General features: G+C 69.9%; 45 protein-coding genes (1 of these 45 running past the window's edge). 25 read left to right on the top strand and 20 right to left on the bottom strand.

Annotation, left to right across the window (positions count from 1 at the left end):
• The 3 genes from E1212_RS15290 to E1212_RS15280 all read right to left on the bottom strand — a co-directional run.
• Positions 1 to 145, bottom strand: the beginning of a protein-coding gene (locus E1212_RS15290; protein ID WP_338033792.1) for a DUF6766 family protein. It extends 239 nt beyond the left edge of the window; only the first 145 of its 384 coding nucleotides appear in the window; it begins with the start codon at positions 143 to 145; its stop codon lies beyond the left edge, outside the window.
• A gap of 886 nt (positions 146 to 1031) precedes the next feature.
• On the bottom strand, positions 1032 to 2291 hold the full coding sequence (locus E1212_RS15285; RefSeq protein WP_131983917.1) for a cytochrome P450: 1260 nt from the start codon (positions 2289 to 2291) through the stop codon (positions 1032 to 1034).
• A 132-nt stretch (positions 2292 to 2423) separates the two neighbouring features.
• The gene (locus E1212_RS15280; RefSeq protein ID WP_131983915.1) at positions 2424 to 3446 is read right to left on the bottom strand and encodes a Ppx/GppA family phosphatase; all 1023 of its coding nucleotides are present in this window, start codon (positions 3444 to 3446) and stop codon (positions 2424 to 2426) included.
• Positions 3447 to 3685: 239 nt separating this feature from the next.
• Here E1212_RS15280 and E1212_RS15275 point away from each other — a divergent pair, with 239 nt between their 5' ends.
• A complete protein-coding gene (locus E1212_RS15275; RefSeq protein ID WP_131983913.1) occupies positions 3686 to 4486 on the top strand; it encodes an MBL fold metallo-hydrolase in 801 nt (266 codons plus the stop codon).
• A gap of 79 nt (positions 4487 to 4565) precedes the next feature.
• Positions 4566 to 4778, top strand: coding sequence for a hypothetical protein (locus E1212_RS15270; RefSeq protein ID WP_131983911.1), 213 nt, complete (start codon positions 4566 to 4568; stop codon positions 4776 to 4778).
• A 42-nt stretch (positions 4779 to 4820) separates the two neighbouring features.
• Here E1212_RS15270 and E1212_RS15265 read toward each other — a convergent pair whose 3' ends face one another.
• A complete protein-coding gene (locus E1212_RS15265) occupies positions 4821 to 5810 on the bottom strand; it encodes an NAD-dependent epimerase/dehydratase family protein (RefSeq protein WP_131983909.1) in 990 nt (329 codons plus the stop codon).
• A 108-nt stretch (positions 5811 to 5918) separates the two neighbouring features.
• Between E1212_RS15265 and E1212_RS15260 the strand changes: the two genes are divergently transcribed.
• Positions 5919 to 6365 carry a MarR family winged helix-turn-helix transcriptional regulator gene (locus tag E1212_RS15260; protein WP_131983907.1) on the top strand — a complete coding sequence of 149 codons (447 nt, stop codon included), beginning with the start codon at positions 5919 to 5921 and terminating at the stop codon, positions 6363 to 6365.
• A 249-nt stretch (positions 6366 to 6614) separates the two neighbouring features.
• Positions 6615 to 7586: a LacI family DNA-binding transcriptional regulator gene (locus E1212_RS15255; protein WP_238992354.1), complete on the top strand. Its 972-nt coding sequence runs from the start codon at positions 6615 to 6617 to the stop codon at positions 7584 to 7586.
• 113 nt (positions 7587 to 7699) lie between these two features.
• Here E1212_RS15255 and E1212_RS15250 read toward each other — a convergent pair whose 3' ends face one another.
• The 6 genes from E1212_RS15250 to E1212_RS15225 all read right to left on the bottom strand — a co-directional run bounded on the left by E1212_RS15250 (position 7700) and on the right by E1212_RS15225 (position 15739).
• Positions 7700 to 9565, bottom strand: coding sequence for an alpha/beta hydrolase family protein (locus E1212_RS15250; RefSeq protein WP_131983903.1), 1866 nt, complete (start codon positions 9563 to 9565; stop codon positions 7700 to 7702).
• 176 nt (positions 9566 to 9741) lie between these two features.
• Complete coding sequence (locus E1212_RS15245) at positions 9742 to 10662, bottom strand: dihydrodipicolinate synthase family protein (protein WP_131983901.1); 921 nt, start codon at positions 10660 to 10662, stop codon at positions 9742 to 9744.
• Complete coding sequence (locus tag E1212_RS15240; protein ID WP_131983899.1) at positions 10659 to 12467, bottom strand: IlvD/Edd family dehydratase; 1809 nt, start codon at positions 12465 to 12467, stop codon at positions 10659 to 10661. The genes E1212_RS15245 and E1212_RS15240 overlap by 4 nt, the downstream gene beginning before the upstream one ends.
• Before the next feature lie 60 nt (positions 12468 to 12527).
• On the bottom strand, positions 12528 to 13352 hold the full coding sequence (locus tag E1212_RS15235; protein WP_162605485.1) for a carbohydrate ABC transporter permease: 825 nt from the start codon (positions 13350 to 13352) through the stop codon (positions 12528 to 12530).
• Between the two features lie 40 nt (positions 13353 to 13392).
• A complete protein-coding gene (locus tag E1212_RS15230; RefSeq protein WP_162605484.1) occupies positions 13393 to 14352 on the bottom strand; it encodes a carbohydrate ABC transporter permease in 960 nt (319 codons plus the stop codon).
• 76 nt (positions 14353 to 14428) lie between these two features.
• Positions 14429 to 15739, bottom strand: coding sequence for an ABC transporter substrate-binding protein (locus E1212_RS15225; protein ID WP_131983894.1), 1311 nt, complete (start codon positions 15737 to 15739; stop codon positions 14429 to 14431).
• A 91-nt stretch (positions 15740 to 15830) separates the two neighbouring features.
• Between E1212_RS15225 and E1212_RS15220 the strand changes: the two genes are divergently transcribed.
• Complete coding sequence (locus tag E1212_RS15220; protein ID WP_131983892.1) at positions 15831 to 16034, top strand: hypothetical protein; 204 nt, start codon at positions 15831 to 15833, stop codon at positions 16032 to 16034.
• A 5-nt stretch (positions 16035 to 16039) separates the two neighbouring features.
• Here the strand turns inward: E1212_RS15220 and E1212_RS29465 are convergent, their stop codons facing one another.
• Positions 16040 to 16210: a hypothetical protein gene (locus E1212_RS29465; protein WP_162605483.1), complete on the bottom strand. Its 171-nt coding sequence runs from the start codon at positions 16208 to 16210 to the stop codon at positions 16040 to 16042.
• Positions 16211 to 16609: 399 nt separating this feature from the next.
• On the opposite strand from E1212_RS29465, the gene E1212_RS15215 reads away from it, so the two are divergent.
• The 11 genes from E1212_RS15215 (at position 16610) to E1212_RS15165 (ending at position 36295) form a co-directional block, all read left to right on the top strand.
• A complete protein-coding gene (locus E1212_RS15215) occupies positions 16610 to 19027 on the top strand; it encodes a glycosyl hydrolase 53 family protein (RefSeq protein WP_131983890.1) in 2418 nt (805 codons plus the stop codon).
• A 227-nt stretch (positions 19028 to 19254) separates the two neighbouring features.
• Positions 19255 to 21768 (top strand): glycoside hydrolase family 2 TIM barrel-domain containing protein, encoded by a 2514-nt coding sequence (locus tag E1212_RS15210; protein WP_131983888.1) that lies wholly within the window; start codon positions 19255 to 19257, stop codon positions 21766 to 21768.
• Positions 21769 to 22079: 311 nt separating this feature from the next.
• Positions 22080 to 22826, top strand: a complete 747-nt coding sequence (locus tag E1212_RS15205; RefSeq protein ID WP_131983886.1) for an IclR family transcriptional regulator — start codon at positions 22080 to 22082, stop codon at positions 22824 to 22826.
• 254 nt (positions 22827 to 23080) lie between these two features.
• Positions 23081 to 26779 (top strand): LamG-like jellyroll fold domain-containing protein, encoded by a 3699-nt coding sequence (locus E1212_RS15200; RefSeq protein WP_131983884.1) that lies wholly within the window; start codon positions 23081 to 23083, stop codon positions 26777 to 26779.
• A gap of 100 nt (positions 26780 to 26879) precedes the next feature.
• On the top strand, positions 26880 to 27899 hold the full coding sequence (locus tag E1212_RS15195; RefSeq protein WP_131983882.1) for a LacI family DNA-binding transcriptional regulator: 1020 nt from the start codon (positions 26880 to 26882) through the stop codon (positions 27897 to 27899).
• 95 nt (positions 27900 to 27994) lie between these two features.
• Positions 27995 to 29188 carry a sugar ABC transporter substrate-binding protein gene (locus E1212_RS15190; protein WP_131983947.1) on the top strand — a complete coding sequence of 398 codons (1194 nt, stop codon included), beginning with the start codon at positions 27995 to 27997 and terminating at the stop codon, positions 29186 to 29188.
• Positions 29189 to 29192: 4 nt separating this feature from the next.
• Positions 29193 to 30161 (top strand): carbohydrate ABC transporter permease, encoded by a 969-nt coding sequence (locus E1212_RS15185; RefSeq protein ID WP_131983880.1) that lies wholly within the window; start codon positions 29193 to 29195, stop codon positions 30159 to 30161.
• The gene (locus E1212_RS15180) at positions 30158 to 30979 is read left to right on the top strand and encodes a carbohydrate ABC transporter permease (RefSeq protein ID WP_131983878.1); all 822 of its coding nucleotides are present in this window, start codon (positions 30158 to 30160) and stop codon (positions 30977 to 30979) included. The genes E1212_RS15185 and E1212_RS15180 overlap by 4 nt, the downstream gene beginning before the upstream one ends.
• A gap of 25 nt (positions 30980 to 31004) precedes the next feature.
• Positions 31005 to 33020, top strand: a complete 2016-nt coding sequence (locus tag E1212_RS15175) for a glycoside hydrolase family 31 protein (RefSeq protein WP_131983876.1) — start codon at positions 31005 to 31007, stop codon at positions 33018 to 33020.
• Positions 33017 to 34876, top strand: a complete 1860-nt coding sequence (locus E1212_RS15170; RefSeq protein ID WP_131983874.1) for a glycoside hydrolase family 127 protein — start codon at positions 33017 to 33019, stop codon at positions 34874 to 34876. The genes E1212_RS15175 and E1212_RS15170 overlap by 4 nt, the downstream gene beginning before the upstream one ends.
• 207 nt (positions 34877 to 35083) lie before the next feature.
• Positions 35084 to 36295, top strand: coding sequence for an MFS transporter (locus E1212_RS15165; protein ID WP_131983872.1), 1212 nt, complete (start codon positions 35084 to 35086; stop codon positions 36293 to 36295).
• A gap of 25 nt (positions 36296 to 36320) precedes the next feature.
• Here E1212_RS15165 and E1212_RS31110 read toward each other — a convergent pair whose 3' ends face one another.
• Entirely contained in the window at positions 36321 to 36914 is a 594-nt protein-coding gene (locus E1212_RS31110; protein WP_131983945.1) for a DUF202 domain-containing protein, read from the bottom strand.
• Positions 36915 to 36975: 61 nt separating this feature from the next.
• Entirely contained in the window at positions 36976 to 37176 is a 201-nt protein-coding gene (locus E1212_RS31105; protein ID WP_420814382.1) for a YidH family protein, read from the bottom strand.
• A 404-nt stretch (positions 37177 to 37580) separates the two neighbouring features.
• Between E1212_RS31105 and E1212_RS15150 the strand changes: the two genes are divergently transcribed.
• From E1212_RS15150 to E1212_RS15140, 3 genes are read left to right on the top strand one after another with little or no spacing between them, the layout of a single operon-like run.
• Positions 37581 to 38474 (top strand): sugar phosphate isomerase/epimerase family protein, encoded by an 894-nt coding sequence (locus E1212_RS15150; RefSeq protein ID WP_131983870.1) that lies wholly within the window; start codon positions 37581 to 37583, stop codon positions 38472 to 38474.
• A gap of 6 nt (positions 38475 to 38480) precedes the next feature.
• A complete protein-coding gene (locus E1212_RS15145; RefSeq protein ID WP_131983868.1) occupies positions 38481 to 39512 on the top strand; it encodes a Gfo/Idh/MocA family protein in 1032 nt (343 codons plus the stop codon).
• Positions 39512 to 40288, top strand: coding sequence for a hypothetical protein (locus E1212_RS15140; protein WP_131983866.1), 777 nt, complete (start codon positions 39512 to 39514; stop codon positions 40286 to 40288). Before E1212_RS15145 ends, E1212_RS15140 begins: the two co-directional genes overlap by 1 nt.
• Positions 40289 to 40296: 8 nt before the next feature.
• Here E1212_RS15140 and E1212_RS15135 read toward each other — a convergent pair whose 3' ends face one another.
• The 7 genes from E1212_RS15135 to E1212_RS15105 form a co-directional block, all read right to left on the bottom strand.
• The gene (locus E1212_RS15135; protein WP_162605481.1) at positions 40297 to 41460 is read right to left on the bottom strand and encodes an ROK family transcriptional regulator; all 1164 of its coding nucleotides are present in this window, start codon (positions 41458 to 41460) and stop codon (positions 40297 to 40299) included.
• Positions 41461 to 41558: 98 nt separating this feature from the next.
• A complete protein-coding gene (locus tag E1212_RS15130; RefSeq protein WP_162605480.1) occupies positions 41559 to 42614 on the bottom strand; it encodes a Gfo/Idh/MocA family protein in 1056 nt (351 codons plus the stop codon).
• Positions 42611 to 43639 carry an aliphatic sulfonate ABC transporter substrate-binding protein gene (locus tag E1212_RS15125; protein WP_131983860.1) on the bottom strand — a complete coding sequence of 343 codons (1029 nt, stop codon included), beginning with the start codon at positions 43637 to 43639 and terminating at the stop codon, positions 42611 to 42613. Before E1212_RS15125 ends, E1212_RS15130 begins: the two co-directional genes overlap by 4 nt.
• 2 nt (positions 43640 to 43641) lie before the next feature.
• Complete coding sequence (locus tag E1212_RS15120) at positions 43642 to 44433, bottom strand: ABC transporter ATP-binding protein (RefSeq protein ID WP_131983858.1); 792 nt, start codon at positions 44431 to 44433, stop codon at positions 43642 to 43644.
• A gap of 1 nt (position 44434) precedes the next feature.
• Positions 44435 to 45286 carry an ABC transporter permease gene (locus E1212_RS15115; RefSeq protein WP_203416881.1) on the bottom strand — a complete coding sequence of 284 codons (852 nt, stop codon included), beginning with the start codon at positions 45284 to 45286 and terminating at the stop codon, positions 44435 to 44437.
• Between the two features lie 16 nt (positions 45287 to 45302).
• A complete protein-coding gene (locus E1212_RS15110) occupies positions 45303 to 46289 on the bottom strand; it encodes a glycoside hydrolase family protein (RefSeq protein WP_131983856.1) in 987 nt (328 codons plus the stop codon).
• A gap of 32 nt (positions 46290 to 46321) precedes the next feature.
• A complete protein-coding gene (locus E1212_RS15105) occupies positions 46322 to 47596 on the bottom strand; it encodes an ROK family transcriptional regulator (RefSeq protein ID WP_131983854.1) in 1275 nt (424 codons plus the stop codon).
• Positions 47597 to 47691: 95 nt separating this feature from the next.
• On the opposite strand from E1212_RS15105, the gene E1212_RS15100 reads away from it, so the two are divergent.
• From E1212_RS15100 to E1212_RS15075, 6 genes are all read left to right on the top strand, one after another.
• Positions 47692 to 50115, top strand: a complete 2424-nt coding sequence (locus E1212_RS15100) for a PQQ-dependent sugar dehydrogenase (protein WP_162605479.1) — start codon at positions 47692 to 47694, stop codon at positions 50113 to 50115.
• A 110-nt stretch (positions 50116 to 50225) separates the two neighbouring features.
• Entirely contained in the window at positions 50226 to 51719 is a 1494-nt protein-coding gene (locus E1212_RS15095; RefSeq protein ID WP_131983850.1) for a sulfatase family protein, read from the top strand.
• Positions 51720 to 51732: 13 nt separating this feature from the next.
• Positions 51733 to 53637, top strand: a complete 1905-nt coding sequence (locus E1212_RS15090; RefSeq protein ID WP_131983848.1) for a sulfatase family protein — start codon at positions 51733 to 51735, stop codon at positions 53635 to 53637.
• 30 nt (positions 53638 to 53667) lie between these two features.
• Positions 53668 to 54576 (top strand): sugar phosphate isomerase/epimerase family protein, encoded by a 909-nt coding sequence (locus E1212_RS15085; protein ID WP_131983846.1) that lies wholly within the window; start codon positions 53668 to 53670, stop codon positions 54574 to 54576.
• A gap of 116 nt (positions 54577 to 54692) precedes the next feature.
• Complete coding sequence (locus tag E1212_RS15080; protein ID WP_131983844.1) at positions 54693 to 55991, top strand: sulfatase-like hydrolase/transferase; 1299 nt, start codon at positions 54693 to 54695, stop codon at positions 55989 to 55991.
• Positions 55988 to 57289 carry a sulfatase family protein gene (locus E1212_RS15075; protein ID WP_131983842.1) on the top strand — a complete coding sequence of 434 codons (1302 nt, stop codon included), beginning with the start codon at positions 55988 to 55990 and terminating at the stop codon, positions 57287 to 57289. Before E1212_RS15080 ends, E1212_RS15075 begins: the two co-directional genes overlap by 4 nt.
• Positions 57290 to 57671: the final 382 nt, after the last annotated feature.

The following is a 57671-nucleotide window of genomic DNA, read 5'->3' as shown; positions in this document are numbered from 1 at the left end:
GATACTCCGACCAGCTGAACGGCTCGCCGTGCACCTGCTGCTCGCTGCGGAACTCCGACAACTGCGTGAAGAACTGCCCCAGCCACGAACCCAGGAACAACAGGATCAGCACATACACCGCACCCCACCGACGCAGATTCCGCATCAGATCCTCCTCCACTCGACCGCAGCGGTACGTACCCCGTCGCGTCAGAGCCCATGCCCGGCCGGCGGAGCGGCTCCCGCTGATGAACGGGTGCGCCCGCCAGGCCCTGGTGGTGCCGGACGCGGGTGCGGGTGGGCACGGTGCCGACGGAGTCGAGTCGAACCCTTCAGGCCGACGTCGTGCGACGTCACGTCGACCGCGATCCACGACCTCGACGCGTCCCATCGTGGTTCGAGAGCGGCCATCCCGACGAGGCGGGCAGCCGCAGGCGGCACGGAGGTGGGACATCCCTGGCACCAGCCCGGCGGCGCCGTGCTCTTCTCGTGAACGCCCCGACAACCCATGAGACGGCGTCGCTTCCGCGGCGTGCCCGAAGCCCTTTGCGGGTATGGGCGCCCGGACTGACCCGAGTTCGAAACCACGTGCCGGGTTCGTCGCTCCATCTTGGGTGAGCCGCACCGCCTGGGGGCGCGGCTCACCCGAGCCCGGGCCGTGCGGGCTCGTTCGCCGCCCGCCGGCGCCGAACGACAGCGGATCATCGACGAGATCACGGTGCGCAACCTCGGCCTCGCCGAGGCGCTGGCCTGCTGGTCGGTGCGGCGCACGGCGGCGAGCGCGAACCCGCCGTCGATGGCACCCGGTCCGCGACGATCGGAGTGCGGGTTGGCGACAGCCGCCGCCGCGCCACACGCTCACCGTGGCCTTGTGTCGTCAATGGGCGCGCCGCCGGCAGACGGACGAGCCGGCTTGCGACGTCGCACTGGGCCCCAGAATGGTTCAGCGCCGAGAAGCTGTGACTCAGCGGTCGAAGCCGAACGAGCCGTCTCCGCCTCGTCTGCTGCAGCGACCGCCCGGCGGCGCCGAGACCACGAAGAGCAGGTTGACGCTACGCGATCTCGTGCCCAGATCGTGAGGGCTCCGTCTCGCTCGGTCTCTGGTCGCTGCTGGGCGGCACCGTCATGACGACACGACTTCGCGGCAGGGTCGGCATCCGCGACAGGTCGACTCGGAAGTCCTGCGGTGGCAATGTGTACGGCGTCTCGGCGAGGGCACGAGTGGCGACCTCGATCATGGTGAGCGTGACGTCCTCACCGGGGCACCGGTGGCCGGTCCTGACGTCGCCGCCGCCCTGGGGGACGAGGGTGTCCGGATCGACGGGGCCGCTGAGAAACCGGTTCGGGTCGAAGCGTTCCGGCTCGGGCCAGTGGGTGGGATCGTGGTCGGTGCCGTGCACGTCCAGCACTACCAGTCCGCCGGCTGGCACCCGTACACCGAGAACGTCCTGTTCGTCCCGGGCGCGTGCGGCAAGGACCGGGACGAACGGGTACAGCCGGCGTACCTCTTGCGCGAACGCACGGCAGGCGGCCGAGTCGCCGGAGGCGACTCGGCGGCGCCATTCCGGCTGCTGGTGCAGAGCGATTCCCGCATACGTCACGAACCACGCGACCGCCACCGTCGGGCGCACCACGTTGAGTAGCGCCACGGCGGCACGTGTCTCGGATAACAGGCTGCCGTCCAGGTCGCGTGCGCGAGCGGCAACGTCCAGAGCGGTCCCGGGCCGAGGCTGGATCTGGTTGCGCCGCACCTTGCGCACGAGGCCGGCAGCCCAGCGATTCAGCCGCCACCGCGCCAGAGCGGCCCGCGCGTAGGGAGCGCCGGGGGTGGCGAAGCCGTCCAGCACGGCGGCGAGGCGCCGACCCGTCACGTCGGCCCGCGGGTCCGGTATCCCGGCCCAGGACAGGACCGACGCAGTGAGCACCCGCACTGCCTCGTCGAACAACACCACGGGCCGGTCTGCTGTCCAGCTCGACGCCGCCGCGGACCACTCGGCCTGCGCGCGCCTGCTGAGGTCGTCCACGGCAGCGGGGGTGAGAACATTCAGGTACATCGCCTTGTCGTGACGGTGCTCGGCATCGTCCAGGCCGTGGATCGATCCCCGGCCGAAAAGGACCAGCTTGACCGGCAACGGCAACGCTCCCCGCCTCCGCAGACTCGGGTCGTAGAAGCGACGCACGCCCTCCGGCCCGCCGACCAGCGCAGCCCGGCGCCCCAGCAGCCGTATCGGCACAGCCGGCCGGTCGCCGCGCAGCCGCCCTGCCCACGTATAGCCCTCGCGAAGCAGACCGGGCGCATCATCGATCCTCATGGCCTCGACGTACCCCGGGCCGCCCTCGCACACACCAGAGCACGCCGGACTCCGGTCGCCATGCCGTGCGCCTTTGGCGGGGAGATCCGGCAGGTCGACGATGCGCCGCAGCAGCGCGGCCGCGCGACGGCGTCAGCCGACCGGGTGCAGCGGCGTCACGCTGGAGTCCGATGCGGGCCGATGCCTGTCCAGGTGCCGGACGGGTTGGAGCGGCACCTCGGCCGTGCGGTCGGTGATCGCCTCGAGGTGGCTGAGCACGATCCCCTCGCGCAGCGCCCACGGGCAGATCTCCGCACGCCGCACGTTGAGCGCCGCCATGGTCGTGTCCGCGACGACGGCCCCGGCGAGCAGCTGCCCGGCGCGCGCCGCCGACACCCCGCGCAGGGCGGCCCGTTCCGCGGCCGGCATCTCCGCCAGCCGGGGCAACCAGCGGCGCACGTCGCGGCGGGCCAGGTCGCGGCGGACGAACGGGCCCTTGCGCTGCCGCGCGGCACCAGCCAGGCGGGCCAGCTGCTTGAACGTCTTCGACGTGGCGATGACCCGGCCCGGCTGGCCCTCCCAGCGCAGCCGGTCGGAGACCTCGCCGATGGTGTCGCGCACATGGCGCCGCAGCGCCCGCAGCTGGTCGCGGCTCGGCGGGTCGTCGGGCAGCAGCTCCCGCGTCAGCCGGCGAGCGCCCAGCGGCAGCGAGATGGCGAGGTCCGGTTCGGCGTCGCGGCCCAGTGCGATCTCCATCGTCCCGCCGCCGATGTCCAGGAGCAGCAGCCGGCCCGCTGACCAGCCGTACCAGCGGTGTACCGCCTGGTAGGTCAGCCGGGCCTCCTGCTCGCCGGTCAGGAACTGCGGCCGAACCCCGGCCCGTTCCTCGATCCGGTCGATCACCTCGTCGCGGTTCGCCGCGTCACGGACCACCGACGTCACGTACGGATAGAGATAGTCGACCCGCTGCTCGGCGGCCTCGCGGACAGCCGCGGCCACCGCATCGGCGACCCGTGCGACCCCTTCCGGGCCGATGGCGCCGTCGTCGTCGACGACCTCGCACAGCAGCGTAGGCAGCTTCACCGCGTGTGCGGGCAGCGGCGGCGCCCCGGAGGTCGCCTCGACCACCTGAAGTTGAGCCGAGTTGGATCCGATGTCGAGTACTCCCAGGCGCATGCCTGCCCATACCCAGCGATCCGGCACGCACGCATGAGCCGTTCCGGCCGGGGCACCGCACGAGCGATGCTGTCCTGGTCGGTCGCGATCACGACGGCGTCCGTGTCCCCGGCCCGCCGCTCGACACGACCCGTGTGTCGACCGGCCGCGACTCCACGCCCGAGACGGCTCATCCGACCTGCGTGTGGGCAGCCGGTAGGGGTATGGCGTGGGACACCGCCCAGGACGAGAGGCGTCCCATGCCACTCTCGATGACGTTCGTCGGCACGGCCACCATGGTGCTGCGACTCGGGGACTTCACCGTGCTCACGGATCCGAACTTCCTGCACCGCGGTCAACGGGTCCACCTCGGGTACGGCCTCTTCTCGAAACGCCGCACCGAGCCGGCCATGCAGCCCGACGACCTTCCCCCGCTCACGGCCGTGCTCCTCTCCCACCTGCATGGGGACCACTTCGATCGGGTCGCTCGGTCCCGGCTGCCGCACGAGCTGCCGATCGTCACGACGCCGCACGCCGCAGGACGGCTGCGGCGATGGGGTTTCGAGGACTCCGTCGCGCTGGAGACGTGGACCAGCCACGAGTTCACCGGCGACGACCAGACGTTGCGGATCACCTCGGTTCCCGGCACCCACGGCCCCGGCCTGGTCGGCCGGCTCCTGCCTCCGGTGATGGGCAGCATCGTGGAGGTCGAGCGGGCCGGCACCACCCTCAGCCGCTTCTACATCACCGGAGACACGCTCTACCGCCCGACCTTGCGCGAGATCACCGAGCGGTTCCCGGCGCTGGACGCCATGGTGATCCACCTGGGCGGGACCCGCGCCCTCGGCGTTCTCGTCACCATGGACCATCGGCAGGGCGCCGACCTCGTGGAGCTCATCGCGCCGCCGATCACCATCCCGATCCACTACAACGACTACACCGTCTTCCGCTCACCCCTGGCCGACTTCATCGCCGAGGTGCGCCGGCGCCGCCTGCCGGGCCAGCTCCGCACCGTCCAGCGCGGCCAGACGATCCGCCTGCCCAGCCGAGAACGGCGTTAGCCGGTTCGGACGGGTTTCGTCTCGCGGCGATCGGGCACCGGCCCGTGGACGATGTCGCAGCATCACCGGAGGAGCCGTGATGACCTGGTCCCCTGGCGCCCAACTCGACCACGTCGACCGGATCCTGAACCGGCTGACCGAGTACCGTCACCGCTGCGAAGATCCTGCCGAGATCGTCCGCACGACCGAGTCGATCGATCACTGGCTCGATCAACGACTCGTCATCGCGCGCCGCATCCAGCGCGACCGCGCGGTGTCGGCCGAGGCCGGTCGGGGCGACGGAGCGTCCTGACCGCAGCGGACGAGGCTGCGGATCGGGCGACGAGCTGGCTCGCTATCGGGCCATCTCGAGCATGCCGGCCGCGAGGCCGACTCGTGGTGTGTAGCCGAGGTCGGCGCGGGCGGCGCTGATGTCGTAGGAGCGGTCGCGACCCATGATGGTGATGAGCCAGTTGGTGAGCGGTGGTGCGGTGCGCCTGCGGAGCAGGCGGGCGGCGCCGTCCATGACGGCCGCGATCGGCGCGGCGAGAGCCAGCGGGACACTGCGGCTGCGGGAGACGTCGACACCCTGGGTGCCCAGCAGCGGGGTGAAGAAGTCGCGGATCGGCATCGGATGGCCGTCAGTCACGTAGTAGACCGCGCCATCGCGCCCGCGGGTGAGGGACAGCACGACGGCGGCGGCGAGGTTGTCGACGTGGACGTAGTCCATGACGTGGCGGCCACCGTCGATCCACATCCACTGCCCCTTGGTGGCGGCCTCGGCCGCGTCGGCGATGGTGGTGATCCCCGGGCCCCAGATGAACGGCGGGCGCAGGATCACCAGGCTCATCCCTGGCGTCACGGCGCTGCGCAACGCGTTCTCGGTGGCCAGCTTGACCCGGCTGTAGGCGATGTTCGGCGTGCCGGTGTCGGTGTTCTCGTCCACCACGGCGGCGCGTTGGCCACCCAACGAGACGCTGGCGGCGCTGATGAGCACGAACCGCGACACCTCTGCGTGCGCGGCGGCGGCATGCAGGGCGACGGTCGGCTCGTAGTTGTCAGCACGGAATCGTGCGTCGGGACCCCAGAACTCCATGCGGGCCGCGGCATGCACGACCACCTCGACCTCGTGGAGGTGATCCGACCATGCCGGGCGAACCGCTGGACCATTCCGGCCGGACAATTCGGCCAGGTCGCCGCGCACCGGCTGGGCACCGGCGTCGGTGACCTTCTGCGCACTGGCGGCGGAGCGGGCCAGGGCCAGGACGGTGTGGCCCTCCGCGCGCAACTGACGGATCAGGTGCTGGCCCACGAAGCCACTTCCGCCGGTCAGGAAGATTCGCATGGGAGACTCCTCTCCATTGATGACGATGCATCGACGTAGATGTATCGATATCAATAGATTGGCATCGATGCATACTAGTGTCAAGACGAGCACCGAAGGAGCGTCGCGATGGCAGATCGACCCGGCAGTGGCAACACGGGCCCCTCGGCCGTCGAGCTCGCCGACACGTTCGGCCGCGTGGCAAAGATCCTTGGCCGCGCGTTCGACGAACGACTCGGCGAGGTCGGCGTGTCCTTCCCGCGGGCGCGCGTGCTGGTAGAGGTCGCCCGGCTGGGCCCCATCCGCGTCACCGATGTCGCCGCTGCCGTCGGCATCGCGCAAGGGACGGCCTCGTCACTGCTCGAGGCACTGGTCCGCGACGAACTCGTGGCACGCACCGAAGACCCCGCCGATCGGCGCGTGACCAAGATGATCGCCACTCCTGCAGGCGTTCAGCAAGCGGAAACGTGGCTGCGTGCCTACGCGGCCGCCGCCGAGGAGCTGTTCTCCCCGCTACCGCGATCCCGCTGGCCCGAACTCATCGACATCATGTCGATCCTCGGCAGCCACGAATGAGAGCCGGCCGTGTGCTCCGTCACCACCGGGGGCATTCAGCTAGTCTCGCGCGCCACCGGCGTCCCTTCCGTCTGGACATCGCGTCACGCTCGGCGTAGACCGCCCGGCATGGCGCTTTCGCCGGGACACCCCGTGTGCCCCGATGTGGCGGCCCGGCGCAAGGCCAGGGACTCCGCTACGGACGTGCTCAGCGAATATCCTAGGGACGTGAATCCACCTGGCAGACCGCGCCGACCCACGATTCGTGATGTGGCTGCCGCCTCCGGAGTTTCCAGAGGTACGGTGTCGCGCGTTCTCAACGGCGGCCATTGGGTGAGTGCCGACGCCTTGGCTGCTGTCCAGGAGGCGATCCAGCGCACTGGATACCAGGTCAATCACCACGCCAGAAGTCTGGCGACGCGCCGGTCGAACTCGGTGGCTTTCCTATTGGCCGAGAAACAGCATTTGCTGTTCGACGACCCCAACATCGCCGTTCTCCTCCGCGGCGCCGCCGCCGCTCTCGGCGACAGGGACATGTCGTTGATCCTGATGACCGCCGGGACCGACGCGGACCGCAAGCGCGCGACCGATTTCATCATGGCCGGTCACGTCGACGGAGTCCTGCTGATCTCGAACCACTCCGGCAGCCCGTTGCTCGATCCGCTCCTCGATGCGCGGATCCCCACCGTGAGCTGTGGCCGCCCGATCGGGTTCGAGGACGACCTCGCCTACGTCTCCGCCGACGACCGGGGCGGCGCGAGGCAGATGACGTCCCACCTCGCCGAGTCCGGCCGCCGGCACATCGCAACCATCGCCGGACCGCTCGACACGTCGGGCGGCCGGGAACGCCTGGCCGGCTACCGCGAGGCGATGGGAGAGGAATACGACGAAAGCCTCGTGGCGCACGGCGACTACAGTCGCGCCAGCGGCTACGCAGGCATGCAGGAGCTGCTGCAGCGGTGTGAACGCATCGACGCGGTCTTCGCAGCGAACGACCGCATGGCGGCCGGAGCCATGGCCGCGCTACGAGAGGCCGGGTTGCGCGTGCCCACCGACATCGCGGTCGGCGGATTCGACGACACCGACCTGGCAGCCTCCCTCGAGCCGTCGCTCACCACCGTCCGGCTGCCGTTCGAGCAGATGAGCGTTGAGCTCGTACGTCTCCTGGTGGAGGTGATCGACGGCAAGGACGGCGCCGCAACCATCCTTCCGACGACCCTCGTCCAACGCGAGTCGACGTGATCGAACGGCGTTGGCGCGACGACCACGCGCCTTCGCCGCCACGAGCTGTCAAGGACGGGTGAGGTGCGCCGACGCCTCGGCGCACCTCACCCGTCACCGCTACGGACGTGCGGTCAGCTCAGCGACCGGCGTAGCTCCGTCACGGCAGCGGCCAGCGCGACGGCCCCCGCTCGATCGGCCGCGCGCGCGGCGTTCCGAAGCTGAACGAGAGCGGCGTGGTGCCGCGGACCGTCGAGGAACTCCTCGGCTCGATCGATCGCTTCCGCGAGTTCGATGGCCAGTTCGCCCGTGAGCAGGCCATCGCGAACGGCCCGGTCGTAGTGCCATCGCACCCTCTCGAAACTCGGGACGAAGAGCAGCTCCCCTGTCGCGGTGTCGCGCCGATAGTCGTCGAAGAAGTCCCAGATCTCGGGAGCGGACAGAGGGTAGTTCACGTGCGCGAGGTCGTTGACCGCTGCCAACTTGATGACCACCCCGCGGTCGTTGGAGAGGGTGCCGAGGTGCGCGTCCTTCGCACCGATCGTGTCCCACCCCTGATCGTCCAGTGCGATGCCATAGAAGGGGTTGGTCGAGAGATCGGGAGCTTGCGGCACGTCCACTCCGTTGAGTGCCCCGTAGGCCCGCACCGCCGAATAGACGCTTCGCGAGCTGGCTGAGACCGGCAGCTGCCCGATGGTGTCGTTCACGCCCTGGAGCATGTAGAACGGCACTTCGTGCCTGGGCGCCGCGATCGCGCGGGCCTGAGCGATCTGTGCGTCGCCGCCTCCGAACGGGGCTCCCAGGCCCGCCACGGCGGCGAAGAGATCGCGCTTCGCGAGCGGCCAGGATTGAGCCTGGCTGGCACCGAGCGAGAAACCGTAGGCGTAGACGCGCCCGGTGTCGATCTGCGGGTACTTCACCGCGAGATGCTGGACGAGCCGTTCGGTCGAGTCCGCATCGAAGTTCAGGAAGCCGAATCGGCTGCCCTGGTTCTCGGCGGAGACCATGATCGCGCCGACCTCGGCAACCTGTTCGATCCAGCCTCCCCGCTCGGCGATGTGCTGGGGCATGTCGGTCGTACCGTGCAGGAGCACGATCAACGGCAAGGTGCCCGCAGGTGCTTCGGCGGCCGAATCGGGAATGTACTCCTGCCACATGTACTCACCGCCACTCGACCCCAGCGAGTCGGTCACCGGTGTCTGCCGGACACCCAGATCGTCGAGTCGATAGGAGAACAGCGTGAATCCCTCGCGCGTGACGTAAGGGTCGACCCGCCCCGGATTGTTGGCATCAAGATAGATGCGATAGTTGTGGCTCAGGAGATGGTCCCATGCGGCCGAAAACGCCTCAGCCAAGCTCTGGCCGCCGTCTTGTGAGGCGACAACCCGCACAAGAGGGTCGTCCGGATTCTCATGAACGGTGATCCCGTCCTGAGTGCTCACCCGGACGGCTTCGTTCGCCGACACATACCGTTCCGCCGCGGTCGCGTCGCCGTGAATATAGGCGGGGATCGGCGCATGCGGCGTGACGGTCGAACTCATGGTCCCGCCGTAGGTGAAGATGCCGGCGATCGACCACGAGTTCTGCGAGATGACGTTGTTGACGAAGGTGGCGCCCTCGCCGATTCCGATCACCTTCATGTTGGTGTGCTGCCACGTGGCCTGCCGCGGCAGCTCGCTGAGCAGCGAGAAGTAGGACGCCAGGTCCGTCTCGGGGTCGTAGCTGACGCCGTTCGCCGGATTGATGACCCACGCTCGCGTCGCGTACTCGGTCAGATGCGTCGCGAGCCCGAGCTCATCGATGAGGTCGGCCGCTTCCGCCGCGTCGACGGCCTTGTCGGGATAGACCAGATAGCGCGGCGCGATGGTGGGCTCACGCTTGGTGAAGTCGTACGCTTCTCGTTCGTCGAAGAGCCAGACCTCCGTTCCGATACCGGGAACGGCGACTGGCTCGAGCTCCGACGCCGCCGCCGACGCCTGCGCGGCCACCGCAGTGGACACCAGGGCGAAGGCGGCGACCGCCGCAGCCCAGCGAGTGGTTCTGCGTCTCAGTGCCGGCCTCTCGTTCACAAGACTCTCCCGTCTCCTCGTCGAGCCGATCAACGTGACACTCCGCTGCGCATGACGCAGCCGGACTGCAGAAGCAGCCAAGACCAGAGCCGACCTACGGCATGAGCTCAGCCGGCGGGACTCCCAAGGGCGGCCAGTGACTCTGCGGCACGCAAATGACGGGCCAGCAACTCCACGGCCGGTGCATCCAGCGGCCGAGATCCTGGTTCACGAACGAATGTGCTGGTGAGAACCCCGCGCATGCGCAGGACTTCCTTGCAGAACGCCGCACCGCCGTACTGGTCCTCCATCTCGACAAGCGGAAGCAGCAGCCGGTAGACATCCCCGGCCCGGTTGTGATCGCCGCTTTCGAGCGCGTCCCACAGCGCGACGTGCAGGTCGGTGAACTCGCAGCCGGGCATGGTGCCGCAGACGCCACGCTGGTACTCGTCGAGGAGATAGCGTGCGCCTTTGCCGCCCATGATCCCGCGAACGCCCCCTGCCGATGCGCCGAGAACCGCCGTGATGGTCTGGCTGGACTGGCTGGATTCCTCCTTGATCCACGAGACCGCCTCGACGCGATCGGCCAGTTCGAGCAGTTGAGCCGGCGACAAGGGTGTCCCGGAGGGCCCGTCGGCGTTCTGCACGAACACCGGCAGCCCGCTGGCGGCGGCGATGGCCTCGAAGTATGCGATGAGCTCCGGCCACGAGCCGCGTTTGACATATGGCGGAACCGCGATGACGGCGTCCGCCCCCGCTTCGGCCGCATGCGCCGCAAAGATCGCAGCGCCGTGGGTGGAGGGCGCGGATACCCCGGCGATCACGGAGACACGCTTGGCCGTGGTCGCCGCGACGTACTCCACCACTTGACGTCTCTCGATGTCGGTGAGTGTGAAGAACTCGCTCACCACGACCGGTGTGACAACGCCATGCGCGCCGGCCTGGATGGTGAAGTCGACCACGCGTTCCAACGCCGGCAGGTCCAGGTGTCCGGTGTCGGTGAAGGGGGTGACGGGGATCGAGTAGACGCCGCGGAACGCGCTGGTCATGCGGTGGTCTCCGGTCGGCGGCCGACGAGGCCGGCATCGGTGCGCAGCAGTTCGTCCTCGTCCGGTGAGGCGTACGGATCGCCGCCGTGCGGTTCGGCACCACTGGCGCCGACCAGGAAGTCCAGGTCCGCGCCCTGATCCGCCTGAAGGACGTGGTCCTCGTACAGCTTGGCCCAGCCGCGCTCGAAGCGCCGGGGCCGCTCTGGCAACCCCTGCCGTCGCCGCTGCAGCTCGGCGTCGTCGACCTCCAGCACGAGGGTCCGGGCCGGTACGTCGAGTGCGATCACGTCTCCTGTCCGAACCAGTGCGAGGGGACCTCCGGCGGCGGCTTCGGGTGCCACGTGCAGGATGACGGTGCCGTAGGCGGTTCCGCTCATGCGCGCGTCCGAGATGCGGACCATGTCGTCCACACCCCGTTCGAGCAGCTTGCGCGGGATCGGAAGATTGGCCACCTCCGGCATGCCGGGGTATCCCTTCGGTCCGCAGTTGCGCACCACGAGCACGGTGTTCTCGTCAACGTCCAGGTCGGGATCGTGGATCTTCGCCTCGCACTCCTGGATGGTGTCGAAGACGAGGGCGCGGCCGCGGTGCCGCATGAGCCCGGGGCTCGCGGCGGCCTGCTTGATGACGGCACCGTCGGGTGCCAGGTTGCCGCGCAGCACCGCGGTGCCGGCGCCGATGCCCAGCGGCCGGTCGAGCGGCCGGATGACGTCGTCGTCGAAGCATTCTGCGGCTGCCACGTTCTCCGCGACGGTCGCGCCCGTGACGGTCAGCGCCTTGGTCTCCAGGTGATCGATCAGGCGCCGCATGAGAGCAGGCAGCCCGCCGGCGTGGTGGAAGTCCTCCATGTAGTGCTCGCCGGCCGGGCGGAGGTTGGCCAGCCACGGTACGTCGCGCATCCACAGGTCGAAGTCGTCCAGCTCCAGCGGCACACCCGCCCGGCCCGCGATGGCGAGCAGATGGAGGACCGCGTTCGTCGATCCGCTGAGCGCGGCGTTCACCTTGACGGCGTTCTCGAACGCGCCGCGGGTGAGGATCCGCGACATCCGCAGGTCTTCGTGCACCATCTCGACGATGCGTCGCCCGGCCCGGTGCGCGGCCTGCTTACGGGCCGCATCCGGGGCCGGGATGGACGACGTGCCGGGGAGTTGCATGCCGAGGGCCTCGGCGACGCTTGCCATGGTCGACGCGGTTCCCATCACCATGCAGTGGCCGGCGCTGCGCGCATAGCACCCCTCGGCGGCGAAGAACTCCTCCGGAGCCATGCGGCCGGCCCGCACCTCGTCTGCGAGCTTGCGGGCGTCGGTGCCCGTGCCGAGTGTCCGGCCGCGGAACCGGCTGGTCAGCATCGGCCCGCCCGTGAGCACCAGCGTCGGCAGGTCCACGCTCGCCGCACCCATGAGCTGGGCCGGCGTGGTCTTGTCGCAGCCGCCCAGGAGCACGACCCCGTCGACGGGATTCGCGCGCAGCGTCTCCTCGACATCCATGCTCATGAGGTTGCGGAACAGCATGGTGGTCGGAAGCATGTTGGCCTCGCCGAGGCTGATCGTGGGAAACACCACGGGCACGCCACCGGCTTCCCAGACTCCGCGCTTGACCGCCTCGGCGACCTCGCCGAGGTGGGCGTTGCACGGATTCAGGTCCGACTGGCTGTTGGCGATGCCGATCAGCGGCTTCCCGGACCGCAACAGGCCGTCGGGGAAGCCGAGGGCCTGCATGTGCCCGTTGCGGACCAGTGCCTGCTGGTTGTAGCCGCCGTAGTACCGGTTGCTGCGCAGGCGGCGGGACGTCCCTGCTGGTGTCACGTTGTCAGAACTCCTCGTCAGTGATGGGGCGCGGTACGACCGGGGCTGCGGCGGCGGCACTCACTTCACCGCACCACTCGTCAGGCCGCTGATGAGCAGGGGCTCGAGCAGGATGAACAAGACCACCATGGGTGCGATCGACAGCAGGCCGGCGGCCATGAGCGCTCCCCAGTCGGCGGTGTACTCGCCGACGAAACTCACCAGGCCCACCGTCACGGTGGTTCCCGCATCGCCCTGGATGAGGGTTCTGGCGAACGTGAAGTCGCCCCAGGCCAGGATCCCGGAGAAGATCGCCACCGCGCCGATCCCAGGTCTGGCCAGCGGCAGGACGATCGTCAGGAACGACCGCAGTCTCGAGCAGCCGTCGACCATGGCCGCCTCTTCCAACTCGACCGGGATGGAGTCGAAGAACGACTTCATCAGCCATGCCGCGAAGGGGACGATCACGACGGTGTTGGCGATCACGAGGCTGCGCAGTGTGTTGTTGAGCTCGACCTCGCTGAACATCATGAACAGCGGGATGACCAGAAGCGTGGTCGGTATGAGACGAACCGCGAACAAGCTGTAGCCGACCACCAGACCGATCTTCGAGGCCAGCCGCGACAGGCTGTAGCCGGCCATCGTCGCCAGCACCACCGAACACACCACCGTCCCGGCCGTCACGACGGCGGAGTTCGTCATCCAACGCCCGACCGGGCGGAGCTCGAAGACCCGCTGGAACGAGTCGAAGCTGATCGATGAGAGGTCCGGGATCAGCGGTGGTGACGGAGAGAGCAACTCTCTGGTCGGCAGCACCGCTGTGAGCGCCATCCAGTAGACGGGGAACAGCAGGACAACGATGATCGCGACGATCAGCCCGTAGCGGATGATCATGCCTCGGGTCATGCTACTCATCACCTCGGAAGCCGCACGCGGCGGCACATCGTCAGAAGAAGCGTCGGCGGACGACGGGGAACAAGGCCAGCAGCACGAGCCCTGCCAGCACCATCGTCACCACCCCGAGGGCGGACGCGTGGGGCAGGTCGAAGAACCGGAACGCCTGGTTGTAGATGGCCACCGCCAAGGTCTGGGTCGCGCCGTCGGGACCGCCGCGCGTGATGGCGTACACGAAGTCGAAGGTGGTGAAGGTCCACAGACCGGTCACGATCATGGCGAGCACGGCCGTGTTCTGCACCGCCGGCCAGGTCACGTGGCGGAACTGCAGGATCGCACCCGCGCCGTCCACCTTCGCCGCTTCGTACAGCTCGTCGGGCACGGACTGCAGAGACGCCAGAAGCATCAGCGTGCACAACGGGTATGCGCTCCACACCGTCGGCATCAGTACGCCGATCAACGCCGTCTGCGGATCGAAGAACCAGGCGACGTTCTGGTCGATGATGCCGACCATGCGCAAGATGTAGTTGATGACGCCGTAGGTGCCGTCGAGCATCCAGACGAAGGCGACGGTCGCGATCGCCCCGGGGATCGGCCAGGGAATCAGGATCAGGGTCCGAAGCCACCTGCGCCCCGGCAGCCGCCGGCGGATCAGCAGTGCCGTCACGAGCCCCACCAGAATGGCCGCGGTCACGGTGGCTGCCGTGTACATGGCCGAGATGCGCAGCGAGTGCCACGTGTCGGGGTCGGCGAGCACACTGTCGTAGTTGCCCAGGGTCAGGGGGAGATCGCCGACCTCGCTCATGATCATCGTCTTGCCGTCGCGCAGGCTCAGATTCACGATCATGTAGATCGGGAACGCGATGAACACCAGGGTCATCGCGAGCGAAGGCGCGAGCAGCATGTACGACAGCAGGTTGTTGCGCGTCGAGAGCGACGGGCGCCACGGCGACCGCCCCGGTCTCCCGGTGGGAGTGCCGGCCTTTCGGCGGTCATCGGTGACTACCGGCATGGACATTTCCTCCTCTGGCCGGCCGAACGGCCTGGTGGTCGAGGCGGTACTCGCCCCGACCACCAGGCCCCGGTTCTCACGGTTCGGTGACGGATGACAGCTGGGACTCCAGATCGGCCAGAACGGCCGCGGTCTCGTCGTCGGTCGTCAGCAACCGCATCATCGCGTCGATGATGTGCTGTTCGATCTCGCCGAAGTTGGCGCGGAAGTTGGCGCTGTCGGGGAACTCCGGCTGAGCGCTCGCGATGGTCTGCGCGACCACTTCGAGTTCGGGCCGCTCCTGCACCTGTTCGGATGTGATCGAACCCGTACGCCCCGGCGCCGCGTCGATGGAGCCGGCCCACATGCCCTGGAACTCCGGTTCGGCAGCGACCTGGATGAACTCCCAGACGAGGTCCTTGCGCTCCTCGCTGATTCCCTCCGGAATCGACAGCGATGTCCCGACCAGAGCGACCGTGTTCTCGAACGGCGGCGGCGCCGCCTTGAGCTTCGGCCGTACGTCGGCCGGCGACACCTCGTCGAGCGTGGAGATGACCCAGTTGCCGTCCTGCGACATGGCGATCCGGCCATCGCCGAGCAGCTGCCGGTAGCCTCCACCGTCGAGACCGGGGGGAGCCTGCTGTGCCAACCGGCGGTAGAGATCGACCGCCTCGACGGTCTCCGGGGCCGTGACACTCCACTCTCCATCGGTGATCCACTGACCTCCCATGCCGACGATGAAGGCCGTGGACTCGCCGAAGAGGTTGGAGTGCGTCGTGGTCGTCGCCCCCCAGGGCGAAACGCCCTCCCCCACGCTCCCTGCCAGCGCCTCGACGGCGTCGGCCAGCTCGGTCGGGGAGGTCGGGGGCGCATCCAGGCCCGCCGCGGCGAGGTATTCCTCGTTGTAGTAGAGCAGGCGGGTGAGGGCATGCATCGTCAGAGCCAGATGATCTCCGTCGACCACGCGCTCCTGCTGGAAGTCCTCCCACTCGTCCAGGAGGCCGCTCTCCTCCAGCCGGTCGTTCAACGGCTCGAGCTGACCCGTGCCGGCGAAGGCATAGAAGTGGTTGCCCGAAGCGATGATGTCCGGCGGGTCGCCCGCTGAGAGTTGGGTGACGATCTGGTTCTGGAAGTCCTCGTTGCTGACCGGGTACATGTTCACGGTGACGCCTTCATGGCGGCTCTCGAACTCTTCCACGATGGCACGCAGTGCCTCGCCGTGACCGGGCTCGTTCGCCTGCCACGTCGGAAAGTCGAGCACGATCGGGCCGTCCTCACCAGCGTCCTCCGCCGTGCCATCTCCGCCGCCACACGCGGCGAGAAGCACGACGGCGCCTGCAAGGGCCACAGCGCGCCGCGCGTGACCCCGGCGAACGGTGAAGCGGCCCGCCGACGATCGGTCATTCATCGGAGCACCTTCCTGTGATTGGTAGGTCTTCTGGCGACGCACCGATCGGCGTCACCGTCGTGCGGAGACATCGACCCACTGCCGTCGAGTCATGTCGCTGCGCGCCATCGATCGTCTGGAGGCCCGCAGGAACGTCGGGCCATTCCCCGACCGCGACGATGGTGGCCCGACGATGAGTGTCGGCACCCGCGAGTACCGCTGGAACACTATCCGGTTCAAGAGCGGACTTCGAGGCGACCCGGTTCTGGTGTTCGCGATCCCATTGGCATTTCCGACGTTCGACGAGTCGCAGTAGCGCATTCACGCCTGCTCGTCGGCGACGACGCAGATGTCGCGCGCCGAGATGCCGGGAGGCCGGAAGATCAATTCGCCGAATGGCTCGTGCCGTGAATCCAAAGGTGCGAGAGCAATCCGGACGACCGTCGCCGCGACGGTGGCAGCCCACGAGGCCGTGGTGGAATTGCGCCGCATCTGGCACCGCCCCACAACCTCCTTTGGTTGCCATTCCCCTCGCGGATCTTCCGAGCACACCGTGAGCCGCAGCTGCGGTAGCGTCTCAGGACTGTGACCGGTCCCAGTCTGGAGGCTAGCTTGCTGCGCGTCAAGCTCATCCGGGCCCAGAATCTGGCTTGATGGACGCCTCATGGGCCACGAGCCGCCCCTTGACATGCGATTTCCCCGTGAGCCAGACTCCCTGCACATAACGCAGAGCGACTGCACCATGTGCAGTACGCCTCGCCGAGAGCCTCCGAGGGGTGACCGCGAAAGGGGTTGAGGAGAGCCCGCCCATGTGCATTCAGGCCGCCGCGGGACGCGACGGTCAATCACCCATCTCCATCAGATCAATGACGACTCGAATTGGAGAGGCCAATGGCAAGGAATCGCCCGATCCGCACTATTGTGAGTGCGGCCGCCGCACTCGCCGTAGGAAGCGGCGCTACATTGCTCGGTGCTACTACGCCGGCAGCCGCACTCTTCGGTGACGTCGAGATCAAGCCGATCGAGAGCGACATCGCGGAAAGACCATGGGCGTCTGTCGAGGCCGGCAGCGGTGCCGATTCAAGCAGACTGGCGATCGACCAGGACACGGAGACTGCGTGGCTCGCCGCCGACCCCAGCGAGCAATGGCTCACGCTCGATCTCGGTGGAATCTACGACAACATCCGGAAAGTCGAAGTCGTGTTTCCGGACTCCGGCGCGGTATATCAGTACGTGGTCGAGGCCTCGGGCGAGGGCGACGCCTGGTCGGTGATCGCCGACCGGTCGGACAACGCCACCCCCGGCCGAGGTGCGGTCGAGCTGTTCACCCTTCCGGGCACTCGCTACATCCGCGTGACGATCACGGGGTCGTCGCCGGGGGCAACCGTCGGCGTGAGCGAGATCAGCGCCTACAACTACCTCCGCGACGACGTCGTGCTGGGTGCCGATCTGTCGTACATCGACGACTTCCAGAACCGCCAGTACTGGGTGCATCCGCTGAAGGAGGATCGCGGCGCCGGACCGTTCCTGCTGGACGTCGTCCAGGACCGGGGCATGGAGCTCGTACGCCTGCGGATCTTCAACGAGCCCCGCAGCGAATCGTCCGGCAACCCGGTCAACCCCCCGCGCCAGGGTCCGGAGCGCTCGCTCCAGTCGGCGAAATGGATCAAGGAGCGCGGGCTCGAACTGGCCATCGACTTCCACTACTCGGACTCGTGGGCCGACCCGGGCAAGCAGGCCAAGCCGCGGGCATGGGCCGAGCTCCCGTTCGACCAACTGGTGGACGCGGTCTACGACTACACCTACGACTACATCCGCCAGCTCGTCGACCAGGGCACGACGCCGGACAAGGTGGCGATCGGCAACGAGGTCAACAACGGCTTCATGTGGGGCAGCGAGGCCACCGGCATGACCACCGGCCCGGTGATCGGGACGGCGAACCCGGCCTACTTCCGCAACCTGGCCGGGATCTACCAGTCCCAGCCCGGCGGTGGTCTGCTGTGGCCGTACATGAACTCCGACGACCCGGTCGAGCAGCAGCTCTACTCGGAGGCCTTCGACCGCTTCGCCGAGCTGCAGGCCGCCGGTATTCGTGCCGTCCGGGACGCCTCTCCGTCGACGTTGGTCGAGATCCACTCGCTGACCGGCGGTGGCATCGGCCCGGTGCTCGGCCCGGGGGTGGGCAACCAGGAGATCAGCGGCATCGAGAAGGCGATGGAGATGTGGAGCCAGACGCTCCCGCGCCTCAGGGAGTTGCACGGTGTCTTCCCGGACATCATCGGCCAGTCCTACTACCCCGAGCACCACGGGACGATGGCACAGCTCGTGAACAACCTGCACACGATCGCCTCGGCATACCCCGAGGTCGGTCTCGTGGTCGCCGAGACGTCCTACCCGGCCTCGGGCGCCGGCGGCGCGCCGATGCCGAACGCGATCTACCCGCGGACGCTCCAGGGTCAGGCCGACGCCATCCAGCGTGTGTTCCAGGCCAACAACGACGTCATCAACAACCAGGGCCGGGGGGTCCTGACCTGGGAGCCGGCGAGCTGGCAGTCGATGTTCCGATCGGTGCCGGGCATGGCGAACACCTACGAGCCGCACAGCTCGATCGACATCTACAACAAGAGCCGCGCCACCCACGTCGTGGAGGACCGCATCTACCGAACCGTGCTGGCCGGCGGCGAGCCGGCGCTGCCCGAGACGGTGCAGGTGCTCACCACCGCTGACGGCTCGACGGCCTCGATCCCAGTCGACTGGGACGACGTGCCGGCCGACGCCACCGACACAGCCGGGCAGGTCGCGGTCACCGGCTCGACCGAGTTCGGCGAGGTCACCGCGCTCGTCGAGGTCATCGACGACTACGTGACCCCGGCGTGCGACGACACGGTGTCCGGGCGACACCTCGGTGCGCTGACCATCACCTCAGGTACCACCTGCATCGAGCGGGCGACGATCGCCGGGCCGGTCACCGTCCGGCCGGGAGCGTCGGTCGTCATCGACAAGGGCCAGATCACCGGCCCGGTGACCTCGCAGGGCGACGGGGTGGTCGTCGTCTGCGGCACCCGAGTGACCGGGCCGCTGACCGTCCAGGGAGCATCGTCGGTGACCCTGGGCAATCCCGCCGTCGACTGTGAACCGAACACGGTGATCGGGCCGGTCTCGGTCACCGGCGTATCGGGGTGGAACGTGATCGCGGGCAACCGGATCACAGGTCCACTGGCCTGTTCGGGCAACGACCCCGCGCCGGTCAACAACGGTTCGACCAACAACACGATGGGGCCGAAGAGCGGGCAGTGCGCCGGGCTCTAGTCCGGGGACGACGCCGATAGCTCCTTCGACCAGCACAGCGTTCCTGCGAAGTGCGCAGTTGGTGCCGAGGTCGAGCCGAGGTGACGCCGGCCGCCGAGCCGTGCCCGGCCGGCTGACGATCTCCGCCGCACCTCGGCTCCTCCTGCCGCTACCGCCGCGCGGCGTCGCCCACGCGCGCCGCCTCACGCACGTCAGCCAGACCGGCTCAAAGGGAAGGAAGTAGATCCATGACCGATCAGACAGTGGCCACCGGAGGCGCGACGCGGCGCCAGCTGCTCAGAGGAGGGGCGGGACTCGGCATGGGCCTTCTTGCGGCCGGTGTCATTCCCGAGATCACAGGCTCCTCGGTCGCACACGCGGCCGACGATGCGACGCAGGAAGGTCGCCACCGTGCCACCTTTGATTTCGGCTGGAGGTTCGTCCGCGGCGACCAGGACGGCGCCCAGGACCCCGCCTTCGACGATGCCGGCTGGCAGGACGTCGACCTGCCGCACGACTGGAGCATCGAAGGGCCGTTGAGCGCCGGCGAGCCGTCAGGAGGGCCGGGCGGATGGGTACCGACCGGCATCGGCTGGTACCGCAAGCGTTTCACCGTGCCGAGCGGGAGGGCCGGCCGCCGGTTCGTGATCGACTTCGACGGCGTCTACCAGAGAAGCACCGTCTGGATCAACGGACACGAACTGGGTCATCGCCCCTACGGCTACGTCCCGTTCGCTTACGACCTGACCCCGCATCTCATCGACGGCGACAATGTCATCGCCGTGCGAGTGGACAATTCCCGCCAGCCGAACAGCCGGTGGTACTCCGGCTCCGGGATCTACCGGCACACCTGGCTCACCGCGATGCACGACGTCCATGTCGGCCAGTGGGGCACCCAGGTGATCGTCGAGGAGGCCGCCGCAGAAGCGGCCACCCTGCAGATCAGGACCAGAGTGCAGAACGAGGGCACGCGCCCGCTCCAGGTCTTCCTGCAGACCGACCTGGTGGACGCGGAGGGACGCACGGTCGAGACGGTCGAGTCGTCCAAGACCATCCCGCACGGAAAGGAGCACACGTTCCGCCAGCAGATCGACGTCGACGACCCCGCGTTGTGGACGGTGGACGATCCGGTGATGCACACGATCAAGAGCACGGTCCGGACCCGGCCGGGCCCTGATGGCGAGGCGCTCGGCGTCGCAGACGTCTACCTCACCCCGATCGGCATCCGCACCGCCGTGCTCGACGCGGACCGGGGCCTGCTGATCAACGGCCAGCAGGTCAAGATGAACGGGGTCAACCTCCACCACGACGGCGGTCTGGTAGGTGCCGCGGTGCCCGAGGGCGTCTGGGTCCGCCGCTTGGGGCTGCTCAAGGAGATGGGTTGCAACGCGATCCGGACCGGCCACACACCGTTCGCCACCGAGGTCCTCGATCTCTTCGATCGGATGGGCTTCCTCGTGATGAACGAGGTGTTCGACGAGTGGAAGGCGCCCAAGCCGCAGGTGACGCCCAACGGCTACAGCGCCTACTTCGAGGAGTGGTTCGAGCGCGACGTGGTCAACGTCGTGCACCGCGACCGCAACCACCCGTCGGTGGTGATGTGGAGCGCGGGCAACGAGGTCGCCGACCAGTCTCCCGAGGGAGACCCGAACGGGCACGTCACACTGCGGCGGCTCAACGAGGTCTTCCACCGCGAGGACCCCACGAGGTTGGTGACGGTCGGGTGCGACCGGATGGGACACGAGCGACCCGGAGCCGCCACCACCGACGAGTTCATCGCCGAGATGGACATCGTGGGCTACAACTACTGCAACCGATGGCGCAACCGGGCCCACCTGTACATGGAGGTCGACCGCGAGAAGTGGGGCCACAAGCCCATGGTCGGGAGCGAGAGCTCGAGCATGACCACGAACCACAGTCTCGACGTCGAGAACCAGTACAAGTTCATCTCGACGCGTGACTACGCGTCCGGGGACTTCATGTGGACCGGTGTCGACTATCTGGGCGAGGCGTCCTCGCCCAACAGCCGGGGATTCGGCGGAGGCGTGCTGAACCTGTGCGGGTTCAAGAAGAACGGCTATCACTTCTACCAGAGCCAGTGGACCGAGGAGCCGATGGTCTACCTCTTCCCGCACTGGAACCAGAACGTCCCGGCGGGACGGCTCGTCTCCGTCCGGTGCTTCACCAACTGCGACTCGGTGGAGCTGTTCCTCAACGGCCGGTCGCTCGGAGTCAAGGGCTACTGGCACCCGGCGATCGGCATGATCGAGTCGTACGGCAACTACCCGCCCGAGCGGAACACGCCTCGCACGACCTCGGATCTCAGTCTCGTCTGGGACGTCCCGTACGAGCCGGGCACGCTCCGGGCCGTGGGACGCAAGCTCAACAACATCGCGGCGACGACCGAGCTCACGACGACCTCAACGCCTGCAGCCGTCAGGCTCACGGTGGATCGAGACGAGATCGCCGCCGACCGGCGCGATGTGGCGCATGTCGTCGCCGAGATCGTGGACGCCAATGGACTCGTGGTTCCCACCGCCAGCAACCGGGTCACCTGGTCGGTGAGCGGGCCGGTGACCTATCTGGGATCGGACAACGGCAACATGTCCGACCGGCAGGACTACCGGCTGGCCGAGCGGAACGCCTTCCAGGGCAGGCTGCTGGCGATCCTCAGGGCACAGGACGAGCCCGGCGAGGTCACGGTGAGTGTGACCGCGCCCGGGCTCGCGGGGGCAACCGCCCAGTTCCTGGTGGCCGGGTAACCGCCTGGATCGCCGGGTCGGCCGGATGATCGAGATGGGAGGGGCTCGACGCGAATCGGGAGCCCCTCCCATCGCCCGCGAACGCCACCAGAGGGCGGCCGGCGGGCCGGACGCGGTCGAGGTCGTGGGCCACGGTTCCTGCGCAATTCGCAGGACAACTGCGGTACGCGCAGCGGCGTAGAGTTGCACCAGTCATCGCCGACAGCTGCTCGTACCGCTGCATGATCTGCGCCATGCTGGAAGGAATCGTGTCCGATGGGTAGAGTCACGGCCCGCGCCAAGGTGAGCTCTCGCGCACAGGACGAACGTCGATGACGCAGTCGGTTCATCGCGCCGTGGAGACGCTGATGTTCGTCGCTGACCGGCCGCGGAGCGTCGGCGAGGTCGCCGACCAATTGGGGGTCCATTCGACCACCGCCTTGCGGATCCTCCACGCGCTGCACAGCTGGCGCTTGCTGGACCGTCGCCCCAACGGGACCTACCGTCTGGGCGCCGCAGTCATGGAGCTCGGACAGCGAGCGCTGGAGTCGATCGACATCCGCGACGTCGCATTGCCGTTCATGCGCGACCTGAACCAGGCCACTGGAGAGACCGTCCACTTGGCGATCCTGGAGAACAGCCATGTCGTCTTCATCGAGAAGATCGAGAGCCAGCACCCCGTGCGGATGTACTCCCGGATCGGCCTGATCGCGCCGTTGCACTGCACCGGCGTATCGAAGGCGATCCTGGCTCACTTGTCGACTGCCGAACGAGACGCACTGATCGACGCGGCAGACCTGACGGAGTACACGCAGCACACGCTCACCACGCCTGATGCCCTTCGAGCCGACCTGGAGCTGACGAGATACCGAGGTTTCGCGGTCGACGAGCAGGAGCACGAGCTGGGTATCCGATGCGTCGCGGCCCCGCTCATGCACGCCGATGGCCGGGTGGCCGGCTCGCTGAGCGTGTCGGCGCCCGGCGTGCGGGTCAGCAAGAGAAGGCTCATGGAGTTCGTCGCGCCTCTGCAACAGGCTGTCAAAGGCGCAGAGGCGGAGCTGGGTCGCCAGCCAGGTTAGACGCGGCGCCCGCAGCTGATCACGCCTCGGCTGAGGCCACACTCTTGACGCTCATCCTGTGAACGCTCACAATAAGTCGCCGTAGGCCGGGGCCCGGCCAATCCCACACATCTCGCGCGTCAGTCGTCCGGGCGCTACAGTGTCGAACCGGTTCGACACTGTGGCGGCTGAGTCGACAGCGAGGAGGACAACGCACCACGCATCGCAGGACCCATCGGCACCGCCACGCACCCGACGAATCAGGAGCAGCAACGATGGTGCTTACGAGAGCTACACGAACCCGCGCGGCCGCGCTGGCGGCCGTGATCGCCACGGTCGGCGCCGGCCTCGCGACAACCGCCGGCGCCTCGCCATCAGCCGCAGCCGATCCCTCGGCCCCCGGCGCGGGCACCGCGACCGTGGAGCTGCCGGCTCCACAGGCCCACTACCAGTTCGACGCCGACGATCTGACCAGCGGAGTCGTCTCTGACTCCAGCGGCAGCGGTCTCGACGCGGTCCTCGTCAACGGCGCCAGCGCCACGTTGGCCGAGGGCGCCGACGGCAGCGCGGCGATCGACCTCCCCGGCGGCGCGCCGACCTCGACCGGCGCCTACATCCGCCTCCCCCGCGAGATCCTGGCGGGGGCCACCGATCTCACCGTGTCGACGCGGATCCGCTGGGACGGCGCCACCGCGCCATGGCAGTGGATCTACGCCCTCGGGACGAACACCACCCGATACCTGTTCAGTACGCCGTACAACGGCGACGGCCGCCTGCGCACCGCGGTGACCACCGGCGGTGGCGGCGCGGAGGCGCAGGTCACCGGCTCGGCCGCGCTGCCGGCCACCACCTGGAAGACGCTGACCGTCACGCTCGACACGGCCGCGGACCGGGTGACCACGTACCTCGACGGTGTCGCGGTCGGCTCGGCGCGCACGACCATCGGCGCCGGTGACCTCCTGACGTCGAGCGCGACCGCGGCCGGCTTCATCGGCCGCTCGTTCTACCAGGATCCGCTCTTCGACGGCGCCGTCGACGACTTCCGCATCTACCGGGCGGCGCTGACGCCCGAGCAGGTCGCCGAGGACTTCGGCGGCACCCTGCCCACCCCGACCGGTATCGCGCAGGAATCGTTCGACCTGCGCACGACGATCGGCACCGCGCCGAACCTGCCGCAGACCGTCCCGGCCACGTTCACCGACGGCTACACCCGTGCCTTGCCGGTGACCTGGGATGACGTCGACCCCGACGACTACGCCCAGCGCGGCGCCTTCACCGTCAGTGGCACCGCCGGCACGTGGACGGTCACCGCCACCGTCACCGTCGTCCGCGAAGGCGAACTGGTCATCGACCTCGCCGAGGACACCGGCCCGTTCCACGGTGGCGCGTCGGGCAGTCTCTACGGGCTCTACGGCGAGGGCATCCCGAGCAACAACCTCATCGAGGGCATGAACCTGAGCACGGTCGCGACGAAGGGCCAGGACGGCGCCCAGCACCCGGGCTCCGACGCCCTCGAGGTGGTGAAACCGCTGGCGGACAGCACCGACGGTGACGTCTACGTGCGCACCACGGACTACTACCGCGGCTTCCCGTACCAGTGGCCGGGCAGCACCCCCCAGCAGAAGCTCGACGGCTACTGGCAAGTCATGGAACGGCAGCTCGACCAGATCGCGCAGCTCGACCCGGAGTACCGGGACAACCTGGTCATCGAGCCGTTCAACGAGCCCGAGGGCAACATGTTCGGCACCGGCCAGTGGAGCTACAACCGGGTGAGCTGGCGCACCGACCCGACCGCCTACTTCGCCGCATGGGACCACGCGTACGCGATGATCAGGGAGAAGCTGGGCCCGGACATGCGCATCTCCGGCCCGAACACCAGCGTGCTGTACGCCGAGGTGCGCGGCTTCCTCGAGCACGCCGTCGAGGCCGGCACGGTGCCGGACATCATCACCTGGCACGAGCTCAGCCACCCCGAGCAGATCCGCACCAGCGTGGCCCGTTATCGCCAGTGGGAGGCAGAGGTCTTCGCCGGCACGCCGTACGAGGGCACGAAGCTGCCGATCAACATCAACGAGTACGCGTTCAACTACCACACGTCGGTTCCGGGGCAGATGATCCAGTGGATCTCGGCTCTCGAGGACTCCAAGGTCAACGGGATGATCGCGTTCTGGAACATCAACGGGAACCTGTCCGACTCCGCGGTCCAGGCCAACCGGGCCAACGGCCAGTGGTGGTTGTTCAACGCGTACGCCGGCATGACCGGCAACACGGTCGAGGTGCGGCCTCCATTCCCGGGGCAGAATTACACCCTGCAAGGAGTGGCCACCCTCGACAAGGAGAAGTCGCAGGCCAGGGCACTGTTCGGCGGCTCGGACGGCAACGCGTTCGTCGAGTTCCAGAACGTGCCGGACGACCTCGGCGCCAGCGTGCACGCCTGGATCCGGGAGATCCCGTGGACCGGCCAGATCGGCGATTCCGCTCAGCCGAGGATCGTCGACGAGCGGGTCGTCGAGGTGAGCGACGACGGCACGGTCGCCTTCGACTTCGGCGGCGACCTGCCGGAGCTGGCGGGGTCGTCGGCGTACGAGATCGTGCTCACGCCCGCCGGCGACGGCACGCCCACCGCCGTCGCGCCGACCCTCTGGGAGCGGAGCTACGAGGCCGAGGACGCCGCGCACACCGGATCCGGCTACAGCCGCAACGGCCCGGAGGGGTCGCCGTCGGACGTGTCGAAGTTCTACACCTCCGGCGGGTACGACGTCGGTGGCCTGCGCACCGGCTCGAACGTGACGCTGGACTTCACCGTCGACGTCCCACAGGACGGCGTCTACGACCTCAGCGTCTTCGCCAACTCGCTGAACACCTTCGCCGCCGTGCAGGAGCAGGGCCCGACGAACGTGTTCCTGCGCGTCGACGGCGAAGCCGAGCAGGAGCTGTTCCTGCCGCTCGGCTACAAGTGGGTCGTCTGGGACCACACCGACACGACGGTCGAGCTGACGGCCGGCACGCACACCATCACGCTGGCCGCGCGGAGCCTCGACGGCACCCGCGCCACCAAGGGCGACGCGATCGTCGACCGCATCCACCTGTCGCTGGCCAACCCGGAGGCGACGAGCGACGCCTACGAGGCCGAGCTGGCCGAGCTGACGGGGGCCCGCGCCGTCTACGACGACCCCCGGCTGCAGCGGCGCGGCGCGTCCGGCGCCGGCGGAGCCGAGGTGCGCCCCGGTGAGACCGCGACGTTCTGGGTGTACTCGGCCGATGACGCCGAGGCCACGCTGCGGCTGCACGCGCTGGGCGGCGGCGTCGCCGACCTGGCCGTCAACGGCCGGGACGTGCTGCGGGTCGGCCCGGCGACGTCCGGGGTGGCGGTCTCGCTTTCCGGCGGGATCAACAAGGTCACCGTCTCCGGGGTCACCGGGGCCGCGCTCGTCGACCGGCTCGAGGTCGTGCAAGCGACCGGCACGCTCGCGGAGCAGGTCTACGAGGCCGAGGACGCCACCACGGCCGGAACCGCGGAAGTGGCGGAGCTCTCGCTGGCCAGCGGCGGCGCCGCCGTCACCGGCGTCGGCGGCGAGCCGGGCAACGGCAACACGCTGACGTTCGAGGTGACGGCGCCCGCCGCCGGCACGTACGCGATGCGGGTGCGCTACTCCAACCCCGAGCAGTCGCAGGCGTCGCACTACAACCCCAACCCGATGGCCCGTCGAGCGGACCTCACGGTCAACGGTGCCGAGGTGCCGAGCGTCCGCTTCCCCGGCAGCTTCCACGGCAACAACTTCTGGGAGCTGACGGTTCCGCTCGAGTTGCGGAAGGGACGCAACACCATCACGTTCGCATCGGAGGAGGCGCCGAACTTCGACGGCGTCACCTACAGCGAGGACCTGTGGCCCGGCATCCACCTGCGTGCGCAGTTCGCGCCGGTGATCGACAAGATCACCGTCGCACCGTACAGCGGATCAAGGCTGCGATGACATCGGCGAACTGACCCGGCTCCGGCGGCGCGCCGGCACCTCGAGCGCGCCGCCGGAGACCGACAATCGTCGAACCGGTTCGCAGATTTCAGGAGGAACAGTGGTCACGATCGGTGACGTCGCCCGGGCGGCCGGGGTCTCCCGCAGCACGGCCTCGTACGCCCTGTCCGGCAAGCGAGCGATCTCCGCGGAGGTCCGGCAGCGGGTCAACGACGCCGTGCTCCGGCTCGGCTACACCCCCAACGCCGGAGCCCGCGCGCTGGCGACGTCGCAGACCATGGTGATCGGGCTGCTGGCGCAGTTCCTCGAGGACGAGTTCGCGCCTGCGATGTTGGAGTACATGCTCGGTGTCTCCGACACCGCGCGCGAGCTCGGCTACGACGTCCTGCTCGTCACCGAGGCCGACGGCGACAAGGCGCTGCGCCGCATCACCGACTCCCGCATGGTCGACGGACTCGTGCTGCTGAACGTGGCCCAGGACGACGACCGCCTGCCGGTGCTGCGCGCCGCGCCGCAGCCGGGCGCGCTCGTCGGCCTGCCCGGCGACTGCTCCGGCCTGGACGTCTTCGATCTCGATTTCGAGGAAGCCGGCCGGATGATGGTCGACCACATGCACCGGCTGGGCCACCACGAGCTGATCCTCGTGTCCCAGCCCGAACACGTCGTCCAGCGCGGCGGCGCCTACGTCTGGCGGCTCCAGGACGCCGCCCTTCAGCAGGCCCGGCTGCGCGGCGTCACCCTGCACGCGGTGTTCGGTGAGTCGCGGCAGCCCGCCGTCGGGCGGTCGCTGCACGCGCTGCTCGACCGGTACCCCTCGGCCACCGGGCTGCTGCTCAACAACGAGGCCGCCGCCGCGGCTCTCCCCACCGTCCTGCACGAGCGCGGGCTCACCGTGCCGGACGACCTGTCTGTCATCGGCCGCTACTCCGACGAGTTCGCCCGGGTCTTCTCCCTGCCGTACTCGTCCATCGAGAGCGCGCCGGACCGGCTCGGCCGGATGGCCGTGCGCCAGTTGGTCCGCCGCATCGAGTCCGAGGCCGGCCGGGCCGAGCCCTACGTCGTCCGGTTCGTCGCCCCGGAGCTCGTCGACCGGAAGAGCACGGCCGCCCCCCGAACCTGACCCATCCCACTCGAGGAGGAAACGCAGTGAAGCGTCCATCCACACCGGCGCGCGCCCTGGGCGCGGCCGGGTCCGCCATACTCGTCGTCACCGCCATGGCTGCCTGCTCGTCGTCCGACGACGGCGGCGGCAACGCCGAGGCCTCGACCGACACCTACACCTGGTGGGACCCCTACCCGCAGCACGACGAGGCCTCCGACTGGGCGCAGCGGGTCGCGGCCTGCGGCGACGAGGCCGGCGTCACCATCGAGCGCACCGCCTACGACACCACCGCCCTGACGAACCAGGCGCTGCTGGCCGCGCAGGAGGGCACCGCGCCGGACATCATCCTGCTCGACAACCCGGCCGTCTCGACCCTGGCCGACACCGGCATGCTCACCACGATGGAGGAGTTCGGCTTCGACACCTCCGCCATCGACGAGAACCTGCTGGCGGCCGGCGTCGTCGACGGCGACGCGTACGGGATCCCGATCGGCGCGAACACGCTGGCCATCTACTACAACCAGCAGATCCTCGACGCCGCGGGCGTCGACCCCGCCTCGATCACGGACTGGGCCTCGCTCACCGCGGCGCTGCAGCAGGTGACCGGCGCGGGGCACAAGGGCATCACCTTCGCCGCCATCGGCACCGAGGAAGGATCGTTCCAGTTCCTGCCGTGGTTCTGGGGCGCCGGGGCCGACCTGCGCGACCTCGACTCCGCCGAGGCCGTCGAGGCGCTGCAGCTGTGGACCGGCTGGCTGGAGGCCGGGTACGCACCGAACTCCGTGATCACCAACTCGCAGAACACCACCTGGGAGGAGTTCCTCACCGGTGAGTTCGCGTTCGCGGTGAACGGCACCTGGCAGGTCAACAGCGCCGCCGACGCCGGGTTCCCCACCGGGGTCGTCTCCGTCCCCGGCGTCGACGGCGGCGCCGCGCCCACTCCGACCGGCGGTGAGTTCATCACCGCGCCGGTCCAGGACGACACCGCCCGCTACGACGTCACCACGCAGATCGTCGAGTGCATGTCCACCCCCGAGGGCCTGGTCGAGACGGCGAACACCTTCGCCTACTACATCCCGCCGACGGCGGAGGGCCAGGAGGCCCTGCTGGCGGAGGACCCGAGCCTGCAGCCGTGGGTCGACGCCGTCCGTACGGCGAAGGGGCGGACCAGCGACGACCTCGGCACCGACTACCCGCTGATCTCCGAGGCGCTCTGGACGGCGGTCCAGAACGCGCTGAGCGGCTCGATGAGCCCGGAGGAGGCGCTCGCCGAGGCACAGGCGAACGCGGAGTCGGCGACCGAGTGACGTCATGTCTCCGACCGTGAACGGCGCCACGGTGGTGGCGGGGGCCGCGGCGCCCGCCACCACCGCGAGCGCTCCCCCGACCCGGCGCCGGATGTCCTCGACGCGCTGGGCGGCGCTGGCCTTCCTCGCGCCGCTGCTCGCGTATCTGGCGATCTTCTACGCCTACCCGCTCTACCGGAACGTCGAGCTCAGCCTGCACGACTACACCCCGAGGGCGTTCGTGCAGGGCAACGCCGAGTTCCTCGGCCTGGCCAACTACGCCGACGTCGTCACGTCCAGCACGTTCGGCTTGGCGCTGCGCAACACCGCCCTGTTCACCCTGGTGTCCATTGCGGCGCAGTATGCGATCGGGCTGGCGCTGGCGGTGTTCTTCCACCACCACTTCCGGCTGTCGGCGGTGCTGCGTGCGATGTTCCTGGTGCCGTGGCTGCTGCCGTTGATCGTGTCCGCATCGACCTGGTCCTGGATGCTCAACAGCGAGAACGGCATCGTCAACTCGGTGCTGGAGGCGTTCGGCATCGGCCAGATCAACTGGCTGACGTCGCCGGACTCCGCGCTGTGGTCGGTGATCGTCGCGAACATCTGGCTGGGCATCCCGTTCAACCTGGTGATCCTGTACGCCGGCCTGCAGAACATCTCCGGCGACCTCTACGAGGCGGCGGCACTGGACGGCGCCAACGCGTGGCAGCGGTTCTGGCGGGTGACGTTCCCGCTGCTGCGCCCGGTGTCGGCGATCACGCTGCTGCTGGGCCTGATCTACACGCTCAAGGTGGTCGACGTCATCTGGATCATGACCACCGGCGGGCCGGGCAACGCGTCGATCACGCTGGCCGTGTGGTCGTACCGCGAGGCCTTCGGCACCGGCCAGCCGGACTTCTCCCCCGCGGCGGCCGTGGGCAACCTGCTCATCGTCATCGCGCTGGCCGCCGGCTTCGTCTACCTGTACCTCCAGCACAGGCAGGAACGGTCATGAACACTCACCGCCGCTCCTGGTGGAAGACCGTGCTCGGGCTCGTCCTGACCGCGATCATGCTCTTCCCGGTCTACTGGATGCTCAACGTGTCGCTGACGAGGACGGGCGACATGCGGGCCGACCCGCCGCACTGGTTCCCCTGGGCGCCGACGTTCGAGGGCTACACCGACGTGTTCGGCGACCAGCTGCCGGCGCTCACGACGAGCATCCTGGTCGGCCTCGGCTGCGTCGCGCTCACGCTGCTGATCTCCGCGCCCGCGGGCTTCGCCCTCGCGCAGCTCCGGCCGCGCGGGTCCGGCGTCCTGAGCTTCCTGCTGCTGGTGGCGCAGATGATCCCGAGCGTCGTGATGGCGATGGGCTTCTACGCCATCTACGTGCGTCTGGGCTGGCTCAACACCGTCTGGGGACTGATCATCGCCGACTCCACCATCGCGGTGCCCTTCGGCGTGCTGCTGTTCACGGCGTTCATGTCCGGCATCCCGCGCGAGCTCGTGCAAGCGGCGAAGGTCGACGGCGCGAGCACCTGGCGGACGTTCCGGTCCGTCGTGCTGCCGGTGAGCCGGAACTCGGTGCTGACGGTGTCGCTGTTCGCCTTCCTGTGGGCGTGGTCGGACTTCATCTTCGCCTCCACCCTGAACCGCAACGGCGACCAGATCCCGATCACCCTGGGCATCTACGCCTACATCGGCAACAACACCACTCAATGGAACTCGATCATGGCGACCGCCGTGGTCGCCTCCGTCCCGGCCGCGGTGCTGCTCGTCGTGGCGCAGCGCTACGTGGCGGGCGGCGTGACCGCCGGCGCCGTCAAGGATTGAACCGAACCGCGAGGACAAGACATTCATGGTGACCTTCCACCCTTTTCCCACCATGCTGGAGGTGCGGCACCGTCACGAGGTGCTGACCATCGAGGCGTGGGGCTCGGACAGCGTGCGCGTGCGCGCGGCGCAGTACCGGATCCCGTCCGAGAGCCACGGCGCGCTGGACGAGCCGCCGAAGGCCGACCTCCCGGTGATCACGGCCGACGAGGGCAGCGCCAGGGTCGTGCACGGGGAGCTCACCGTCGACGTCCGGTTCGACCGGACCGCCGCGTACCCCGAGCCGCTGCTGACGTTCCGCCGCACGAGCACCGGCGCGGAGCTGCTGGCCGAGAGCCGCGAGCACTTCTGGCTGCCGGGCGCCCGGCACTTCCAGGGCAACCGCTCCGGAGCCTACGAGATCCACCAGCAGTTCGCCGCCTACCCCGGCGAGAAGCTGTTCGGCCTGGGCCAGCGCACGCACGGACGGCTCGACCTCAAGGGCCTGGCCCTGGACCTCGTGCAGCGCAACGGCGAGGTGTCGATCCCGTTCGTGCTCTCCGACCGCGGCTACGGCCTGCTGTGGAACGTCCCCGCCGTCGGCCGGGTCGAGTTCGCCGACAACGCGACCCGCTGGCTGGCGGGGCAGGCACGCGAGATCGACTACTGGGTCTCCGCGGCGCCCACCCCCGCGGAGATCCTCGCCCGGTACGCCGACGCCACCGGCCACGCGCCGGAGCTGCCGGCCTGGGCCAGCGGCTTCTGGCAGTCGAAGCTGCGTTACCGCACCCAGGACGAGCTGCTGGCCGTCGCCCGCGAGCACCGCCGGCGGGGACTGCCGCTCTCGGTCATCGTCGCGGACTACTTCCACTGGTCCGCGATGGGCGACTACCGGTTCGATCCGGACGAGTGGCCCGATCCGGCCGCCATGGTGGCCGAGCTGCGCGAGCTCGGGGTCGAGCTGATGGTGTCGGTCTGGCCGACGGTGTCGCCGCTGTCGGAGAACTACGCCGACTTCCGCGACCGCGGCCTGCTGGTCGGCGCCGACCAGGGCGTCGAGGCGCACCAGACCATCCAGGACAAGGGCATGACGACGCCGATGCCGGTGGCCTTCTACGACCCGACGAACCCCGCCACCCGCGACTACGTCTGGGACCTCGTGCGACGCAACTACCTCGACCTCGGCATCCGGGTGTTCTGGCTCGACGCGTCCGAGCCCGAGCTGAACCCGTCGCACCCCGGGAACCTGACGCTCCATGCCGGCCCGGGCGCGGAGGTCGCGCCGATCTATCCGCGCGACAACGCCCGGCTGTTCGCCGAGGGTCTGGCGTCCGCGGGAGCGGAGCCGACGGTGCTGCTGTCGCGCTCGGCCTGGGCGGGCTCGCAGCGGTACGGCGCCGCGGTGTGGTCCGGCGACATCCCGGCGACGTGGGAGTCGCTGCGCGTGCAGGTGCGGGCCGGGCTGTCGATCGCTGTGTCCGGCATCCCGTGGTGGACCACCGACATCGGCGGCTTCCACGGCGGCGACGCCCGCGACCCCGCCTATCGCGAGCTGATGATCCGCTGGTTCCAGTACGGCGTCTTCTGTCCGCTGTTCCGGCTGCACGGCGACCGCGAGCCGCGCACGCCGACGTCGTACGCGCAGACCGGGGGGCCGAACGAGGTCTGGTCCTACGGCGAAGAGGCCTACGAGATCATCTCCGGCCTGCTGCACCTGCGTGAGCGGCTGCGTCCCTACCTGCATGAGCAGATGCGTGTGGCCGCGCGGACCGGGCTGCCGCCGATGCGGCCGCTGTTCGTGGACTACCCCGGCGATCCGCGGGCGTGGGAGGTCGACGACGTGTTCCTGTTCGGCCCGGACGTGCTGGTCGCGCCGGTGACGTCGCCGGGCGCCCGGTCGCGCGAGGTGTACCTGCCGGCCGGGGCGGCTTGGGTGGACGCCGCCACCGGATCCCTCGTCGAGGGCGGCACGACGGTGACCGCGGCGGCGCCGCTGGAGCAGATCCCGGTCTTCACCCGGGCTGGATCGGCAGTCCGGCTGCGGACGGAGGCGGCGGCGTGACAGCGGAGGAGACCGTCACCGGCGTCGACGCGGCCGGCGGACGACCGGTCGTGCCGGCCCGCGGTGCGCAGCGGCCGCTCGGTCTGGCCGAGGTCGGTGTGACCGGCGGCTTCTGGGCCGAGCTGCAGGCCACCAACGCCGGCGCGACGCTGGAGCACTGCGAGTCGTGGATGGAGCGGCTGGGCTGGCTGGCCAACTTCGACCGCGTGGCGTCCGGCACCACGGGGCCGGAGCGGCCGGGCTGGTCGTTCTCCGACTCCGAGGTCTACAAGCTCGTCGAGGCAGCCGCGTGGGAGTACGGGCGCACCGGAGCGCCCTCCGCCGACGCCATGGTGCGCCGGCTCACCGCCCGGATCGCCGCTGCGCAGGACGCCGACGGCTACCTGAGCACCTGTTACGGGCACGGCGGGCAGGATGCGCGCTACAGCGACCTCGAGACCGGTCACGAGCTGTACAACACCGGGCATCTGCTGCAGGCCGCGGTTGCGCGGCTGCGCACGACCGGTGCCGACCCACTGGTCGACGTCGCGCGCCGGGCGGCCGACCACGTCTGCGCGGAGTTCGGGCCGGACGGCCGGCAAGGTGTGTGCGGGCACCCGGAGATCGAGGTCGGGCTGGCGGAGTTCGGCCGGGCGCTGGGTGCCGGCCGCTACGTCGAGCAGGCCCGGCTGTTCCTGGACCGGCGCGGTCGGGGCATCCTGCGCGACATCCCGCTCGGCCGCGCCTACTTCCAGGATGACGTCCCGGTGCGCGAGGCGACCGTCTTCCGCGGCCACGCCGTCCGCGCGCTCTACCTGTCCGCGGGCGCCGTCGACGTCGCCGTCGACCTCGGCGACGACGACCTGCTCGGCGCGGTCGCCCGGCAGTGGGACCACACCGTCGAGCGGCGCACGTATCTCACCGGCGGCATGGGCTCACGGCACCAGGACGAGGGCTTCGGCGAGGACTGGGAGCTGCCGGCCGACCGCGCGTACTGCGAGACCTGCGCCGGCGTCGCGTCGGTCATGGTGTCGTGGCGGCTGTACCTGGCCACGGGTGACGTCCGCTACGCCGACCTGATGGAACGCACGTTCTACAACGTCGTCGCCACGTCGCCTCGGTCCGACGGCCGGGCGTTCTTCTACGCCAACCCGCTGCACCAGCGCACCGCCGCCGGCGTCGGCGACGACGACACCGTCAGCCCGCGGGCCGAGGGCGGCACCCGGGCCGCCTGGTTCGACGTCTCCTGCTGCCCCACCAACGTGGCCCGGACGCTGGCGTCGTGGCAGGCGTACGCGGCGTCGTCCGGGCCACGGGAGCTGACGCTGCTGCAGTACGCGCCGGCCCGCATCGCGACCGGATTCGACGACGGCGGCGTCCTCGCGATCGAGGTCGACACGGCGTACCCGGCCGACGGCACGGTGACGGTCCGTGTGGCCGACGCACCGGCTCACGCGGTGATGCTGCGGCTGCGTGTGCCGCCGTGGGCAGGCGGCGCGGTGCTCAGCGAAGGCGGCCGGACCACGGTCGTCGCGCCCGGTTTCGCCGTCGTCGACCGCCCACTCGTCCCCGGCGAGCAGATCCGGCTCGTCCTGCCGGTCGCGCCGAGGCTCACCTGGCCGGACCGCCGCGTCGACGCGGTTCGTGGATGCGTCGCCGTCGAACGCGGACCGCTCGTGCTGTGCGCGGAGTCGGTGGACCTGCCGGCCGCCGTGACGCTCGACGACCTGCTGGTCGACCCCTCGGCGCCGCCCGTCCCACACGACGACGGGGCCATGCTCCGGACGGCCGGCGGCGACGACATCGTCCTCATCCCGTACCACCGCTGGGCCGAACGGGGGCCGTCGGCCATGCGGATCTGGTTGCCATCGAGGTGACCGGCAGCCCTCCGGCCGGCCGGACGACAGGGCCGTGCCCGCACCGGCGCTATCGCCGGTGAACGCCGGCGCTCCGTGGTCGGCCGGATTCTGGCAAGCGGCGCAGGCCGCGCTACGAGCGAGACGACGAGGATGCTCCGGGGCCGGGCGCGACGCGTCGACGACGTCACTGGACGTCCCGTCCCGGTCCCGGCATACGATTGGCCGATGCGTCTTGGTGGCCGATTCTGGCGGTTCTGGGCGGCGGCGACGTTGGCGAATCTCGGTGACGGCATTCGGGTGGCCGCGTTTCCGCTGCTGGCAGCGTCGCTGACCGACGACGCGTTCGCGGTGGCGGCGGTCGGCGCGGCGACGGCGCTGCCGTGGCTGCTGACGGGGCTGGCCGCCGGGTCGCTGGCGGACCGCCGCAGCGCGCGGACGCTGCTCGCCGGGGCCGATGTCGGCCGCATCGTCGTGTTGCTCGGGCTGGTGGCGGCGCTGCTGACGGACACCGCGACGCTGCCGTTGATCGCCGTCGCCGCGTTCGCGTTGGGTGTCGCCGAGACCGTCCGCGACACCGCCGCGCAGACCGTCGTGCCGCGGCTGGTGCCGTCGAGGCTGCTGGAGCGGGCCAACGGGCGCCTGGTCGCCGGCGAGGTGGCCGGTAACGAGTTCGTCGGGCCGATGGTCGGCGCCGCGCTGTTCTCGGTCGGCGTGGCGCTGCCGTTCGCGGCCAACAGCGCGACGTTGGCGATCGCCGTCCTGTTGGTGCTGTCGTTGCCCGCGTCGCTGCTGGCCGCGACCGCCCGGCGCGGCGAGGCCGGCGCGCCCGTGGTGGCCGACGGGGTGCGTGCCGGGCTCGGCTGGTTGGCGCGGCAGCGGGTGCTTCGCGGGCTGCTGGGCGCGGTCGCGATGGTGATGCTCGCCGACGCCGCCTGGTTCGCGGTGTTCGTGCTCTACCTGGACGCGCGGCTCGACGCCGGCGCACTCGGCTTCGGCGTGTTCCTCGCGATCGGCGGGGTCGGTGGCCTGACCGGCGCACTGCTCGCCGACCGCCTCATCGGCCGCCGCCGGCACCGGGCCGTCCTGCTGGGCAGCATCGCCGTCATCGCCGTGACACCGGCGCTGCTGCTTGCCGCGCCGACGACGTGGGCGGCGGTCGTCGTCGTGGTGGCGACCAGCGGCGGCTTCACAGTGCTCAACGTCGCGGCCGTCTCGGTGCGGCAGCGGCTGACGCCGCCGGGGCTGCTGGGACGGGTCACCGCGGCCTGGCGGACGGTGGTGTTCGGCGCCGGCGCGGTGGGCGCGCTCGGCGGCGGCGCAGTCGCATCCTGGCAGGGCCTGCAGGCGCCGTTCGTGCTCAGCGCCGTCCTCGGCGTCGTCGCCATCGCGCTCTGGTGGCTGTCCGCCCGCCGCGGCTCCGGCCCGCTGATCGCGTAGCCTCGCTCGTCTCCGGACGGCAGGCTCACCGAAGGTGGGAACAGGTCACACGCCGTTCCAGCCGACCACCAGCGCGTTCCAGATGCGGTCCGGAACTGAGGCCGGCGGGATAGGCGGCGAGTCCCGCGACGACCACGGCGCGTGGCGCCACAACCCAGGTGCGTGACCCACGGGAACGGGGGCGGCGGCCCGGGCGACGTGCGAGGCCTCCGGATTCTCCAGCGCAGCGGCGTTGGCCGTCACCAGCGCCGCCTGGAGCACGGTCCCGCCCTTGCACAAGCGCGTGAACGCCGGGTCCGACCCGTCCGGAATCAGATGTGGCCGCCGACCCTGACCACGAGGCAGCTCGTCGCCACCAGTGCCGCGGAGATCGACAGCGCCGCCATGGGGATCCCCCCGGCTGTGAGCCGCAACGGATCCCGGCGCAGTCCGGCGAGGACACGACGATGGCGCACGGTGATGACCAGCCAGTCCCGCCGCCGAGGAAGAGCCCGACACGGCCGGCGAGCACGCCGGCCACACCCATGTCCTCGGCCATGAGCCGCACCGCTACGGCACTGGCGAGCGCCAGCGAGAGGCACGTCCGGCGCCAGGCCAGCAACGTCCGCTCCGGCTGCAGACCGGGATCGACGTGGCCGGTCGAAGGAGCAGTCCGATCGCGATGAGCGTCGTAGCGCCGATCACGCCTGCGGTGAGGAGGGCGCCAGGATCGGCGCGGGAAGCGGCCGGCTCGCCCGAAGAGCTCGCTCGGTCCGCGACCAACCGATCCAGGCCTGGCCGGCGCTGCACAGACCGAGGGCGACGAAGGTGATGGCAGCGGCGGATCGCATCGCGCCCTGGATCGGCAGATCCAGGGCTTCGAGCGCCACGCCGGCCGCCACGAGCGCCAGCGAGGTACGTCTCCAGGCGAGGAAGGTGCGCTCGTTCGCCAGTCTGAACCGCGGGTCCGGCTGGGCGCGCCGACGAGGTAGACCAACTGCGGGAAGCGGTGCCTCACCGTGGCCACGCCGATCGCGGCACCCCACGGCTCGTGCTCCTTGGGCGCACCACGCCTCGGCCGCCAGTGCTCACCACTCGAGATCGTTCCCGCGCCATCGGGAAGTCACTTCCGCAGTTCGTTGCATGACAGTAATAATAGGAGCGAGGTTCGCCTACAAGGGCAGCGGGCACCGGCGGAATTCGCGCGGATCCGGAGATTGACACTGCATCTCTCGCGTCGCTAGCATCCGCTTAATTTCGTCCAGCAAGAAACGATGTTGCACTTCGCCAAAGGAGGCGGTGTCCCATGGCCGGACAGCAAGGCGTGGGGAGGCGGGCATTCCTCCGCACCGCGACCGCTGCGACCGCCGCGACCGCTGCGGTGGCGGCCGGTGTGTGGCCCGCGGTCGCGGCCGCCGACGAGGTGGCCGACAGGGCGCGGGGTCGCCGCATCCCGCGCACGTGGATCGGCCAGCAGTGGTTCATGATCCGCACTGCGCTGAACCAGGACTTCGAGGGCACCTGGGCCGCCGTCGCGGATCTCGGGATCACGAAGGTGGAGCTGGGGCCGTCGTTGTTCGGCCGCACGCCGGCCGAGTTGCGCGATCTGTTCGACAGCCTGGGTCTGCGCGTGGTCTCGCGAATGCTGAGCCTGCCGATCATCCGGACCGGCTTCGACACCGCGCTCGAGGAGTCGCGGGCCCTTGGCGTGCGCTATCTGCGCTGCAACGTGCTGCCCGAGGCCGACCGCAGGTCGCTCGCCGCTCTCCGGCAGGTCGCACGCGACTTCAACGTTGCCGGCGAGGCGGCCCGCGACGCCGGGTTCGTCTTCGGCCATCACAACCACGACATGGAGTTCCGTCCCGTCGAAGGTGTCACGCCGATGGAGGTGCTGCTCTCCGACACCGACCCGCGCCTGGTCGACCTCCAGCTGGACGTGTACTGGGCCCAGTTCGCCGGCGTCGACGTCGTCGAGTTCATGACCACGAACGCGAAGCGCATCGGTACGCTGCACCTCAAGGACATGGTGTCCGGCGGGGCGCAGACGGACATCGGCTCGGGGATCATCGACTGGCCGGCGATCTTCGACGCCGCCCGCCGCTTGGGGGTCCGGAACTACATCTTCGATCTCGACAATCCGCCGGACCCGATGGCCAGCGTGAAGGCGTCGTACGAGTACCTGACCGCGCTGCGGTTCTGAGGCTCGATGACGCTGGGGGTCGGATTCCTGGGTGCCGGTCCGGTCACCCAGGCGATCCATCTGCCGACGCTGGCGCGGCTCGGCCCGCTGTTCCGCGTGGTCCACGTCATGGACGTGGACCCGGCGGTGGCCGCCGAGGTGGCGAGCCGGGTCGGCGCGCGGTCCACCACGCGCGTCGGGGACGTTCTCGAGGACCCCGGCGTCGACGTCGTCGCGGTGTGCAGCCCGCCTCGGGTCCACACTGCCCAGGTGGAGGCGGCCTGCCGCGCGGGCGTCCGGGGCGTGCTGTGCGAGAAGCCGCTCGCCACCACGATTGCCGACGCCGAGCGCATCGAGGCCGTCACAGCGGCCACGGGCGTACCGGTCGTCGTCGGTGCCATGCACACCTTCGACCCGGCCTGGCGCTGGGCCCGCACCGAGACGATGTCGTGGGGCGACGTGCACGCCGTTCGGTCGCGCATCGTCAACGGCCCGAACGCGCGGTTCGAGGACGCCGCCACCGAGTTCCTCGGCCGGCCGCCGTTCCCGCGGTTCGACCTGGACACCCCCGAGGCCGTTGCGGCCTTCCTGAGACACGTCATCCTCACCCTCGCGATCCACGACCTGCCGCTGGTGCGGCATTTCGCGCCCATCGTGGACGAGGTGATCCACGTCGACGCGGTCGAGCCGTTCGGGTGGCTGGTCCTCGCTCGCGGCGGGGACACGACGGTGGAGCTCACCGGGTCGAAGAACGCGACCTGGAAGCCCGACTGGACGTTCGAGGTCGTATCGGCGGACGCCCACCTGCTCGTCGAGTTCCCGCCGTCCTACGTCCACGCCGGCGCCGGCGTGGCGGCCGTGACCACCCGCACCGGAACCCGGCTGATGCCACCGGAGGACCACAACGGCTACGAGGGCGAGTGGCGCCGGATCGCCGAGCTCGCCCGCGGCGTCCGGACCGACCCGCGCGACGTCCAGGCGGCTGTCGACGACCTCCGGTACGCCGTCGACCTCGCCGAGGCGGCCGCAGCTCGAGCCCTCACCGGCCGGGCGGCCTGATGGCGTCGGTGTCCGCCGATGCCAGTATCGCGCCGGCGGTGGCGTCGGTGGTGGCCGGTCTCCCGCTCTCACTCGCCTGGAGCACCGGCCACGCCGACGTGTATGCCATCGACGGCGCTGCTCCCGGGTGGGCCGCACGCGCCGCAGCCGCGGCTGCCGCCGGCGCACGAGGCGTGCTCGTCGTCCACCCCACGCCCGTTGCCGCCGCGGAACTCGACGCGCTCGACGCGAGCCTGACCCACACGTGTGCCGTCCTCGACTGGGCGTACGCGGCGGACCCCGCGACGGCCCTGCTCCGAACCTGGCGGGCGACCGGTCCCGGCGTGCTCGAGTGCACCTCCTACGCGCCTCTCGGAGCCGACGTGGACCGCGAGCTGCTCGAGGTCGTCGCCTGGCTGCTCCGGGCGTTCGGCCGCACCCCGGCCGTCCTGACGCGGCACCGGCTGCTCCATGGCGAGCGCGCCGTGGGACGGCTCGCGCTGATCGACGGCGCGGAGTCGGCGCTGCTCATCCGCATCGTCATGACCGACGCCGTTCCGCCCGCGCTGGTCGTCACCTGGGCCGGCGCCACCCAACGGCTCAACGCCCGGGTCTTCCCACCCGACACCGCCCGTCCGGCCCGCGTCACGCTCACCGACGCGAAGGGCGACACCACGCTTCCGGCCGTCTACGAGAGCGCGCACCGGACCAGCTGGAAGCGGCTCCTCACGTTCTCGGGGCGACCCGCCCACGGTGATCTCGCCGATCTGCGTCGCTGCCTCGCCGTGCTCCGCTGACACGACGCTCAGTTGTAGAAGAACTGGTCGAGCGCGACGGTCGCTCCCCCGTACACGCCCGCGTCCAGACCCAGATCGGACCGCGCCAGCTGGACCGTCGGTCGGATGATCGGGAAGACGGCCTCGCGCGTGGCCTCGGTGAGCCGGCCGACGAACTCCTCCGGCACGGCCGAGAGGAAGCCGCCGAGCAGGATCAGCTCCGGGTTCAGCAGGTTGACCAGAGCCGACAGACCGGTCGCGAAGCGCTTCGTCATCATCTCCGCATGGGCCGCCACCGCCGGGTCGGCCTCGGCGGCGCTCAGCAGGGCGACGAACGGGTTGCTCACGTCGGAGGGCAGCTCGAGGTCGTCGAGCGCGGTGCGCAGCGATCGTTCCGACAGCACGGTCTCCAGGCAGCCCACCCCGCCGCAGATGCACTTCTCGCCACCCTCGGCGACACGGAGGTGACCGATCTCGATGGCGCCGTGGACGCCACCCTGGAAGGCCTGGCCCTCGACGACGAGACCCGCTCCGAGGCCCATACGCAGGTAGATGAACGCGACGCTGCGCAGGCCCTTCCCGGCGCCGAAGTGCGCTTCGGCCAACGCCATGGAGCGGACGTTGTGGTCGACCACGACCGGCAGGCCGACCATCCGTTCCAGCCGGTCGGCGACCGGCACGTCGCGCCACGGGAGGTTGATGGTCAGCAGGAGACGGCGGTGGCCGGAGTCGACCGGGCCCGGCACGGCGACGCCCATGCCGAGCAGTCGGGACCGGTCGACGCCGGTGTCGGCGATCAGCTGCGTGACGGACACGGCCACGCGGTCGAGGACGACGTCGGCGTCCTGATGCGGCTCGAAATCGAAGCCGGACTGCCAGTGGCTGACGCCCAGCAGATCGACGATGCCGACGCGCACCGAGCCGGCGCCGATGTGCACGCCGACCACGTAGTGCGACGTCGGGACGATGGAGATCTCCGTGCCGGGGCGGCCGGTGCCCAGACGCGAGACCTTACCCTTCTCGGTGACGCTGCCGTCGGCGACGAGGGGCGCGACGACGCGCGTGATGGTGGTCGCCGACAGGCCAGTACGCCGGGCGACCTCGATCCGCGTGAGCCCCGGCTCGGCACGCAACAGGCGCAGGATCTGACCCCGTCTGCTGGACTCCTCGGTCCGCTGCAGTTCGTTGCTCACATGAGGAAAACTATCATCGCGGGGCATGACCACGGGATCTTTCCGCTGTCGTGCCTGGCCGCCGCCGGGCGATCGGCGGCGGCCAGACGGTGCCATCGTCAGCCGCCGGCCGGCAGCGTCACCGGCTCCCAAGCCCGGCTGGTCATCGACCGGTAGCCGGCGTCGATCACCGCGTTGTCGATGACGCCGTCGCGCAGCGTCTGCCGCGGTGATTCGCCGCGCCGGTAGCAGTCGATGAAATGGGCGAGTTCGGCGTGGTACCCGTAGGTCCACGGCTCGTCGGGCACGGGGGTGATCCAGCCCTGGGTCGAGCCGGCCTTCTCGACGACATAGCCGGCCGGGTTGCCGGCGAAGGCACGCAGGCCGGTGCTGCCGGTCTCGTCGGTGCCGATCCAGCCGTGCGAGCCGTGGATCTCGTTGCGCACGTCGAGGCCGGCGACGTGCGTCCAGCCGGCCTCCACCTGGACGAGGCGGCCGTCGTCGAACCGGACGAGCATCACGGCGCTGTCCTCCGAGGTGACGTCGTCGCGCACCAGGCGGTCGCCCCAGGCCATGACCTCGACCGGCTGGGACCCTTCGAGGAACCAGCGGCCGATGGCGACGCAGTGGCAGCCCAGGCCGCGCAGCGGCCCGCCGCCCATGCGTTCCTTGTCCCGCGCGTGGGCGTGTGGGTTCCCGTGCGCCTCACGGGCCCGCACCCAGGTGACCCGGCCGACGGCGCCCGAGTCGACCAGCTGCTTCGCCTTGACCAGTCCGGGAGCGAAGACCTCGGTCTCGGCGTAGCCGTGCCAGACGCCGGCGCGTTCGACGGCGTCGAGGCAGGCCTGCGCCTCGTCCGCGTTGCGCCCCAGCGGCTTGGTGCAGACCACCGCCTTGCCCGCCTCGGCGGCAGCAGTGACCGCCTCGACGTGTAGGTCGTGCGGCACGCCGACGAGCACGAGGTCGACGTCGTCGCGGGCCACCAGGTCGGCCACTCCCGTGACGGCCGCCGGAATCGCGAACCGGTCGGCCAGCTTGGCCGCACGTTCCGGACTCCGTGCGGAGATCGCGGTCACCTCGTGGCCGCGGATGTGCTCCAGCGCCCGCAGGTACAGGTCGGCGACGAAGCCCGCGCCCAGGATCCCGATCCGCACCGGACCGCTGCCGACGCTCACGACAGGTTCTCCGCGGCCTGCGCGAACAGGTCGATGTTCACCCACTCCTCGACCGGGCGTGCACTCTCCATCCGGCCCAGTTCCACGAACAGGTCCTGCAGCGCGCCGAACCGCTCCCGCGTCGCGCCGTCCTCGTTGTCGGCCAGGAGCTGGTCGGAGGTGAACCACTCCAGCGCGTCGACCTGGCCCTGCAGCTGCTCGGCCGGTGCTCCCGACTCCGCGGCCGCGAGCTCGACCGTGTCCTCGGGGTTCTCCTTGCGGTAGTCGTTCGCCTCGATGTACACCTCGAGGAACCGCTCGACGGCCTCCTGCTTGTCCTCCATCGCCTCGTTCGAGGCCACCCACGCACCCAGGAACGTCACGTCGGGGAAGTCCTTGTTGTTCGCGATGACGACGGCTTCCGGCACGCTCTGCATGATCTGGTCGCTGAGCGGCGAGAAGATCGCGGCGACGTCGATCTGACCACTCACGAACGCCGACACGACCGCCGGCGGGTCGAGCGGCACCTTCTCGATGTCGTCCTCGGTCAGGCCGGCCGCGTCGAGGGCGAGGCTGAGGATCATCTCGCCCGAGCCGCCGACGGGGACGCCGACGCGCAGGCCCTCGATGTCCTCGACCCTCTGTGCGCCGGAGTCCGGGGAGGCGATGAGGAAGTCGCCGTAGGTGGCCTCGCTGGGCGCGACGATCACGGCCTGGCCGGACGCGGGCATCCATGTCGCACCGGCGCCCATGTACCCGACGTCCAGGGAGCCGGCCGCCATCGCCTCGACCTGGGTCGGGCCGTTCGTGAACGGCGTCAGATTGACGTCGATGCCGGCCTTCTCCCACAGGTCCAGGTCATTGGCCACCGAGATCAGGCCGACACCGTTGATGCTGGTGTCGATATAGCCCACGTTCAGCTCGACCGTCTCGCGGCCGCCCGTCGTCGCCTGGTCGCCGGAGTCGTCCGAGTCGTCCCCGGAGCAGCCGGCGACGGCCAGGGCGGCCATCAGCGGGACGGCGAGCACACTGCGTCGCATGATCATGATCAGGCTCCATCGCCTCGTAGGGTGGACGTTGCGGAAGGGTGGTGCACACCGCGCCAGACGCGTCCGCGGATCTGCGCGAACTGCGGCGACAGCCGCATGTCCTCCGTGCGTGGATACGGCAACGGGACATCGACGATGTCGCTGATACGCCCCGGGTGAGGGCTCATGACCACGACGCGACCGGCCAGGTACACGGCCTCGTCGACGTCGTGGGTGATGAACAGCACCGTCCGCCGTTCCTGCTGCCAGGTCGCCAGGAGATCGTCCTGCATCTGCACGCGGGTCAGCGCGTCGAGTGCGCCGAACGGCTCGTCCATCAGCAGCAGCGACGGGTTCACGGCGTAGGCGCGCGCGATGGCACAGCGCTGCTTCATGCCGCCGGACAGTTCCTTGGGCAGGGCCGACCCGAACCGGCCCAGGCCCACGAGCTCGAGGTAGTGCTGGGCGCGCTCGCGCCGTTCGCGCTTGTTCAGGCCTTGGAGTCGCAGCCCGAACTCCACGTTCTTGCGCGCGGTCAGCCACGGGAACAGGGCGTACTGCTGGAAGATGACGCCGCGGTCCGGGCCGGGACCGGCCACGGGGGCGCCGTCGACCAGGATGCGTCCCGAGGTGGGCTCCAGCAGCCCGGCGACGAGGTTCAGCATCGTGCTCTTGCCGCAGCCGCTCGGCCCGACCAGTGTCACGAACTCGCCGCGGTCCACGTCGAGGCTGACGTCGTCCAGGCTGGTGACCTCCCCGCGAGACGACTGGTAGACCTTGGTGACCGATTGAATGGAGATCATCGGCGCCATGTCAGCGCACCTCCTGCCAGCTCGTGAGCCGGCGTTCGCCGACGAGCAGCAGCCGGTCCATGGCGAAGCCGAGGGCGCCGATCATGATGATCCCGACGACGATGCGCTCGGTCTGCAGGAACTGCTGCGCACTCTGCATCATCCGGCCCAGGCCGGTCGGCGCCGCCAGCAGTTCCGAGGCCACCAGCGTCGCCCAGGACGACCCGAGGGCCACCCGCATCCCGACGAAGATGTACGGCATCGACGCCGGCACGATGACCCGGCCGAAGATGGTGGCATCCCCGGCGCCAAGGACCCGGGCCGCGTTGACGAACGTCACGTCGACGTTCCGCACCCCCTGGAAGGTCGCGATCACGCACGAGAGGAACGCCGCCAGGAAGATCACGAAGATCTTCGCCGTCTCACCGATCCCCAGGAACACGATGACCAGCGGGATCAGCGCCAGCGGCGGCACAGTGCGGAAGAACTGCACCCACGGCTCGACCATCCCCCGCGCCCACCGGTACCACCCCATGAGGAAGCCGGCGGGAATCGCGAGGGCCACCCCGAGCAGGAAACCGGCGACGACCCGGCCGAGGCTGGCCTGGGTGTGCTCGAGCAGCCAGCCGTTGCGCAGTCCCTCACCGAAGCTTCGGATGACCTCCGGCGGCCCTGGTGCGAGCTCGTTGTCGCCGAGCGCGGCGTAGAGCCACCAGAGCCCGATGCCCAGCACGAACGTCGCGAGATACAGCCAGGCGATCGAGCCGGCGCGGCGCATCCGGCGCCGTTCCGGGGTGGGAGGCGGTGCCCCTCCGGCGTCCGCGGGTCCGGTCCGGCCGGCCTCCAGCAGCGACTCTGCATGCTTGTTGGCCATGGTCTGCGCCTCCTGCTCAGACTCGCACGGGGCGGCGGGCGAGCCGCAGCTCGTGCGCACCGTCCGGACGGGTCGCCTCGAAGTAGATCCACCACTCGCCGCCGATGACGAGTGCATCGACGTAGCGGACCGAGCCGGTGGCGTGCGGCACGACGGTCCACGGCCCGTCCGGAGTGAGCCGGTGCCAGGTGAACAGGTCCGAGGACACCGCGAGGCCGGTGCGCTCCTCGTAATTCTCCCGGTGACTGGCCGAGCCGTCGTAGAAGCCCAGGTAGCCGCCGCCGTCGAAGGCGACGACGGAGTTGATCCGGGCCTGGTAGCGGTCCCAGCCCTCGCCGACGCCCAGGATCTCACCATGCCAGGTGAAGTCACGACCGTTGACGCTGGTGGCCAGGCCCGTGGGGTGAGTCGTGGCGCCGACGTTGTAGATGTCGGCCGTCGCGTGGGCCGACGCCGCACGCGACGGCTCGGCCAGTCCCTCCGCGTAGCTGGCGATGAGGTACGTGACGGGGCCGCGCCGCAGCACGTAGGGGTCCTTCACGCCCTCGGTGCCCGTCGAGGCCGCGGTGAGCACCTCCTTGCGCGACGCGACGTCGAAGCGATCGACCTCCTCGGCCTCGATGACGTCGATCCGCCAGCGGTTGTCGGCCGGGTCGACGTAGCTGATGTAGAGCTGGTAGCCGTCTTCCACCGGGATGATGCTGAACCGCTCCATGGACGGCGAGTCGAGTGCCGCCTTGTTGACCGACCACACATCGGTGAACGTGACGCCGTCGCCGCTGACCGCCACCGCGCAGCGGTAGCCGCGGTCGCCCTCGGCGTGGTCGCGGGGACGCCGCTGGCGGTACGTCATCACGAAGCGGTTCTTCTCGGGCTCGTGCAGTACCGCGGCGCAGCCGATCCAATAGCCGGCCTCGTTGGCCTCGGGGCTGAGCACCACGGTGGAGTCCATCGGATCCAGCTGATGCACCGGGAGGTCGATGCGGGCCGTCGCATTGGACATGGCGTGTCTCCTGTTCTGTGATGGTTCGTCGATCAGGCGTAGACGAATCGGTCGAGAGCGGCCGTGGCCGCTCCTTTCACGCCCGCATCCGGCCCCAGACTGGAGCGCTGGAGGCGCACCGACGGGCGGATCACCGGGAAGACACCCTCACGGGTGTTGCGGCTGAGCCGGTCGATCAGCCCGTCGGGCAGCAGCTCCAGGGAGCCTCCGAGCAGGATGATCTCCGGTGTCAGCAGGTTGACGACCATCGAGAGCGCGGCGGCGAGCTTCCCGATGAGCGTGTCGAGGACGATGGCGGCACCGCGGTCGGCGCGCGCGGCACGCAGGAGCGCGGCCAGCGGCTCCCGGCCGTCGCACCGGGCACCTACCTGCCGCAGACTCCGCCGCAGGCCGCGGTCGGACAGCTCCGTCTCCAGGCAGCCGACCGCACCGCAGGAGCAGCGGCGGCCCCCCTCGGTGACGCGGATGTGCCCGAGCTCGATCGCCCCGTGCACGCCGCCCAGGAAACCGCGGCCGGCCACCACCAGGCCCGCTCCGATCCCGGTCCGCAGGTGGATGAAGCCGACGCTGCCCACACCTCGCGCGGCGCCGAAGACCGCCTCGGCGAGCGCCATCGAACGCACGTTGTGCTCGACGACGACCGGCAACCCGACCAGGCGTTCCAGCACGTCGGCGACGGCAACGTCCTCCCAGGCGAGGTTGATCTGCATGAGCAGCCTCCGGCGCGCGTCGTCCACCGGACCCGGAACCGCGACGCCGACGGCGACCACCCGATCGCGCCTCACCCTCGCGCCGACGATCAGGGCGAGCAAGGTCCTGGCCGCTCGCGCGACGACATCGGTGGCCCGTGCGCCGGGATCGAAGGAGAAGCCGGAGAGCGCAAGGCATCGGCCGACCAGGTTGGCGACGCCGACCCGGACCCGGCCGACGCCGATCTGCACGCCGACGACCCAGTGCGAGTCGACCGCGATGTCCACCTCGGTCCCACGCCGGCCGACGCCCGCGCGCGTGACACGGGCTCCCTCGGCGACGAATCCCCCGTCGATGAGCTGAGCGACGATCCGCGAGACCGTCGTCGGTGACGACGACATCCGGCGAGCCAACTCGATCCGGGTCGAGGCGCCCTCGTCGCGCAGCAGCGCGAGCAGCCGCCCATGACGGCTGCGCCGACCACTCGGCCACTGGACTTCATTGCTCACATGGAAAAACTTGCACCACCACTGTGGCCGCTCTGTCAATCCCCTCCTTTGCGCCGCAAAACGGCTGGTTGATTCGGTGTGCGCCCACTCATCCGGGCGAACTGCCACAAAATCGGCTCTTGTGGTACGCCCGATGGTCCCTTAGTTTTCACCCGTGAGCAATGAAGCCCAGTGAGCCCTCGTGGCTCTGCGAGAGGAGCGTCATGAGTCATCGAACGTTCCGGACCCGCTTCCTGGCGTTCGCGGCCAGCGCAGCGGTGGTTACGGCCGGCGCTTCCACACCGACGGCGGCGCACGAGGGAACGGACCACGCGGACCCGCCGCCGCAGACCGACTTCCAGAAGGTGTCGCTGGTCGCCGAGGTCACTCAGCCGATGCAGCTGACCGTGGCGCCCGACGGCCGGGTCTTCTTCATCGAGCGCACAGGCGGTCTTCGAATCTGGAAGCCCGACACGGGCGGGACGGTGACGGCCGGTGCGGTCACTGTCGACACCCGCGGCGAGAGCGGCCTCCAGGGTCTGGCGCTCGACCCGGACTTCGAGACCAACGGCTGGATCTACCTCTACTACTCCTCGATCGAGGAGCCGGAGAAGCGGCTGTCCCGCTACCGCATGGTCGGCGACGCCCTCGACCTGGCCAGCGAGGTCGAGCTGCTCAGCGTCCCGACCACCTATCCGCCGCGGCCGTCACACGTCGGCGGGTCGATCGAGTTCGACGCCGACGGCAACCTGTACCTGTCCACCGGTGACGACACCCAGCCCTACGAGTCGTCCGGCTACTCCCCCATCGACGAGCGACGGGACCGCGCGGAGTTCGACGCCCAGCGATCGTCGGCGAACACCAACGACCTGCGCGGCAAGGTCCTGCGGATCACGCCGACCGACACCGAGGCGGGCGGCTACACGATCCCCGAGGGCAACATGTTCGCGCCGGGCACGGCGCAGACCCGCCCGGAGATCTACGCGATGGGCTTCCGCAACCCGTTCCGGATCTCCATCCACCCGGACACCGGCGCAATCCTCCTGGCCGACTACGGGCCCGACGCCCGCGCCGCGAATCCGGAGCGCGGCCCGGAGGGCTACGTGGAGTGGCAGACCGTGGACGAGCCCGGGTTCTACGGCTGGCCCTACTGCCACGGCCCGAACCTGGCCTACAACGACTACGACTTCGCCACCGGCGTCTCCGGCCCGAAGTTCGACTGCGCCAACCCGGTCAACGACTCGCCCAACAACACCGGCCTCCGGCAGCTGCCGCCGGTGATCGCGCCGGAGATCGCCTACTCCGCCAGCGCTCCCGATCCGGACTTCCCCGAGCTGGGCACGGGTGGCGCGCCCATGGCCGGGCCGGTCTACCAGTACGACCCGGACCTCGACTCCGACGGCAAGTTCCCCGAGTACTACGACGGCAAGGCGTTCTTCTACGAGTGGGGCAAGCACTTCCTCGCCGAGCTCGAGCTGGACGAGAACGGCCAACCGGCTCACGCCACCGGCTTCTTGCCCGACATGGTCTTCAACGCGCCGATGGACATGGTGTTCGGTCCTGACGGCGCCATGTACCTCGCCGAGTGGGGCCGCGGCTTCGGGCGGAACAACCCCGACGACGGCATCTATCGCATCGAGCACGCGCCACCCGGCGAACGCGCTCCGAAGGCCGTGGCGACGGCCACGCCGACGAACGGCAGGGCGCCGCTGACGGTCGACTTCTCCAGCGCCGGTTCCGCCGACCCCGACGAGGGTCAGACGATCGGCTTCCACTGGGACTTCGGCGACGGCGTCACCTCCACGGAGGCCAACCCGACGCACACGTACACGACCAGGGGCGACCACGAGGCCACCCTGACCGTCACGGACGACACCGGTCGCACCGGCGTGACCAGCGTCGCCGTCAGTGTCGGCAACACCGCGCCGGACGTCCGGCTGCTGCTGCCGCCCGACGGGGGCTTCGTCGACGCCGGCGACACCATCCGATACCGCGTCGCGGTCCAGGACAGGGAGGACGGCCGGATCGACTGCGACGACGTCGTCGTCCAGCCGGCCATCGGCCACGACACCCACGGCCACCCGCTCGAGGAGCTGCACGGCTGCTCCGGAACCTTCACCACGTCGGCGGCCGGGCACGGCGACGACGCCAACATGTTCTACGTCGTCACCGCGACCTACACCGACCAGGGCGCCGACGGCGTCGCGCCGCTGACCGGCACCACCACCGTCATGATGCAGCCAAAACACCGTCAGGCCGAGCACCGCAGCACGCAGTCCGGGACGTCGGAGCAGCGCAGCGATGCCTACGCCGAGGGCGCCTACCGCGTGGCGAGCATCTCGACCGGTGACTGGATCGCGTTCGAGCGGATGAACCTGCGTGGCATCAACGCGATCAGCTACCGGGTCGCCGGCACCACCACCGGCACCATCGAACTGCGCGCCGGCACACCCGACGGCGAGCTGCTGGCGTCCACGCCGATCCAGAGCACGGGCAGCGCCGACGCCTATGTCGACACCGTCCCGGCGCCGGTCACCGATCCGGGCGGCACGCACACGCTCTACATGGTGTTCCGGACCGACCAGAACAACGGCTACAACGTCGACGCCATCGACTTCCACGGCCGCGGCGTCGCCGCCGGCCGGTAGGGGACTCCCTAGCCGGCCAGGTCCGGTCTCGGCCGCGCCGCAGCACGGCCGAGCCCGGACCCCCACCGATGCGTGCGACCTTCCGGCCGCACGCAGGAAGGGGCACACCCATGGACACCAGGCTCTCCCGGCGCCGGCTCGTTCTCGGCGCCGCGGCGACCGCCGCAGCCGCACCCATCGGCCTCGACCAGACGGTCCTCCGCGCACACGCCGGCGACACAGGCCCGAGCACGCCGAACATCCTGCTGTTCACCGTCGACGACATGGGCGCCGACACCCCCGGCTGCTTCGGCGGGCTACCGGGCATCACGCCCACCATCGATCGCCTGGCCGCCGACGGCATGGCCTTCCATCGCGCCCACGTCCCGCTCGCCGTGTGCCAACCCAGCCGGTCCGCCCTCATGACCGGTCGCTTCCCGCATCGCAACGGTGCCGAGGGCTTCGGACCCATCCGCGACGACGTTCCCATCCTCACCGATCTCCTCCGCGGCCGCGGCTACCTGGCCGGCATCCTGGGCAAGGTCACCCACCTCGCCCCGGTCCACCGGTTCGGCTGGGACCTGGCCATCGACCAGCCCGATCTCGGCATGGGCCGCGACCCTGCGACGTATGCCCGGGCGGCCGCCGGGTTCTTCGACCGCGCGAAGGCGGAGGGCCGGCCGTTCTTCCTGATGGCCAACTCCCATGACCCGCACCGCCCGTTTCACGGCAGCGCGGAGGAGCAGCGGATGTTCACTCCCGAGCAACTGGCCACGGTCGCGCAGCCGTCCAAAGAGTACGCGCCGGCCGACGTCGAGGTACCAGGCTTCCTGCCCGACCTTCCCGGCGTCCGTCAGGAGCTGTCCGAGTATCTGAGCAGCAGCCGGCGAGCGGACGACACCCTGGCGGCGGTACTGGCCGAGCTCGACGCGGCCGGTCTGGCTGACAGCACGATCGTGATCTTCCTGTCCGACAACGGCATCGCGCTGCCGTTCGCGAAGGCCAACTGTTACGTGCAGAGCACCAGGACGCCGCTCATCATCCGCTGGCCGGGCGTCGCCCGTGCCCGTCACGTCGACCGCGAGCACTTCGTCTCGACGATGGACCTCTTCCCCCTGATGTGCCTGGCCGCCGGTGCCACGCCGCCACCGCGGCTGGACGGCAGCGACCTCACGCCGCTGCTGACCGGCAGCCAGTCCGGCCGCGACCACATGGTCACGGTCTTCCATGAGACGAGCGCTCGCCGGCGCTTCGAGATGCGGTGTGTCCAGGACGAGCGGTGGGGCTACATCTGGAACGCCTGGTCCGACGGGCAGACCAGCTACCGCGCCGAGAACATGCAGGGCCTGAGCTGGCCGGCGATGACGGCGGCCGCAGTCGGCGACCCCGTCCTCGCCGAGCGGGTCGACTTCTATCTGCATCGGGAGCCGGAGGAGCTCTACGACCTGTGGAACGATCCCGACGCCCTGCACGACCTGGCTGCGTCTGCGGCGGTACCGGGTTCAGCGGCGCAGGGCGCCCTGCGCCGCCAGCGTGCCGCGCTGCTCGGGTGGATGAAGGACACCGGCGACCCGCTGCGCGACCGCTACCTGCGCGAGATCCTCGCCGGCGTTCCTACGGGCTGAAAGGACGGCACCGATGACCCACCAACCCGAGCAGGCGACGCCGTCCTGCTCCTCCGTGTCCCGGCGAGATCTTCTCGCCGCGGCCGGCGCGGTCGCGGCGACCTTCGCCGTGGCCGCCGCTCCCGCCCACGCGGCGACACCGTCCCGCGCCCGGCCCAACATCCTGTGGCTGGTCAGCGAGGACAACAACCCGTATGTCGGCGCCTACGGCGACCCACTCGCCCGCACGCCCACCATCGACGCGCTCGCCCGTGACGGTGTGCTGTACCGCAACGCGTTCTCCACCGCGCCGGTGTGCGCGCCGTCGCGGTTCTCGATCATCACCGGCCTGCACGCCGAGGCCGCCGGCCCCGCCCACCACATGCGCGCCGAGGGCGAGCTCCCGGCGTACGTCCGCGGCTTCCCCGAGTACCTCCGCCAGGCCGGCTACTACTGCACCAACAACGACAAGACCGACTACAACACCGTCGTCGACCTGGCGGCGACCTGGGACGCGAGCGGCCGTACCGCCCACTGGCGCGACCGGCCCGCGGACACGCCCTTCTTCGCCGTCTTCAACTTCCAGACCACGCACGAGTCGCAGCTGTTCGGCGCCCCCGACGGCGTCACCGACCCGGCGCAGGTCCGGGTCCCGCCGTACCTGCCGGACACGCCGAACGTCCGCGCTGACCGCGCGCACCAGTACGACCTCATGGCCGCGATGGACGCCCAGCTCGCCGCCCGGCTCGCCGAACTGGACGCCGACGGGCTCGCCGAGGACACCATCGTCTTCTACTACGGCGACAACGGCGGCGTCCTGCCGTGGAGCAAGCGCCACGCCGTCGACGACGGCCTGCGCGTCCCTCTCGTCCTCCGGTTCCCGCGACGCTGGGCGCACCTGGCCCCGGCCCGGCCAGGCTCGGCCATCGACGACCCGGTGACCCTCATGGACCTCGGGCCCACCGTGCTGTCGCTGGCGCGAGTGCCCGTGCCAGGCCACGTGCACGGCCAGGTCCTCGCCGGCCGGCAGCGTACCGAGCCGCGCCGCTACGCCTTCGGCATGCGTGGTCGGATGGACGAGCGCTACGACATGGTGCGCACCGTCTCCGACGGGCGGCTGCGCTACATCCGCACCTACGCCCCGCACCGCCCGTACGGACAGGTCAACGCCTACGCCTGGCAGCTCAAGAGCTACCAGGACTGGGAGCAGGCGCACCTGAACGGCACCCTCGACGACGTCCAGGACCGGTTCTGGCGCGAGCGCCCCGCCGAGGAGTTCTACGACACCCACGCCGACCCGGACCACCTGCACAACCTCGTCGGCGACCCGCACCACCGGGCCCGGCTGGAGGAGTTCCGCCGGGTTCTGGCTGAGCACATGATGGAGGTCAACGACAACGGCTTCATCCCCGAGGGCTCTGCCTTGGAGGGCTATGACGACGCCAGGGAGCCCGGCGCCTACCCACTGCGCCGGATCATGGCGCTGGCCGCGCGGGCGATCGCACGCGAGGCAGCGCACGCGCCGCTGTTCCTGCGTGAACTCGGTGACACCAACGAGGTCATCCGGTACTGGGCCGCCAGCGGACTGCTCATATTCGGCCATGGCGGCGCCATCGACCACCTCGCCGCCCTCGAGGAGCGCTGGGACCTCGAGCCCTCACCCCACGTCAAGGTGGTGCTGAGCGAGCTGCTCGTCAAGCTCGGCTCGCACCGGCCCGCGGTGTCCTGGCTCGCCGCAACACTCGACACGCACGAGAACGCGCGGGTGCGGCTCCAGGCGGCGAACGCACTGACCTACATCGGCGACGCCGCCCTCCCCGCCCTGCCCGCGCTCGATCGGGCCGCCGCGGGCAGCGACCGATACCTGCGCAATTGCGGCCGCTACCTGGGGCTCGTCCTCCGAGGGGAGTACACGCCGCAGACCCCACTCTTCGTCTGATCCGGTCCCATCTCGTCTGGAGGCACTGCTATGACCCGATATTCCCGCCGACGGCTGGCGCGCGCTCTCACCGCGGCCGCCGCCGCCCTCGCCTTGTCCTCCGGTGCCGTCGCGACGTCGCCGGCGTCCGCGTCCGCCGACTGTTCCGTCCGCGTGCCCACCCCGGCCATCGGATTCCAGCTCTTCGGCGCGCGAGAGTGGATCGCCGACGTCGGCCTCGAGGAGGTGCTCGCCACGCTCGCAGAGATCGGCTACAAGGAGGTCCAGCCCTACGCCGGCTCCTACGACATGCCCGCCGACGAGTTCGAGGCGCTGCTGCGGAAGTACGGCCTGAAGGCGTCCAGCGGGCAGTACCGGTACACCGACGCCAACTTCGGCGACTTCCTCGAGTACGCCAAGTCGATCGGGCACCGGTTCGTCGGATCCGGCGGGTTCGGACAGCCGGGCATCGGCAGCTACGAGAACACCCTCGCCACCGCCGCCCAGATGAACCGGCTCGGCGAACTGTCGGTCCGCAACGGCACCGGCCGGCTGTTCGGGCACAACCACGCCGGTGAGTTCCAGACCACCTACCCCGACCCGGACACGGGTGAGCTCAAGACCGCATGGCAGATCCTGGTCGAGAACACCGACCCGCGCTGGGTCACCTTCGAGGTCGACGTCTTCTGGTCCGAGACCGCCGGCGTCGACACCGCCGCACTCATCGAGCAGTACGGCGACCGCATCCAGCTACTGCACATCAAGGACGGAGTCATCGGCACCGGCACCGCGGGGCAGACCAGTGTCGGTGAGGGCACCATCGACTGGGGCCCCATCCTCGAGGCGGCGCAGGGCCGGGTGCGCTACTACGTGGTCGAAGCCGACCGCACCAACTGGCCCGACGGGCCGGCCGTCTTCGCCGAGGAGAGCTTCGACTACCTCAGCTGCTCGGGTCGATGAGAGCCGGCGACTGAGCGCCGCCCGTGCCCTGAGCCGCAGCACAGGGCACGGGCCGCTCCAGCGCACTCCGACGGTCCGTGCGACCGCACGGGATCGAAGCGAGAAGGGATCGAGTGATGGACACGGCCGCACGCCCGGCAGCACCCGGGCAACCCAACATCGTCCTGGTCCTGGCCGACGACCTGGGAGTCGGTGACCTCGGAACCTACGGCGCAAGGCTCATCCGGACGCCGACCATCGACCGGCTCGCCGCGACAGGCGTCGTATGCGAGTCCATGTACGCCGCCGGCGCCACCGACACGCCCTCGCGCGCGGGCCTCCTCACCGGCCGCTTCGGGGCGCGCTACGGACTTCCGGCGTCCCTGCGACCGGGAATGACCGCCGGCCTGCCGTCGGGGGTGCCGACGATGGCGTCGCTGCTGAGGTCGGCCGGTTACCGGACCGCGTGGTTCGGACAGTGGAGGCTGGGCTCGCTCGGCGAGCAGCATCCCCTGCACCACGGCTTCGACACGTTCGCCGGAACCTTGTTCGGCACCGATGTCGACCCGCTGACCTGGTACCAGGGAACCACCGCCACAGACCCGGCCTTCGACATCGCCTTCGGCGCGCGCCGCATCACCGACGAGGCGATCCGCTTCGTCGACGAACACCGACACGAACCGTTCCTCATCGTCCTTTCTCACCTGGCACCGCACGCACCGTACGCTCCAGAGCCGGCCTTCGCCGGGCGATCCCGCGCGGGCGCATACGGCGACGTCGTCGAACAGCTCGACAGCCACCTCGGCCGGCTCATCGATCACCTGCACCGGACACGCCTGTCGGCGAACACTCTCGTGGTCATCACCAGCGACAACGGCCCCGGCGGGGAGGGCCGCACTCAGAGCCGCCGGGGGCGCAAGCCAGAGGTCTACGACGGCGGTGTGCGCGTGCCGTTCGTCGCGTCGCAGCTCACCCAGACCCGGCGCATCCGCGACACCGTCCCGCGATCGCTGCTGGACGTCACCCCATCGCTGTGCGCCCTCGCCGGCGTCCCGGCTCCCGACGACCTCGACGGCGAGGACATGTCGGCCCTGCTGACCGGACGAGCCTCGCCCACGCGAGGCCCCGTCTACCTGTTCTTCAACGAGTTCCTCAACGCAGTGCGCCATGAGCAGTGGAAGCTCCACGTCGCCTTCGACAACGACCGACGGCCGCCGGGGAACCGGCCATGGTCGTACGTGCCGCAGCTGTTCGACGTCGACACCGATCCACGCGAGACCTACAACCTCGCCGCGCTGCACCCCGACGTCGTCGAGGTCCTCCGCGACGGGCTGGAAGCGACGCGGCAGGACGTAGCGGCCGAAGCAGCGAGCCAGTCCGCCCCGGAACGATCCACCCACCCGTCGCCGGTCGAGGTCGAGGAGGTCCTTCGATGAACATCGCGGCATCCGTCACTCGCAGAGATCTGCTCCGCGGCGCCGGAGCCACGGCCGTCGGCACCGCACTCGCCGGGCTGGCGCCATCCGCGCAGGCCGGCGAACCCAGGTCGGCAGCGAGCCCCAACTTCATCGTCGTGTACACCGACGATCTCGGCTACGGCGATCTGGGCTGTTACGGCTCACCGCTCATCGAGACGCCGGTGCTCGACGGCATGGCACGGCGCGGCATGCTCTTCACCGACTTCTACGCGGCCCCAGTGTGCACGCCCTCGCGAGCCGAGCTGCTGACCGGATGCTATGCCCCCCGTGTCAACCTGCCCGCCGTCCTGTTCCCGAACAGCACGAACGGACTGGCGGCGCAGGAGACGACCGTCGCCGAGTACCTCAAGAGCGCCGGCTACGCCACGGCGTGGATCGGCAAGTGGCACCTGGGCGTTCGCCCCCAGGACCATCCGCTCGAGCACGGTTTCGACCGCTTCTTCGGCCTCCCGTACTCGAACGACATGACGCCGACGACCTGGCCACCGCTCCCCCTCTACGACGACCGCACGGTCATCGAGGTGCAGCCGGACCAGGCGGCACTGACCCGCCGCTACAGCGAGCAGACCACGGCCTTCGTCCGCGCCCACGCCGATCAGCCGTTCTTCCTCGTGCTCTCCCATACGCAGCCGCACGAGCCACTCTTCTCCGAGTTCGCCGGCCGGTCGGCGGCCGGACCCCACGGCGACTCGGTCCAAGAGATCGACCATTACCTCGGGCTGCTGCTCCACGAGCTCGACGCCCTCGGCATCCGCGACCACACCTGCGTGATGTTCACCAGCGACAACGGCCCCTGGTACGTCGGCAGCGCGGGTCACCTCCGGGGCCGCAAGATGCAGACCTACGAAGGCGGCGTGCGCGTCCCCCTCGTTGTCGAGTGGCCCGCGGTCGTACCGCCCGGCGTGACCTACCGCGAGCCAGCGCGCCTGGCCGACCTGCTCCCCACGCTGTGCGCCGCGGCGGGAGTCATGCCCAGGGCCGATCGCGTCATCGACGGGCGCGACCTGATGCCGGCACTCAGCACCGGCCGGCCCGTCGACCGAGGCGACCTCTTCTATTACAACGGCACGACATGCAGAGGCGTCCGTCACGGCGATTGGAAGCTGCACGACAGACAGCTCTACAACCTGCGTGACGACCCCGAGGAGAGCTACGACCTGGCGCTCCACCATCCCGACATCGCCAGCGACCTCACGGCCCGCCTCACCGGCTTCCACACCGCGTTGCTGAATGACCACGCCGCACACTACGGCTGAAGGAGCCCGCGGCGGATCTCCGGCAGACCGAACGATGTCCACGCCTCCGGACGACAGCGCAGGACTCGCGCTCGGGACGTGCTCTCTCGTGGGTGCAGCTCGCGTTCGTCCAACCTGTCCGGCGCCGTGGCCGTCGCACACGAGCTGGACCGGATCCGCAGCCTGTCTCGTCAAGGAGCGTTGATGTCGGGGTGTTGTGCGCCGTCGGCGGATCGGGAGCCCGTGGGTGAGGCGGGATCGGTCGCCGATCTCGGGCTGCCGTTCGTGCCGCCGGTGCGCGAGGTCAAGGATGTGGCGCGGGGGATGGTGCGGCTCGCGGGTGGTGGGTTCTGGATGGGTGGTGACGATCCGGACGCGTTTCCCGCTGATGGTGAGGGTCCGG

The sequence above is a fragment of the Jiangella ureilytica genome, from assembly GCF_004348545.1.
GTDB classification, from domain to species: domain Bacteria; phylum Actinomycetota; class Actinomycetes; order Jiangellales; family Jiangellaceae; genus Jiangella; species Jiangella ureilytica.
Note: the sequence above shows the minus strand (reverse complement) of the source record. Positions and strands in the feature narration are given on the sequence as shown.

Excerpts from the sequence above, each read along its gene's own strand:
- E1212_RS15200 (WP_131983884.1), top strand. The coding sequence starts at position 23,081 with ATGGTGCTTACGAGAGCTACACGAACCCGCGCGGCCGCGCTGGCGGCC.
- E1212_RS15085 (WP_131983846.1), top strand. The coding sequence starts at position 53,668 with ATGACCCGATATTCCCGCCGACGGCTGGCGCGCGCTCTCACCGCGGCC.
- E1212_RS15110 (WP_131983856.1), bottom strand. The coding sequence starts at position 46,289 with ATGTCCAATGCGACGGCCCGCATCGACCTCCCGGTGCATCAGCTGGAT.
- E1212_RS15245 (WP_131983901.1), bottom strand. The coding sequence starts at position 10,662 with ATGACCAGCGCGTTCCGCGGCGTCTACTCGATCCCCGTCACCCCCTTC.
- E1212_RS15100 (WP_162605479.1), top strand. The coding sequence starts at position 47,692 with ATGAGTCATCGAACGTTCCGGACCCGCTTCCTGGCGTTCGCGGCCAGC.
- E1212_RS15120 (WP_131983858.1), bottom strand. The coding sequence starts at position 44,433 with ATGGCGCCGATGATCTCCATTCAATCGGTCACCAAGGTCTACCAGTCG.
- E1212_RS15165 (WP_131983872.1), top strand. The coding sequence starts at position 35,084 with ATGCGTCTTGGTGGCCGATTCTGGCGGTTCTGGGCGGCGGCGACGTTG.
- E1212_RS29465 (WP_162605483.1), bottom strand. The coding sequence starts at position 16,210 with ATGCGGCGCAATTCCACCACGGCCTCGTGGGCTGCCACCGTCGCGGCG.
- E1212_RS15150 (WP_131983870.1), top strand. The coding sequence starts at position 37,581 with ATGGCCGGACAGCAAGGCGTGGGGAGGCGGGCATTCCTCCGCACCGCG.
- E1212_RS15275 (WP_131983913.1), top strand. The coding sequence starts at position 3,686 with ATGCCACTCTCGATGACGTTCGTCGGCACGGCCACCATGGTGCTGCGA.
- E1212_RS15230 (WP_162605484.1), bottom strand. The coding sequence starts at position 14,352 with ATGCCGGTAGTCACCGATGACCGCCGAAAGGCCGGCACTCCCACCGGG.
- E1212_RS15180 (WP_131983878.1), top strand. The coding sequence starts at position 30,158 with ATGAACACTCACCGCCGCTCCTGGTGGAAGACCGTGCTCGGGCTCGTC.
- E1212_RS15205 (WP_131983886.1), top strand. The coding sequence starts at position 22,080 with ATGACGCAGTCGGTTCATCGCGCCGTGGAGACGCTGATGTTCGTCGCT.
- E1212_RS15145 (WP_131983868.1), top strand. The coding sequence starts at position 38,481 with ATGACGCTGGGGGTCGGATTCCTGGGTGCCGGTCCGGTCACCCAGGCG.
- E1212_RS15190 (WP_131983947.1), top strand. The coding sequence starts at position 27,995 with ATGGCTGCCTGCTCGTCGTCCGACGACGGCGGCGGCAACGCCGAGGCC.
- E1212_RS15215 (WP_131983890.1), top strand. The coding sequence starts at position 16,610 with ATGGCAAGGAATCGCCCGATCCGCACTATTGTGAGTGCGGCCGCCGCA.
- E1212_RS15095 (WP_131983850.1), top strand. The coding sequence starts at position 50,226 with ATGGACACCAGGCTCTCCCGGCGCCGGCTCGTTCTCGGCGCCGCGGCG.
- E1212_RS15075 (WP_131983842.1), top strand. The coding sequence starts at position 55,988 with ATGAACATCGCGGCATCCGTCACTCGCAGAGATCTGCTCCGCGGCGCC.
- E1212_RS15270 (WP_131983911.1), top strand. The coding sequence starts at position 4,566 with ATGACCTGGTCCCCTGGCGCCCAACTCGACCACGTCGACCGGATCCTG.
- E1212_RS15125 (WP_131983860.1), bottom strand. The coding sequence starts at position 43,639 with ATGATCATGCGACGCAGTGTGCTCGCCGTCCCGCTGATGGCCGCCCTG.
- E1212_RS15280 (WP_131983915.1), bottom strand. The coding sequence starts at position 3,446 with ATGCGCCTGGGAGTACTCGACATCGGATCCAACTCGGCTCAACTTCAG.
- E1212_RS15080 (WP_131983844.1), top strand. The coding sequence starts at position 54,693 with ATGGACACGGCCGCACGCCCGGCAGCACCCGGGCAACCCAACATCGTC.
- E1212_RS15260 (WP_131983907.1), top strand. The coding sequence starts at position 5,919 with ATGGCAGATCGACCCGGCAGTGGCAACACGGGCCCCTCGGCCGTCGAG.
- E1212_RS15140 (WP_131983866.1), top strand. The coding sequence starts at position 39,512 with ATGGCGTCGGTGTCCGCCGATGCCAGTATCGCGCCGGCGGTGGCGTCG.
- E1212_RS15090 (WP_131983848.1), top strand. The coding sequence starts at position 51,733 with ATGACCCACCAACCCGAGCAGGCGACGCCGTCCTGCTCCTCCGTGTCC.
- E1212_RS15220 (WP_131983892.1), top strand. The coding sequence starts at position 15,831 with ATGTCGCTGCGCGCCATCGATCGTCTGGAGGCCCGCAGGAACGTCGGG.
- E1212_RS15285 (WP_131983917.1), bottom strand. The coding sequence starts at position 2,291 with ATGAGGATCGATGATGCGCCCGGTCTGCTTCGCGAGGGCTATACGTGG.
- E1212_RS15175 (WP_131983876.1), top strand. The coding sequence starts at position 31,005 with ATGGTGACCTTCCACCCTTTTCCCACCATGCTGGAGGTGCGGCACCGT.
- E1212_RS15225 (WP_131983894.1), bottom strand. The coding sequence starts at position 15,739 with ATGAATGACCGATCGTCGGCGGGCCGCTTCACCGTTCGCCGGGGTCAC.
- E1212_RS15185 (WP_131983880.1), top strand. The coding sequence starts at position 29,193 with ATGTCTCCGACCGTGAACGGCGCCACGGTGGTGGCGGGGGCCGCGGCG.
- E1212_RS15210 (WP_131983888.1), top strand. The coding sequence starts at position 19,255 with ATGACCGATCAGACAGTGGCCACCGGAGGCGCGACGCGGCGCCAGCTG.
- E1212_RS15265 (WP_131983909.1), bottom strand. The coding sequence starts at position 5,810 with ATGCGAATCTTCCTGACCGGCGGAAGTGGCTTCGTGGGCCAGCACCTG.
- E1212_RS15235 (WP_162605485.1), bottom strand. The coding sequence starts at position 13,352 with ATGACCCGAGGCATGATCATCCGCTACGGGCTGATCGTCGCGATCATC.
- E1212_RS15115 (WP_203416881.1), bottom strand. The coding sequence starts at position 45,286 with ATGGCCAACAAGCATGCAGAGTCGCTGCTGGAGGCCGGCCGGACCGGA.